Source organism: Sulfurimonas paralvinellae (assembly GCF_014905135.1).
Taxonomy (GTDB): domain Bacteria; phylum Campylobacterota; class Campylobacteria; order Campylobacterales; family Sulfurimonadaceae; genus Sulfurimonas; species Sulfurimonas paralvinellae.
Window position 1 is genome coordinate 1,262,726 of record NZ_CP041406.1, and the last position, 57,038, is coordinate 1,319,763.

At 38.6% G+C, this 57,038-nt stretch carries 63 protein-coding genes and 1 riboswitch (2 of these 64 running past the window's edge); of the genes, 32 read left to right on the forward strand and 31 right to left on the reverse strand.

Going from position 1 to position 57,038, the window contains the following annotated elements:
* A protein-coding gene (locus FM071_RS06595) for a hypothetical protein (protein ID WP_193110012.1) crosses the window boundary here: on the reverse strand, positions 1-275 show its 5' portion. It extends 187 nt beyond the left edge of the window; 275 of the gene's 462 nt are visible here — the first part of the coding sequence; its start codon is at positions 273-275; its stop codon lies beyond the left edge, outside the window.
* 154 nt (positions 276-429) lie between these two features.
* Complete coding sequence (htpG, locus tag FM071_RS06600; protein WP_193110014.1) at positions 430-2,322, reverse strand: molecular chaperone HtpG; 1,893 nt, start codon at positions 2,320-2,322, stop codon at positions 430-432.
* Positions 2,323-2,490: 168 nt separating this feature from the next.
* On the opposite strand from htpG, the gene FM071_RS06605 reads away from it, so the two are divergent.
* The 3 genes from FM071_RS06605 (at position 2,491) to FM071_RS06615 (ending at position 6,234) form a co-directional block, all read left to right on the forward strand.
* Entirely contained in the window at positions 2,491-2,805 is a 315-nt protein-coding gene (locus FM071_RS06605; RefSeq protein WP_193110016.1) for a hypothetical protein, read from the forward strand.
* Between the two features lie 64 nt (positions 2,806-2,869).
* The gene (gene abc-f, locus FM071_RS06610; RefSeq protein ID WP_193110017.1) at positions 2,870-4,816 is read left to right on the forward strand and encodes a ribosomal protection-like ABC-F family protein; all 1,947 of its coding nucleotides are present in this window, start codon (positions 2,870-2,872) and stop codon (positions 4,814-4,816) included.
* A 2-nt stretch (positions 4,817-4,818) separates the two neighbouring features.
* A complete protein-coding gene (locus FM071_RS06615) occupies positions 4,819-6,234 on the forward strand; it encodes a DASS family sodium-coupled anion symporter (RefSeq protein ID WP_193110019.1) in 1,416 nt (471 codons plus the stop codon).
* Here the strand turns inward: FM071_RS06615 and FM071_RS06620 are convergent.
* On the reverse strand, positions 6,224-7,573 hold the full coding sequence (locus FM071_RS06620) for a class II 3-deoxy-7-phosphoheptulonate synthase (protein ID WP_226960507.1): 1,350 nt from the start codon (positions 7,571-7,573) through the stop codon (positions 6,224-6,226). The genes FM071_RS06615 and FM071_RS06620 overlap by 11 nt on opposite strands.
* Before the next feature lie 172 nt (positions 7,574-7,745).
* Here FM071_RS06620 and FM071_RS06625 point away from each other — a divergent pair, with 172 nt between their 5' ends.
* Genes FM071_RS06625 through lysS form a run of 4 tightly spaced genes read left to right on the forward strand, consistent with a single transcriptional unit; the run spans position 7,746 to position 11,304 of the window.
* Entirely contained in the window at positions 7,746-8,666 is a 921-nt protein-coding gene (locus FM071_RS06625) for a GGDEF domain-containing protein (protein ID WP_193110021.1), read from the forward strand.
* Positions 8,656-9,285, forward strand: coding sequence for a CvpA family protein (locus FM071_RS06630; RefSeq protein ID WP_193110023.1), 630 nt, complete (start codon positions 8,656-8,658; stop codon positions 9,283-9,285). Before FM071_RS06625 ends, FM071_RS06630 begins: the two co-directional genes overlap by 11 nt.
* 1 nt (position 9,286) lies before the next feature.
* Entirely contained in the window at positions 9,287-9,769 is a 483-nt protein-coding gene (locus FM071_RS06635) for a Fur family transcriptional regulator (RefSeq protein WP_193110025.1), read from the forward strand.
* 20 nt (positions 9,770-9,789) lie between these two features.
* Positions 9,790-11,304: a lysine--tRNA ligase gene (gene lysS, locus FM071_RS06640; protein WP_193110027.1), complete on the forward strand. Its 1,515-nt coding sequence runs from the start codon at positions 9,790-9,792 to the stop codon at positions 11,302-11,304.
* 30 nt (positions 11,305-11,334) lie between these two features.
* Here lysS and FM071_RS06645 read toward each other — a convergent pair whose 3' ends face one another.
* Entirely contained in the window at positions 11,335-12,762 is a 1,428-nt protein-coding gene (locus FM071_RS06645; RefSeq protein ID WP_193110029.1) for an acetyl-CoA carboxylase biotin carboxylase subunit, read from the reverse strand.
* A gap of 72 nt (positions 12,763-12,834) precedes the next feature.
* The gene (locus tag FM071_RS06650; RefSeq protein WP_193110031.1) at positions 12,835-13,494 is read right to left on the reverse strand and encodes a ferritin family protein; all 660 of its coding nucleotides are present in this window, start codon (positions 13,492-13,494) and stop codon (positions 12,835-12,837) included.
* 172 nt (positions 13,495-13,666) lie between these two features.
* On the opposite strand from FM071_RS06650, the gene FM071_RS06655 reads away from it, so the two are divergent.
* The 5 genes from FM071_RS06655 (at position 13,667) to FM071_RS06675 (ending at position 18,408) form a co-directional block, all read left to right on the forward strand.
* Complete coding sequence (locus tag FM071_RS06655; RefSeq protein WP_193110032.1) at positions 13,667-14,914, forward strand: serine hydroxymethyltransferase; 1,248 nt, start codon at positions 13,667-13,669, stop codon at positions 14,912-14,914.
* A gap of 15 nt (positions 14,915-14,929) precedes the next feature.
* Positions 14,930-15,472 carry a DUF1882 domain-containing protein gene (locus FM071_RS06660; RefSeq protein ID WP_193110034.1) on the forward strand — a complete coding sequence of 181 codons (543 nt, stop codon included), beginning with the start codon at positions 14,930-14,932 and terminating at the stop codon, positions 15,470-15,472.
* A gap of 61 nt (positions 15,473-15,533) precedes the next feature.
* Complete coding sequence (locus FM071_RS06665; protein WP_193110036.1) at positions 15,534-16,199, forward strand: SPOR domain-containing protein; 666 nt, start codon at positions 15,534-15,536, stop codon at positions 16,197-16,199.
* Between the two features lie 8 nt (positions 16,200-16,207).
* Positions 16,208-17,617, forward strand: coding sequence for an anthranilate synthase component I family protein (locus FM071_RS06670; protein WP_193110037.1), 1,410 nt, complete (start codon positions 16,208-16,210; stop codon positions 17,615-17,617).
* Positions 17,617-18,408, forward strand: a complete 792-nt coding sequence (locus FM071_RS06675) for a shikimate dehydrogenase (RefSeq protein ID WP_193110039.1) — start codon at positions 17,617-17,619, stop codon at positions 18,406-18,408. The genes FM071_RS06670 and FM071_RS06675 overlap by 1 nt, the downstream gene beginning before the upstream one ends.
* Here FM071_RS06675 and FM071_RS06680 read toward each other — a convergent pair.
* Genes FM071_RS06680 through mltA form a run of 3 tightly spaced genes read right to left on the reverse strand, consistent with a single transcriptional unit; the run spans position 18,405 to position 20,969 of the window.
* Complete coding sequence (locus tag FM071_RS06680; protein ID WP_193110041.1) at positions 18,405-19,310, reverse strand: phospholipase A; 906 nt, start codon at positions 19,308-19,310, stop codon at positions 18,405-18,407. The genes FM071_RS06675 and FM071_RS06680 overlap by 4 nt on opposite strands.
* The gene (gene recR / locus FM071_RS06685) at positions 19,307-19,876 is read right to left on the reverse strand and encodes a recombination mediator RecR (protein WP_193110043.1); all 570 of its coding nucleotides are present in this window, start codon (positions 19,874-19,876) and stop codon (positions 19,307-19,309) included. Before recR ends, FM071_RS06680 begins: the two co-directional genes overlap by 4 nt.
* The gene (gene mltA / locus FM071_RS06690) at positions 19,869-20,969 is read right to left on the reverse strand and encodes a murein transglycosylase A (protein WP_226960508.1); all 1,101 of its coding nucleotides are present in this window, start codon (positions 20,967-20,969) and stop codon (positions 19,869-19,871) included. Before mltA ends, recR begins: the two co-directional genes overlap by 8 nt.
* A gap of 84 nt (positions 20,970-21,053) precedes the next feature.
* Between mltA and dnaJ the strand changes: the two genes are divergently transcribed.
* Positions 21,054-22,178: a molecular chaperone DnaJ gene (gene dnaJ / locus FM071_RS06695; RefSeq protein WP_193110045.1), complete on the forward strand. Its 1,125-nt coding sequence runs from the start codon at positions 21,054-21,056 to the stop codon at positions 22,176-22,178.
* Between the two features lies 1 nt (position 22,179).
* The gene (locus tag FM071_RS06700) at positions 22,180-22,770 is read left to right on the forward strand and encodes a class II aldolase and adducin N-terminal domain-containing protein (RefSeq protein ID WP_193110047.1); all 591 of its coding nucleotides are present in this window, start codon (positions 22,180-22,182) and stop codon (positions 22,768-22,770) included.
* Between the two features lie 9 nt (positions 22,771-22,779).
* Here FM071_RS06700 and FM071_RS06705 read toward each other — a convergent pair whose 3' ends face one another.
* Positions 22,780-24,075 (reverse strand): adenosylmethionine--8-amino-7-oxononanoate transaminase, encoded by a 1,296-nt coding sequence (locus tag FM071_RS06705; RefSeq protein WP_193110049.1) that lies wholly within the window; start codon positions 24,073-24,075, stop codon positions 22,780-22,782.
* A gap of 107 nt (positions 24,076-24,182) precedes the next feature.
* Here FM071_RS06705 and FM071_RS06710 point away from each other — a divergent pair, with 107 nt between their 5' ends.
* From FM071_RS06710 to FM071_RS06725, 4 genes are read left to right on the forward strand one after another with little or no spacing between them, the layout of a single operon-like run.
* Positions 24,183-25,637 carry a peptidylprolyl isomerase gene (locus FM071_RS06710; RefSeq protein ID WP_226960510.1) on the forward strand — a complete coding sequence of 485 codons (1,455 nt, stop codon included), beginning with the start codon at positions 24,183-24,185 and terminating at the stop codon, positions 25,635-25,637.
* Position 25,638: 1 nt separating this feature from the next.
* Positions 25,639-27,003 carry a cell division protein FtsA gene (ftsA, locus tag FM071_RS06715; protein ID WP_193110053.1) on the forward strand — a complete coding sequence of 455 codons (1,365 nt, stop codon included), beginning with the start codon at positions 25,639-25,641 and terminating at the stop codon, positions 27,001-27,003.
* Positions 27,004-27,014: 11 nt separating this feature from the next.
* Positions 27,015-28,127 carry a cell division protein FtsZ gene (gene ftsZ, locus FM071_RS06720; protein ID WP_193110055.1) on the forward strand — a complete coding sequence of 371 codons (1,113 nt, stop codon included), beginning with the start codon at positions 27,015-27,017 and terminating at the stop codon, positions 28,125-28,127.
* A 26-nt stretch (positions 28,128-28,153) separates the two neighbouring features.
* A complete protein-coding gene (locus tag FM071_RS06725; protein ID WP_193110057.1) occupies positions 28,154-28,435 on the forward strand; it encodes a J domain-containing protein in 282 nt (93 codons plus the stop codon).
* On the opposite strand, the gene FM071_RS06730 is transcribed toward FM071_RS06725, so the two are convergent.
* The 14 genes from FM071_RS06730 to gatB form a co-directional block, all read right to left on the reverse strand.
* Positions 28,428-29,339 carry a hypothetical protein gene (locus tag FM071_RS06730; RefSeq protein WP_226960511.1) on the reverse strand — a complete coding sequence of 304 codons (912 nt, stop codon included), beginning with the start codon at positions 29,337-29,339 and terminating at the stop codon, positions 28,428-28,430. The genes FM071_RS06725 and FM071_RS06730 overlap by 8 nt on opposite strands.
* 50 nt (positions 29,340-29,389) lie before the next feature.
* Positions 29,390-30,046, reverse strand: coding sequence for an ABC transporter ATP-binding protein (locus FM071_RS06735; RefSeq protein WP_193110061.1), 657 nt, complete (start codon positions 30,044-30,046; stop codon positions 29,390-29,392).
* On the reverse strand, positions 30,043-31,218 hold the full coding sequence (locus FM071_RS06740; protein ID WP_193110063.1) for an ABC transporter permease: 1,176 nt from the start codon (positions 31,216-31,218) through the stop codon (positions 30,043-30,045). The genes FM071_RS06735 and FM071_RS06740 overlap by 4 nt, the downstream gene beginning before the upstream one ends.
* Positions 31,211-31,885 (reverse strand): nitrous oxide reductase accessory protein NosL, encoded by a 675-nt coding sequence (locus FM071_RS06745; protein WP_193110064.1) that lies wholly within the window; start codon positions 31,883-31,885, stop codon positions 31,211-31,213. Before FM071_RS06745 ends, FM071_RS06740 begins: the two co-directional genes overlap by 8 nt.
* Before the next feature lie 66 nt (positions 31,886-31,951).
* Positions 31,952-32,434, reverse strand: a complete 483-nt coding sequence (locus tag FM071_RS06750; protein ID WP_193110066.1) for a DUF4149 domain-containing protein — start codon at positions 32,432-32,434, stop codon at positions 31,952-31,954.
* Between the two features lie 2 nt (positions 32,435-32,436).
* Positions 32,437-33,270 (reverse strand): peptide chain release factor N(5)-glutamine methyltransferase, encoded by an 834-nt coding sequence (prmC, locus tag FM071_RS06755; RefSeq protein ID WP_193110068.1) that lies wholly within the window; start codon positions 33,268-33,270, stop codon positions 32,437-32,439.
* Positions 33,252-34,511, reverse strand: coding sequence for a M48 family metallopeptidase (locus FM071_RS06760; RefSeq protein ID WP_193110069.1), 1,260 nt, complete (start codon positions 34,509-34,511; stop codon positions 33,252-33,254). Before FM071_RS06760 ends, prmC begins: the two co-directional genes overlap by 19 nt.
* Positions 34,512-34,548: 37 nt before the next feature.
* Positions 34,549-34,758 (reverse strand): hypothetical protein, encoded by a 210-nt coding sequence (locus FM071_RS06765; RefSeq protein WP_193110071.1) that lies wholly within the window; start codon positions 34,756-34,758, stop codon positions 34,549-34,551.
* Positions 34,759-34,884: 126 nt separating this feature from the next.
* Complete coding sequence (locus FM071_RS06770; protein ID WP_193110073.1) at positions 34,885-35,190, reverse strand: Dabb family protein; 306 nt, start codon at positions 35,188-35,190, stop codon at positions 34,885-34,887.
* Between the two features lie 259 nt (positions 35,191-35,449).
* Entirely contained in the window at positions 35,450-36,808 is a 1,359-nt protein-coding gene (locus FM071_RS06775) for an SLC13 family permease (protein WP_193110075.1), read from the reverse strand.
* A gap of 13 nt (positions 36,809-36,821) precedes the next feature.
* Positions 36,822-37,709 carry an NAD(P)H-dependent glycerol-3-phosphate dehydrogenase gene (locus FM071_RS06780; RefSeq protein WP_193110077.1) on the reverse strand — a complete coding sequence of 296 codons (888 nt, stop codon included), beginning with the start codon at positions 37,707-37,709 and terminating at the stop codon, positions 36,822-36,824.
* Complete coding sequence (locus FM071_RS06785; RefSeq protein ID WP_193110078.1) at positions 37,681-38,400, reverse strand: NAD-binding protein; 720 nt, start codon at positions 38,398-38,400, stop codon at positions 37,681-37,683. Before FM071_RS06785 ends, FM071_RS06780 begins: the two co-directional genes overlap by 29 nt.
* On the reverse strand, positions 38,393-39,961 hold the full coding sequence (locus tag FM071_RS06790; RefSeq protein ID WP_193110080.1) for an ion transporter: 1,569 nt from the start codon (positions 39,959-39,961) through the stop codon (positions 38,393-38,395). The genes FM071_RS06785 and FM071_RS06790 overlap by 8 nt, the downstream gene beginning before the upstream one ends.
* Positions 39,962-39,967: 6 nt before the next feature.
* A complete protein-coding gene (gene gatB / locus FM071_RS06795) occupies positions 39,968-41,398 on the reverse strand; it encodes an Asp-tRNA(Asn)/Glu-tRNA(Gln) amidotransferase subunit GatB (protein ID WP_193110082.1) in 1,431 nt (476 codons plus the stop codon).
* A 123-nt stretch (positions 41,399-41,521) separates the two neighbouring features.
* Positions 41,522-41,599: riboswitch (cyclic di-GMP riboswitch) on the forward strand.
* 82 nt (positions 41,600-41,681) lie between these two features.
* Between gatB and FM071_RS06800 the strand changes: the two genes are divergently transcribed.
* On the forward strand, positions 41,682-41,951 hold the full coding sequence (locus tag FM071_RS06800) for a hypothetical protein (protein ID WP_193110084.1): 270 nt from the start codon (positions 41,682-41,684) through the stop codon (positions 41,949-41,951).
* 3 nt (positions 41,952-41,954) lie between these two features.
* Here FM071_RS06800 and FM071_RS06805 read toward each other — a convergent pair whose 3' ends face one another.
* Positions 41,955-42,218, reverse strand: a complete 264-nt coding sequence (locus FM071_RS06805; protein WP_193110085.1) for a hypothetical protein — start codon at positions 42,216-42,218, stop codon at positions 41,955-41,957.
* Positions 42,219-42,227: 9 nt separating this feature from the next.
* Positions 42,228-42,902, reverse strand: coding sequence for a F0F1 ATP synthase subunit A (locus FM071_RS06810; protein WP_193110087.1), 675 nt, complete (start codon positions 42,900-42,902; stop codon positions 42,228-42,230).
* Between the two features lie 111 nt (positions 42,903-43,013).
* Here FM071_RS06810 and FM071_RS06815 point away from each other — a divergent pair, with 111 nt between their 5' ends.
* Positions 43,014-43,592 (forward strand): Tll0287-like domain-containing protein, encoded by a 579-nt coding sequence (locus FM071_RS06815; RefSeq protein ID WP_193110089.1) that lies wholly within the window; start codon positions 43,014-43,016, stop codon positions 43,590-43,592.
* 20 nt (positions 43,593-43,612) lie between these two features.
* Here FM071_RS06815 and rny read toward each other — a convergent pair whose 3' ends face one another.
* Positions 43,613-45,181 (reverse strand): ribonuclease Y, encoded by a 1,569-nt coding sequence (gene rny, locus FM071_RS06820; protein WP_193110091.1) that lies wholly within the window; start codon positions 45,179-45,181, stop codon positions 43,613-43,615.
* A 3-nt stretch (positions 45,182-45,184) separates the two neighbouring features.
* Positions 45,185-45,754, reverse strand: a complete 570-nt coding sequence (locus tag FM071_RS06825) for a 5-formyltetrahydrofolate cyclo-ligase (protein ID WP_193110093.1) — start codon at positions 45,752-45,754, stop codon at positions 45,185-45,187.
* 57 nt (positions 45,755-45,811) lie between these two features.
* Here FM071_RS06825 and FM071_RS06830 point away from each other — a divergent pair, with 57 nt between their 5' ends.
* From FM071_RS06830 to acpS, 8 genes are all read left to right on the forward strand, one after another.
* Complete coding sequence (locus tag FM071_RS06830) at positions 45,812-46,372, forward strand: TlpA family protein disulfide reductase (RefSeq protein ID WP_193110094.1); 561 nt, start codon at positions 45,812-45,814, stop codon at positions 46,370-46,372.
* On the forward strand, positions 46,373-47,251 hold the full coding sequence (gene ftsY / locus FM071_RS06835) for a signal recognition particle-docking protein FtsY (RefSeq protein WP_193110096.1): 879 nt from the start codon (positions 46,373-46,375) through the stop codon (positions 47,249-47,251).
* A gap of 57 nt (positions 47,252-47,308) precedes the next feature.
* Entirely contained in the window at positions 47,309-47,911 is a 603-nt protein-coding gene (locus FM071_RS06840; RefSeq protein WP_193110097.1) for a porin family protein, read from the forward strand.
* 124 nt (positions 47,912-48,035) lie between these two features.
* Positions 48,036-49,382 carry a DNA repair protein RadA gene (radA, locus tag FM071_RS06845; RefSeq protein ID WP_193110099.1) on the forward strand — a complete coding sequence of 449 codons (1,347 nt, stop codon included), beginning with the start codon at positions 48,036-48,038 and terminating at the stop codon, positions 49,380-49,382.
* 72 nt (positions 49,383-49,454) lie between these two features.
* Complete coding sequence (locus FM071_RS06850; protein WP_193110101.1) at positions 49,455-49,718, forward strand: hypothetical protein; 264 nt, start codon at positions 49,455-49,457, stop codon at positions 49,716-49,718.
* Positions 49,719-49,727: 9 nt separating this feature from the next.
* Positions 49,728-50,375 (forward strand): carbonic anhydrase, encoded by a 648-nt coding sequence (locus tag FM071_RS06855; protein ID WP_193110103.1) that lies wholly within the window; start codon positions 49,728-49,730, stop codon positions 50,373-50,375.
* Between the two features lie 81 nt (positions 50,376-50,456).
* The gene (fliL, locus tag FM071_RS06860) at positions 50,457-51,014 is read left to right on the forward strand and encodes a flagellar basal body-associated protein FliL (RefSeq protein WP_193110104.1); all 558 of its coding nucleotides are present in this window, start codon (positions 50,457-50,459) and stop codon (positions 51,012-51,014) included.
* Entirely contained in the window at positions 51,015-51,392 is a 378-nt protein-coding gene (gene acpS, locus FM071_RS06865) for a holo-ACP synthase (RefSeq protein ID WP_193110106.1), read from the forward strand.
* Here acpS and thiS read toward each other — a convergent pair.
* From thiS to FM071_RS06885, 4 genes are all read right to left on the reverse strand, one after another.
* Entirely contained in the window at positions 51,360-51,560 is a 201-nt protein-coding gene (gene thiS / locus FM071_RS06870) for a sulfur carrier protein ThiS (RefSeq protein ID WP_193110108.1), read from the reverse strand. The genes acpS and thiS overlap by 33 nt on opposite strands.
* 100 nt (positions 51,561-51,660) lie before the next feature.
* The gene (locus FM071_RS10855; RefSeq protein WP_193110110.1) at positions 51,661-52,155 is read right to left on the reverse strand and encodes a c-type cytochrome; all 495 of its coding nucleotides are present in this window, start codon (positions 52,153-52,155) and stop codon (positions 51,661-51,663) included.
* A 71-nt stretch (positions 52,156-52,226) separates the two neighbouring features.
* Positions 52,227-53,072: a hypothetical protein gene (locus FM071_RS06880; RefSeq protein ID WP_193110112.1), complete on the reverse strand. Its 846-nt coding sequence runs from the start codon at positions 53,070-53,072 to the stop codon at positions 52,227-52,229.
* 71 nt (positions 53,073-53,143) lie between these two features.
* Positions 53,144-53,998 carry a hypothetical protein gene (locus tag FM071_RS06885; protein ID WP_193110114.1) on the reverse strand — a complete coding sequence of 285 codons (855 nt, stop codon included), beginning with the start codon at positions 53,996-53,998 and terminating at the stop codon, positions 53,144-53,146.
* An 80-nt stretch (positions 53,999-54,078) separates the two neighbouring features.
* On the opposite strand from FM071_RS06885, the gene FM071_RS06890 reads away from it, so the two are divergent.
* The 4 genes in view from FM071_RS06890 to FM071_RS06905 are tightly spaced (at most 4 nt apart) and all read left to right on the forward strand, a layout consistent with a single transcriptional unit that may run on beyond the window.
* Positions 54,079-55,218, forward strand: coding sequence for a succinyldiaminopimelate transaminase (locus tag FM071_RS06890; RefSeq protein WP_193112047.1), 1,140 nt, complete (start codon positions 54,079-54,081; stop codon positions 55,216-55,218).
* Complete coding sequence (locus tag FM071_RS06895) at positions 55,211-55,711, forward strand: hypothetical protein (protein WP_193110115.1); 501 nt, start codon at positions 55,211-55,213, stop codon at positions 55,709-55,711. The genes FM071_RS06890 and FM071_RS06895 overlap by 8 nt, the downstream gene beginning before the upstream one ends.
* A 4-nt stretch (positions 55,712-55,715) precedes the next feature.
* Complete coding sequence (murC, locus tag FM071_RS06900; RefSeq protein WP_193110117.1) at positions 55,716-57,029, forward strand: UDP-N-acetylmuramate--L-alanine ligase; 1,314 nt, start codon at positions 55,716-55,718, stop codon at positions 57,027-57,029.
* Positions 57,029-57,038, forward strand: the beginning of a protein-coding gene (locus tag FM071_RS06905) for a hypothetical protein (RefSeq protein WP_193110119.1). Its footprint extends 320 nt past the window's final position; 10 of the gene's 330 nt are visible here — the first part of the coding sequence; its start codon is at positions 57,029-57,031; the stop codon falls past the right edge of the window. Before murC ends, FM071_RS06905 begins: the two co-directional genes overlap by 1 nt.

A 57,038-nucleotide genomic window follows, 5' to 3' on the forward strand; every position in this document is an offset into this window, starting at 1 on the left:
TTATGGGCAAGTTCCCGAAAAAGAGTATAGTCCAATGCTATCTCTTTATCTTTTGAATCCTGAAGTTTTTCCATATACTCATCGAACTGCAAAATAGCTTTTATGATTTGAGCGACATAATCATTCACAAGTGTTTCAACCATCTCTTGGTCCAAACCTAGCTCAGAGACGGCTTCTGCACTGTTATATCTATAATTTTGGATATTAAGATGAGCAAGCTTTCCGGAGAGAAGTTCATTGCAAAGTTCTTCTGCGCTCTGCTGTAAATCTTCCACATCTTGTGTATATTTTTCTACTTGCTTCTTTTTAAAAAAATTTAATTTCTTTAACATGAGTATAAGATATCATATTTATGTGTTAAAAGTAAATAAAATGGAGAGATAAATTAAAAAAGTGAATGAGTGCTACAAATACACTCATTCAAAATAATTATATTGCTTTTGTAATGATACGGTTAAGACGCATTGCAAATTCTGCAGTATCGTCGAGCTCTCTGCCGTCAAAGAGTTTTGCCTGATCGAAAAGAACATGCGCTGCATCTTCGATCAGGTTTTGGTCACTTGACTCTTTGAGTTTTGCAATAAGCTCATGTTTTGGATTGATTTCAAGAATAGGAGCCGGTTCCGGCACATCACTTGCCTGACCCATCTGTTTCATCATCTGTGCCATCATATATGACGGATCTTCTTTATCGATTTTCAGAGCTACAGGAGAGTCTGTTAACTCTGTAGTTACTTCAACCTCTTTTACAGCGTCGCCAAGTGTTGATTTGAACTCTTTTGCAAGTCCTTCGAACTCTTTTGCAAGTTCTTCGGCAGCTTTTTTCTCTTCTTCACTCTCTTCAAATTTCGCATCGGCTGCAGGAACAAATTTATACTCTTTATACTCAGTTACCATTGGGAAAATGATTGTGTCTACTTCTTCATTTAAAAGCAGTACATCGATTCCGCGCGCTTTGAATTTTTCAAGCAGTGGTGAGTGTTTAAGCATATCAATCGAACCTTTATTCGCCAGATAATAGATCTCTTTTTTCTCGTCATCCACATTTTTAACAAAATCTTTGATCGTTACCATCTCATCAGAATTCAATGTATGGAACTTCAACAGTTCTAAGATCTTCTCACGATTTGCAAAGTCACTGTAAAGCCCTTCTTTGAGCACATTTCCAAACTCTTTATAGAACGTGTCATATTTTTCAGGTTCTTTTTCCATCATTTTTGCGAGTTCTGAAAGAACTTTCTTAACGGATGCATTTCTTATTTTACTCATAACAGGGTTAGACTGCAGTATCTCACGTGAGACATTGAGCGGCAGATCTTTTGAATCGATCACACCACGTAAGAAACGCAGGTATGTCGGCATCAACTCTTTGTCATCATCAGTGATAAATACACGGTTGATATAGAGTTTTACACCCGGTTGATAATCAACTCTGTAGATATCCATCGGTGCTTTGCTTGGAATGTAAAAAAGTGTCGTATATTCTATAGCACCTTCAGCTTTGTGATGCATCCATTTAAGCGGTTCTTCGTTCGAGTGTGCCAGTGTTTCATAAAATGAGATATAATCTTCATCTTTGAGCTCACTCTTTGAGATCGTCCAGAGTGCATTTGCAGAGTTTATCTGTACATTTTCGATCTCAGTTCTACTTGGTTCTATCTCTTTACCGTCATCATCTGTTTTAGCTGGAATAAACTTCTCTTTATCCATAAAGATAGGGAATGGAATATGGTTGGAGTATTTTTTTACAATACTTTCAATGCGATGCTCTTCTAAGAACTCTTCTTCGCCTTCATTGAGATGAAGGATGATTTCCGTTCCGTGTCCCTCTTTTGTCGTCTCTTCGATCTCAAATTCACCGTTACCGCTGCTTACCCATTTATAAGCTTTCTCTTCGCCGGCTTTTTTAGTAATAACTTCTACTTTATCAGCTACCATAAATGCAGCATAGAAACCGACACCGAACTGACCGATCAGATGAGAATCTACCTTTTGATCACCTGTAAGATTTTCAAGGAATGCTTTTGTTCCTGATTTAGCGATTGTACCAAGGTTATTCATCAGGTCTTCTTCATTCATACCTATACCTGTGTCTGCAATCGTCAGTATTTTTGCATCCTTGTCTCTTTTAATGTCAATTTTCGGATCGAACTTTACATTTTTATACTTTTCATCTGTAAGTACCAACATGTTAAGTTTATCCAATGCATCTGATGCATTAGAGATCAGCTCACGCAGAAATATCTCTTTGTTTGAATAGAGTGAGTGAATCATAAGTTGTAAAATCTGATTTGCTTCTGTTTGAAATTGATGTTTTGCCATTTTTCATATCCTTTTATTATTTTTTTCGTCAGTATTTTATCAAAAAAAGTTAATAGTTGCAAGTTTTATAAAGAAAGTTTAGTCTTTATAGCTAAAGTTTAGTTAGTTTAAAATACGCAATAGTTAAATTTTTCGTACTTTTTCTCTTTCTCTGCTATAATCTTCCACATGAATAATGATTATATCAATCTTATAGAACCGACACCAAAACTCCATTCAAAAAAGTGTAAAGTCATAGCATTTTTTTTAAGAGTTTTACTGCAGTACAGTATCTACCCTGTTGCCCTTCTTCTCTGGTACTATTATGATTATTTTATAGCTGGAGCATCTTTACTGCTGCTTTTTATCGTTGTCGGCATCATACGTGCGAAACTGAGAAATAGCGTCATCCCTCTCACGCAGCGAGAATACCACTACAGCGATGCAGCTATAGCCGACTGGTACAGTGCCAAAGTTTTATGTACAGAAGAAGATGAAAGCTAAATGATAGCTACTCTCTGCTATCCTTGCATTAATAAAAGACAATAAATAAATATGAAGTAAAAACATGGCACTGATTGACTTACAAAAAATTTCAAAACACTATTCTGCACAAAAGATTCTCACAGAAGTCGATTTTCATGTCGATGAAGGTGAGCGCATCGTTATCATCGGTAAAAACGGCAGCGGTAAATCGACACTTATGAAGATCGTGAACGGTTCACTTGAGCCAGATGAGGGAAAACGCATCATTCAAAATGACCTTGAGGTCAAGATGCTCGATCAGCGTCCTGAATTCCAAGAGGGTCACTCCGTGCGTGAGGCTGTCGAAGCAGGACTTGTTGAAATCAATGCAGCAAAAAAGCGTTACGAAGAGCTTTCACATCTCCTTTCCCAAGATTTTGACAACAAAATTCTTTTAGCTGAACATGAAAAGCTCTCACGCTACATAGAACACCATAACGCCTGGAATCTCGATGACAAGATCGAGCGTATTATCCAGCATTTTCAACTAAAACCTTATGAGCACAAACCTGTTGCACTGCTCAGTGGTGGGGAACAGCGCCGTGTGGCTTTAGCTTCACTTCTGTTGCAAAAGCCTGATGTCCTGCTGCTTGATGAGCCTACCAATCACCTCGATGTCTATATGGTCGAGTTTTTAGAGGAACTGCTTTTAAAAGAGAAGTTCACGCTTGTCTTTATCTCCCACGACAGATATTTTATCGATCGTGTTGCGACAAAATCGGTTGAAGTGGAAGATTGTAAACTCCGTTCATACAGAGGCGGTTACAATGACTATCTCAAACAGAAAGAGGAGTATCTTCAAACACTGCAAAAGCAGCATGACAATCTTCTTGGGCTTTTAAAGCGTGAAAATGAGTGGTTCGCAAGAGGCGTGCGTGCCAGACTCAAACGCAATGAAGGACGAAAAGAGCGTCTTATGCAGCTGCGTGAGGCAGCAAAAACAAATCCTGCAAAAATACGAAAGATGTCACTTGAACTTCAGCGTGAGGCAAAACATTTCAATCGTGACAAAAGTGTCAACAAACAAAAGATGCTCTTTGAAGTTGAAAATCTTGGTCTCAAACTCGGAGACAAAGAGCTGTTGCACGGTTTCACCACAAGAATACTCCAAAAAGATGTTATCGCCATTGTCGGACCAAACGGAAGCGGTAAATCAACACTGCTCAAAGCTCTACTTGGCAGAATTGAACCTAATGAAGGAAAGATAAAAAGAGGAGAGTTTAAAGTCGGCTACTTCGATCAACACAGAGAGATGCTCGATGATGACAAAAATCTCATTGAGACCTTCTGCCCTAACGGCGGAGACCGTGTAAATGTCCGCGGCAGTGACCTGCATGTTTACGGCTATCTCAAAAATTTTCTTTTTCCACGAGAATTTTTAGATAAGAAGATAGGCGTGCTCAGCGGTGGAGAGAAGAACCGTGTAGCACTTGCCCTGCTCTTTACACAGGATGTCGATATTCTCATTCTCGATGAGCCGACGAATGACCTTGACATTCCAACCATCAACATTTTAGAAGAACAGCTTACGAACTTTAACGGTGCTGTTATCATTGTCTCGCATGATAGATACTTTGTCGATAAGATTGCAAAAAAACTCTTTATCTTTAAGGCTGATAAAACCATAGAGGAATCACATCAACAATACTCTGAGTATCTCGAACTTGAACGGGAACTTGATGAACTCGATGCTATGGAAAAAGAAGCAACGCAGACAAAACCAAAAGAACCCGTGCAGGAGAAACAAAAAGTGCTCAAACTCACCTACAAAGAAAAGATAGCACTCCAAAAACTCCCCGAAGAGATTGAAGCACTTGAAGCTAAGATAGAAGCAATGAACAACTGTCTCTCAGACCCAAAATGCTATGGCGAAAAAGGGTTAAGCACTCTTGCTAAAGAACTCGAAGCACTTGAAAACGAATATGAAGAAAAAGTTGAAGAACTCCTTGAGATAGAAGAGAAAGAAGAGGCGATAAATGCACAAGGATAACTATGGCACATCATAAATACAAGACTATCCGGCAACACTACAAACAACTCTTCATACTGCTTTTTGGCACTGCTTTATGGTTCTTTCCCATTCCAGACGGTCTGACACTGCAGGCCTGGCATCTTTTTACTATTTTTATCTCCATTATCTTAGCTGTCATTATCGAAGCGACCTCTATTTTTACCGCTTCCATCATTGGCCTCGGTTTTGTTATTGTGACGCATACACTTACTACAAAACAAGCATACAGCGGCTTTTCTCAAGGTTTTATTCTTCTTATCATTATTGCTTTTTTGATTGCCCGCGGTGTTATAAAATCAGGCTTGGGAAAACGCATCGCCCTGCTAATTATTAAAAGATTCGGTAAGTCATCATTGGGACTCGGCTACTCCATTGTAGCTGCAGATATGTTCATCGCTCCCGCATTTCCGAGCAATACTGCCCGTTCAGGTGTGCTTTACCCAATAGTTCAGGCACTCTCATCTGACAGCGGCTCAAAGGTCGCTGACGGCACCAGAAAAAAACTTGGCAGTTATCTGATGATGACCTCAATGGCAGGACTTACCATATCTTCTGCAATGTGGCTGACGGCAATGGCTGCCAATCCTGCCGGTGCAAAAATGGCTAAAGAGTTTGGTGTGGAGATAAGTTACGGTTCTTGGGCTTTGGCATCTTTTTTGCCTTCTCTTATCGCTTTTATCACCATTCCATGGCTGCTTTTTAAGATATTTCCACCTGATCTGAAAAAAACTCCCAATGCACCTGTTATGGCACAACATGAACTTGAGCACATGGGAGCCGTACACAAGAATGAATACATTATGGGCTTTACTTTCATCGCGATGATAACACTTTGGATATTCTCAGCTCAACTTGGCATCGATAAAACCGCCGTCGCTTTTTTAGGTCTGGGTATCTTGATGCTGAGCAATATCTTCACACTCGATGACCTTGCACATGAGGGCCGTGCATTGGGAACACTCATATGGTTTGGAACACTCTATGCCATGAGCAGCTATCTTAACGAATTTGGCTTTATGTCATGGCTTGGAGTGCATATCTCAAACATCATCATGGGAGAAAGCTGGCCCATAGTCTATGTCGGGCTGATTCTTGCCTATGTCTTTATCCATTACTTTTTTGTCTCCCAAACGGCACAAATGCTTGCACTCTTCTCTGTCTTTTTAGGTGTCGGTATCAATGCCGGCGTTCCTGCAGAGCTACTTGCCTTGATGCTTCTTTTTGCAACAAATTTCAATGCCATGATTACACCACAGGGATCAAGTGCTAATGTTATTTATTTGAGTTCCGGATATATTGAGAGTAGAGAGGTTTATAAATATGGAGGAGTAGTCACGCTCGCCAACACCATTATCTATCTTGGCGCCGGGACAGCGTGGATACTGCTTATTTTCTAGCTTCTTTTAAAGAGTCTGCGATCAAAAATGCAAGTTCAAGGGACTGATCTGCATTCAGGCGCGGGTCACAATGTGTATGATAGCGTGAACTTAAATCTTCTTCAGTTACCATAAAACTACCGCCGATACACTCAGTGACATTTTTACCTGTCATCTCCAAGTGTACACCGCCCGCATGAGTACCTTCGGCTTTATGTACCTGGAAGAACTGTTTCATCTCGGTTAAAATATCATCGACAGGGCGTGTTTTATAATTGTTCGATGATTTGATGGTATTACCATGCATAGGGTCACATGACCAGACAACATTCAAACCTTCTTTCTCAACAGCACGGATAAGCTGCGGCATATGCTCACCGACTTTGTTCGCACCCATTCTTACGATTATGTTCAAACGGCCCGCTTCATTTTCAGGATTGACAGCCTGTGCCAAACGGACAAGATCATCAGGATCCATAGTGGGACCTGCTTTGATTCCGATAGGGTTTTTAATACCTTTCATATACTCGACATGGGCACCGTCAAGCTGACGTGTTCTGTCACCGATCCATACCATATGCGCCGCTACATTGTACCAGTCACCCGTAATGGAATCCTGACGTGTAAATGCTTCCTCATACGGCAGCAACAATGCTTCATGCGATGTATAGAAATCTGTTTCACGAAGTGTTCTGTATGTTTTTGAAGTAACACCGCAAGCTTCCATAAACTGCAGAGATTTTTCAATATCTTCGGCTAAAGCCTCATATTTTTCTCCCACTTCGGTTTTATGGGCAAAATCAAGGTTCCATTTGCTTACCTGATGCAGATCAGCCAAACCGCCTGATGCAAAAGCACGAAGCAGGTTCTGCGTTGCCGTTGCCTGATTATATGCTTTTATCATACGTTCCGGGTCCGGAACACGCGCTTTTTCATTGAATTCGATTCCGTTAATGATATCTCCACGGTACGAATCAAGCGTCATTTCACCCTGTGTTTCAGTATCAGATGAACGCGGTTTGGCAAACTGTCCGCCAAGACGTCCGACTTTGACAACAGGAAGTCCTCCTGCATAGGTCATAACGACTGCCATCTGCATCATTGCTTTAAAAGTATCACGAATATTATCTGCATGAAACTCCGAAAAACTCTCCGCACAGTCACCGCCCTGCAGTAAAAATGCTTTTCCCTGCGCAACGTTTGCAAGCTGCTCTTTAAGCGAACGTGCTTCACCTGCAAAAACAAGCGGCGGATAGTTTTTCAACTCGTTTAAAACAGCATCAAGTTTTGTTTTATCCGGATAAGTCGGTTGTTGTAATATTGGTTTTTCTCTCCAGCTAGATGGGCTCCAAGTACTCATTATCTGACCTTACATATTTATTTTTCGTGATTTTATCTAAATCTGGCTAAAATAGCTATGATATATGACTTATTTATTGTAAAATTTTTTACAAGCTATTTTTATGCTAAAATGAGTATAATTACAAATATTTTCAAATGTGTTCACTGCTTGCTTGTTTTTGGGAGAAAAAATGAAAAAAGAAGAGTTAAAAACTTTAATAGATCAAATGCATCATGACTTGCTACAGCATATAGAGTCAGATAAAGAGCTGGATAAAAATGAAGTGACGCAGTACCTAAAAAATATTCTTCACACCATTGAACTTATCAACGATGGAACTGACTCTCTTTCACAAACACAGCAAGCTCTTTCCGATGCCTGTAAAAATATCGTTATAAAAAGTCTCACATCATACAAAAAAACAAATGAAAACTTCAAAGAGATCAGTAAACTTCAGGCCGATACGGTTGATGAATGTACAGATTATCTCATTGAGACACCTGAGATCATAAATAAGTTCAATGATATACAGACATATATGCTCGATGAGATTGAGAAAGCAAATGAAACAATTATGATGCTGACAAAACAGGTCAAAGACCTTGAAGAGACGTCCAACCTTGATGCATTGACAAAATTGTTCAACCGTCGGGCTCTTGACAGCTACCTTGAGAGTGTGACATCAAAAAAAACACTGCAGCATGAACTGCATCTTTTGATTTTAGACATTGATGATTTTAAAAAGATCAATGATATCTATGGACATATCGTTGGTGATAAAGTCCTTATCTTTTTGGCGAATATGCTGCGTAAAACACTGCGTGACGGTGATAAGGTTTTTCGTTACGGAGGCGAAGAATTTGTCATAATTCTCAATAGAATCACTGCCGAAAAATGTAGGGAAATTGCACAAAGAATACTTCACAATATAAGTTCAAACAGACTGCTCTATAAAGGCAAATCCGTAAATATCACCGTTAGTATCGGTGCAACAAAATATATACCGGGAGATACGCCTGAAAGTATCATCGAAAGAGCAGATAAAGCCTTGTACCGGTCAAAAGAAAACGGAAAAAATCAAATGAGTGTGGAAGCAGAAAATGGACATTAATTATTTCGACTTTATAGCCGCCATCATCATCCTTCTTTTAGGATTAAAGGGTATTCTAAATGGCTTTTTCAAAGAATTGTTCGGTCTTATCGGCATCATCGGCGGTATCTTCATCGCTTCACGCATGGGAGACAGTGTAGGCGAATATCTCAGTAAGCTGATCTTCAACTTTTCAAATCATGCTGCCATCAGTTTTACCGGTTTTTTAGTTACATTGGCAGTTTTTTGGATGATGATGATTGCCGTAGGCTATGCTTTTAAAAAGCTCACAGCTTTAAGCGGTCTCGGTATTTTTGACAGAATTCTCGGTTTTGTTTTTGGAGCGAGTAAATTCTTTTTGATTGCGGCAGTCATAGCTTTTGCCATCAGTAATGTAAAAGCATTCAAGCCAACACTTGAAGCCGCTTTTTCAAACAGTGTGCTCTTTCCTGTTCTAGTAGAGACAGGTGGGTTTATCATGAAGATAGATCCTATTGGAGCAAGGCAAGACATCAATGCATCACTGCAAAATGCAACACAAAAAGTTTCTGATAAAATAGATGAAAAAACGCAGGAAATTGTCAATTCCGAAGTGAACAAAACAGTCCAAGAGATTAAAAACAAAGTACAAGAGAAGTAAAATGCCAAATGTAACGACGAACTTTAAAGACAGAACAATTGAGTATGCACAGCTTTTAGAAGATTTTAAAACGCTCTTAAAGAAAAACAATTTAAAATTCACTATCCAGCGAGAGGTTATTCTAGAGACGCTTTACAATTCAAACGAGCACCTCACACCAGAAGCACTGCATCATCTTATCCAAAAGCGCTACCCGGAGCTTAAAACCAGTATCGCAACAGTTTATAGAACACTTTCCCTGCTCGAAGACTCCAATGTAGTAACATCGCTCTCTTTTGGCGCACAGGGTAAAAAGTACGAACTCGGTGCAAAAGAGCATCATGACCATCTTATCTGCACGGAGTGTGGAGAGATCACAGAGTTTGTCGATGAAGAGATCGAAAAACGCCAGCATGCCATTACCGATGAGCTTGGTTTTAAAATGCTCGATCACTCGATGCAGATCTATGGTATCTGTAAAAAATGCCAAGAAAAAAATAAATAAATTTAACAAAGGAAAATTGATTGTTTAGTAATAAATTCATTCAACAAAGAATTGAAAAAGCAAATGTTTTAAGAGAAGCGGGAATCAATCCCTACGCAAATAATGCACAAAGAAATACGACAGTAGAAAAATTTTTAAACGTAAACTCGGACATTGAGCAAACAGAAGAAAAACGTGATGAAAATCGTAAATATACCCTAAGCGGACGTATCAAACTCTTACGTATCATGGGAAAAGCATCATTTGTAAAGATCGAAGATGAAAGCGGCATGTTACAGATCTACGTTGCCAGAGACAATCTTCCTGAAGGTTTTTACAATACTATCTTTAAAAAGAACATTGAAGTCGGTGATATTATTGAGGTAGAAGGTTACCCATTTGTCACAGGAAAAGGAGAGCTTTCACTTCACGCAAATGACCTCAAGATTCTTACAAAAGCCATCTCTCCGCTTCCTGAAAAGTTCCATGGAATCACAGATAAAGAGATTCGATACAGAAAACGTTACCTTGACCTTATTATGAACTCAGAAGTACGTAAAACTTTCCAGACTCGCTCCCGTGTTATCTCTTTGACAAGAAGATTTTTTGAAGACAAAGGCTTTTTGGAAGTAGAAACACCTATGATGCACCCAATTGCAGGTGGAGCAAATGCTAAGCCATTTGTTACACACCATAATGCACTTGATGTTGACAGATACTTGAGAATCGCCCCAGAACTCTATCTCAAACGTCTTATTGTCGGTGGATTTGAAGCGGTATTTGAGATCAACCGTAACTTTAGAAATGAGGGAATGGATGCAACACACAATCCTGAGTTTACTTCAATCGAATTTTACTGGGCATATAAAACATATAAAGACCTCATAGCAATCACAAAAGAGTATTTTCAATACCTTTTTGAACACCTTGATCTTCCAACAATCCTTCCTTATGGCGATATGGAAGTAAACTTCGATAATTTTCAGGAGATCCCACTCATTGAATCACTCACAACTGTCGGTGGCGTTCCTGCAGAGATCGTAAACGACAAAGAAAAGATCCTGGCTTACCTGAAAGAAAACAATCTCGAAGCAAAAGAGGAGATGAACCTTGGACAGCTTCAAGGTGAACTCTTTGATGAATTCGTTGAAGAAAAACTCATCGACCCTACTTTCATTACAGAGTATCCTGTTGAGATCTCTCCGCTGGCAAGAAGAAGTGATGAAAATCCTGCTATCACAGAGCGTTTTGAGCTTTTCATCGCCGGACGTGAGATAGCCAATGCATTCTCTGAGCTCAATGACCCGCTTGACCAGTTAGAACGATTCAAAGGTCAAATGGATGCAAAAGAGTGTGGTGATGATGAAGCCCATGCAATGGATACTGACTTTGTTGAAGCACTCAGCTATGGAATGGCTCCAACAGCAGGACAAGGCATAGGTATTGACAGACTTGTCATGCTGCTCACGAACGAACACTCTATTCGTGACGTACTTCTTTTCCCTGCCATGAAACCGCTCACGCAAGAAGTATGTGAGGATGAAGAGGAAAAATAAATAGAGCGATTTCCTCCGCTCTATTCTTTTTTAATATAAAAGATCATCAGACCCTTTTAATATAAAACTTTTATCAACGATACTCCGTGTGGATTTATATTCATCAAAATCAAATGTCGGTAGTTTTTCGTCAAGATAAGAGGTATTAAATTTCCCCTCTTTAAAATCTTTTTCTGTAATAATGGCTTTATGAAGCGGTATATTTGTCACAACACCATCAATGAAAAACTCATCTAAAGCCCTCAAGCCTTTTCTAACAACTCCATCCCATTCCAAAGCATAAACAATGAGTTTTCCTACCATTGAATCATAATTAGGAGGAATTGTATAACCGGCATACACACTTGTATCGAGTCTTACTCCCGGACCTCCCGGTGCCATATAATTTGTAATTTTTCCTACTGCAGGCATAAAATTATTTTGCGGGTTTTCAGCATTTATTCTAAACTCTATGGAATAGCCTCGAATCACTATCTCTTCTTGCTTATATTTAAGCTTGTCGCCACCGGCTATTTCAATCATTCTCTGTATAATATCAATACCTGATATAATCTCAGTAACGGGATGTTCAACCTGAACTCTTGTATTCATCTCAATAAAATAAAAATCATCATTTTCATCTACTAAAAATTCAACTGTTCCGACATTTTCGTAGCCAATCTCTTTGACGGCATTGACGGCTGTTTCACATAGTTTTTTTCTTGTTGCATCATTGAGTCGTGGACTTGGTGCTATCTCTATTACCTTTTGATGTCTTCTTTGGATTGAGCAGTCACGCTCACCCAAATGAACGACATTGCCATACTTGTCTGCAACAATCTGCACTTCAATATGACGAGGATTTTGAACATATTTTTCTATGAACACTTCACCTTTGCCGAAATATTTTATCGCTTCATTCGTAGCAGATTCGAAAAACTCCTGAAATTCACCTGCCTTATAAACAATACGCATACCGCGTCCACCACCGCCAAAAGCCGCTTTTATAATAACCGGAAAACCTATTTCACTTGCAATTCTCTCGCCCTCTTTTGCATCACTAACAGGTTCTACCGTACCTTCAAGAATAGGTACACCGACTTTTTTGACCGCCGTTTTTGAAGCCATTTTATCTCCAAAAAGTGCAATATGTTCAGCCTTCGGTCCAATAAAGATAATATCATTCTCTTCACATGCTCTGGCAAATTCGGCACTCTCAGACAAAAATCCATATCCGGGATGAATCGCGTCACAACGGGTTCGCATAGCGATGTTTATTAAATTTTTATAATTGAGATAGGCTTCAAGAGGATCTCCACTGATGGCATATGAGTTATCAGCCTTTTGCACCCAAACACCATCTTCATCCACATCTGAAAAGACGGCAACAGTCTTTATGCCAAGTTCTTTACATGCGCGAATGATTCGCAGGGCTATCTCGCCCCTGTTTGCAATCAATATTCTTTTTATTTTACTCATTATTTTTACTCACTTTCATAATTTCATGCCATTATATAACGCTTAATTAAATAGTTATGAAAGTGATGCTATTTACTTAGGTTCTATCAGGCGTGATTGATACTCTTTTGGATGTTTACATACCGGACAAACTTCAAGCGCTTTTTTGCCGTAATGAATGTGTCCGCATACTTCACAGATCCATACCTCTTCTTCATTATCACTCAAGAATTCTTTATGTGACATAAGTCTCTCTAGCAGCATCTTATACATTTTTTCATGCTCGACTTCTACTTTACCGATGTTCTTAAAGAGCGTAGCCGCTTCTCTTTCCCCTTCTTCTTTTGCAATCGCAGCAAAATCAGGATACATGGTTGTATTTTCATAACTTTCACCATTGATGGCATCTTGAAGATTCTCTTCGGTACTTCCAAAGTTATTCTCTCTTTCATACTTCATTCTATTATGAAGGGCAAGTTCAAGCTTTGCATGCTCTTTTTCATTATTCGCCGCTCTTTGGAAATGTGCCGCAATGTCACGATAACCCTCTTTTTGAGCGACTTTTGCATAGTATTCGTACTTGTTTCTCGCCTGCGACTCTCCGGCAAATGCTTTCATCAAATTGACCAAAGTGAGATTTTCAGTAATCATCTCCATCGCCTGACCGCAACAATGCAGCTCACCGCCGCCCACATTTTGAACCTCAACTATATTCCCGCACTTGTTACATCTGTATGATTCATACTGTCTCATTTTCAGTCCTTTTCTATATAAGTTATCTTAATTCTGACATAATACAACTTAAAGGAAAATTATTTTCCATTATAAAAACAGAATCACTTTTACTAAAGAAGTTTATTCAGAACAATATTATTATATTTTTAGTATAATCGGCTCATATTTATTTTACAAGGAATTTTACCTCATGAGTTTTTTAAAAGAGTTTGATGAAGTCGTATACAACCTATGCGAAAAAGAGCTAGAGAGACAAACTGACCACTTGGAGATGATTGCATCTGAGAACTTCACACTGCCTGCCGTAATGGAAGCGATGGGATCTGTATTTACAAACAAATATGCAGAAGGATATCCTGCAAAACGTTACTATGGCGGATGTGAATATGCAGACAGTGTTGAACAGCTTGCAATCGACAGAGCATGCGAACTTTTTGGCTGCAGCTATGCAAATGTACAGCCACACTCTGGAAGTCAGGCAAACGGTGCCGTCTATGCAGCACTTTTAAAAGCCGGAGATAAACTTCTTGGTATGGACTTAAGTCACGGCGGACACTTGACACATGGTTCAAAACCATCGTTCTCAGGTAAGAATTACAGCTCGTTTACATACGGTGTTGAGCTTGACGGCCGCATCAACTATGATAGAGTTTTAGATATTGCTAAAATCGTTCAACCTAAGATCATCGTTTGTGGTGCGTCTGCTTATGCACGTGGGATCGACTTTGCAAAATTCCGTGAAATCGCTGATGAAGTCGGTGCAATTTTATTTGCCGACATTGCACACATCGCAGGTCTTGTCGCTGCAGGTGAACACCCTAGCCCGTTCCCTCACGCACACGTAGTAACGACAACAACACACAAAACTCTGGCAGGTCCTCGCGGCGGTATGATCATGACAAACGATGAAGATATCGCGAAAAAGATAAACTCTGCTATCTTCCCTGCACTGCAAGGAGGACCACTTGTACATGTTATCGCTGCAAAAGCGGTAGGTTTCAAGCACAACCTCAGCCCAGAGTGGAAAGAGTATGCAAAACAAGTGAAGAAAAATGCCTCAGTTCTTGCTGATGTACTTATGAAACGCGGTTATGATGTCGTTTCAGGCGGAACAGACAATCACCTCGTACTTGTCAGTTTTGTAGGAAAAGAGATCTCAGGAAAAGATGCAGATGCCGCTCTTGGTAATGCCGGTATCACAGTAAACAAAAACACTGTTCCTGGTGAGACAAGAAGCCCATTCGTGACTTCCGGTATTCGTGTAGGTTCTCCTGCGCTTACATCACGCGGTATGAAAGAGAAAGAATTCGAACTTATCGCAAATAAAATGGCTGATGTTTTAGATGATATTAACAACACTGAACTTCAGGCAAAGATAAAAGCAGAGCTCAAAGAGTTGGCACAGAATTTTGTCATCTACAACCAACCGACATACTAATACAAAAGAGATTATATGACTGCAATGGATCTAAAACTCATTAAAATGGTCAGTGACCACTACTGGATAAAAAAAGATACAGTAGTGAATAAACTCACCTTTAAGGGGCGTACTTTTTACAATAAATTTGAAAGAGTGAACGCTCCGCTCACGCAATCCGTTATCAATCAACACTTAAAAGGCGAAATAACGGTTGCACACTCCCTTGTAAACAAAAACAACATTGTTGAAAATATTGTCATAGATTATAATGGAAGGGATCCGGAGAGATTTTATCATAAGACGCAACTACTCTTGCGTGAGGAGGGTTTTATCAACTTCACAGCTTATAAGAGCAAAACGGAAGGGCATCTGCATGTTTATATTCACAAAGGTCATACAACACTGCAAGAAGCAATTCAAATAGGTAAGATGATAAGTATGAAACTTGCAGCCAAACAACCAAAACAGTGGAGAATGTTTCCCAACAACGACATGCCGGATGAATACAATATACTTGTTCTTCCGTATGATGTCTATGCCAAGGAGCGAGGCGCTTCCTGGTCAAAGCATATGTAACTTGATAGTTACATAATTTTTCGCTATTATATAGATATAAAATAAAATTCGAGGTAAGATTATGGATGATAAGAACGAACTGAGCGATATCGTACTCAATAAAGGCAATGCATCGGGATCCAATAAAAAGCTTATATTGGCAGTTGCGACATTAGGTGTAGTTTTAATTATCGTTGTCATGCTCATGAACTCTATGAACTCAGGGTCAAATGACAACTTACCTCAAGCCGTACTGCCGCCAAAACCTCAAAAAGAAGCAGCACAACAGACACCAAAAGATGAACCGCTTTTTGAAGAAGTTCAAGTAATGCAGGATGATGCCTCTTCAGATGCCGATTTAGATAAAATCGCGCAGAAACTAAAAGAAGAGAGTGCTGCAGAAGAAGAAAGCAGTGCAGCTGCAAAACCTGCACCTGTCGCTGTTAAACAACCTGTAAAGAAAGCTGTAAAAAAAGTGACAAAACCTGCACAAAAACCAGCTCCTGTTACACATACAGCTACTGCATCAGGCAGCTATTATATTCAGGTAGGTTCTTTTTCAAAATATAAACCAAATAAAAAATTCCTTGCTTCCATTAAAAGTTTAGGCTTAAACTATAAATTTCACAAAGTAGGAACACTGAACAAAGTACTTGTAGGTCCATTTAAAACACGTAAAGAAGCAAACAACGCAAAAAGAGTTCTCCGTGCAAAAGTGGAACCGGGCGCATTCTTAGTAAAACTGTAAAATAGAATATGATACACTCAAAACAATTTACACTCGACCAGCTTGCACCTATTGCTGTGTACTCAAAAATAAGGGAGATGTTTTCAAAAGAGATATCTTATCTTTTTGAGAGCGCAGGAGGAAGTGAAGGAAACTACTCATTTATCTGCATCGGTGCAAGAGAACGCTTGCAATACATCAACAATGAAACCGTCTATACGGATAGTAATGGGAACAAGCATACAAAAGCTGAAAACCCTTTTACTTTTTTAAAAGAGTACTATAAAAAAGTAGATACAACCATCTATAAAGAAGCGACAAAAGATCTTGGTGTCGGTTATGTTGACGGTTTTATCGGTTATATTGGTTACGATATGGTCAAAGTTTTCGAGCCAAAACTTGGAGAGAGCATGGATCATCTTGTTGATGAGCTGCACACACCGGATTTGGACCTTATCCTCCCTAAACTCGTACTAGTCTATTCTCATAAAAATCATAAGATCACCCTTGTCTCTACGCTTCAGGAGTATGCTGATAAATTTGAGACTATAGAAGCAGATCTTAAAGGGACATATACCTACAAACATAGAGTTTATAATGTTGGTAATGATGCCGGAAGCTACGCACACTCCAAAGAGAAATTTTTTGAGATGATCGACAAGTCAAAAGAGATGATAAAAAGCGGCGATGTCTTTCAGATCCTAATGACAAACCGTTTTACACGTCATATCCAAGTCGATGCTTTCTCTTTTTATAGAATCTTACGTGCAAAAAACCCCTCTCCCTATATGTTTTTAATGGAGTATGAAGATTTTAGCATTGTCGGTTCATCCCCTGAAGTCATGGTACGTCTTACCGATGGAGAGATACTCCTTCGTCCGATTGCAGGAACACGAAAACGCGGCAGTACAAAAGAGCGTGATAAAGAACTTGAGATCGAACTGCTCAATGATCCAAAAGAACTTGCAGAACATCTTATGCTCATAGACCTTGGACGTAATGATGTCGGGCGTGTGGCAAAGACAGGTACTGTAAAAGTGGAAGAGATGATGCATATAGAACGTTTTTCTCACGTGATGCATATAGTCTCTGATGTCGTAGCCGAGCTGCGTGAGGACAAAGATATGTTTGACCTTTTCATGGCGACGTTTACAGCAGGAACGATGACAGGTGCACCAAAAATTCGTGCCATGGAGCTCATTGCCGAGTATGAAGGTCTCAAACGTGGTTTTTACAGTGGTTCCATTGGTTACTTTGGATTTGATGGTAATATGGACTCTGCCATCACCATACGTACAGCACTTGTTACAAAAGACAAGGTTGTGCTTCAAGCCGGTGCCGGTGTTGTTGCAGACAGCATCAAAGAGCTTGAATACCTTGAAGTGAAAAACAAGCTTGGTGCACTTATTCACTCACTTGAAGATCTAGACAGAAAATAATGCAGCTCTTTGCTATTTTTGGAGACCCGGTAGCACATTCTCGCAGTCCACTTATGCACAATTCTGTCTTTAAACATTGTCATTATCCAGCCTGCTATACACGTGTTCATCTCAAAGATGGTACCCAGTTACGTGAAACATTTTTCAAACTCAAACTCAGCGGTGCCAATATTACAGTGCCCCATAAAGAAGCAGCCTATGCGGCGTGTGATGAGATACGCGGATTTGCAAACGATGTCGGCGTTGTCAATACCATCATCGAAGAAAATGGCAGACTTATCGGATACAATACAGATGCTGACGGTTTTTTATATGCCATCAGTGAGTTTCAAACGATTAAAAAAGTACTGATTCTCGGTGCAGGTGGAACAGCGAAAGCGCTCAGCCAAAAATTTTTACAAGAGCAAATGGAAGTCTCTGTTCTCAATCGAAGTGAGGGTCGACTTGCCTTTTTCAAAGAAAGAGGCTGTAAGACCTACACTTGGAATGATGTTCAGCTTGAAAATTATGATTTGGTAGTTAACACGACAAGTGCCGGTCTCAAAGATGAGGAGCTTCCTGCCCCCGTAGAGATCATCCAAGATCTACTTCACGCAACACGATATGCTGCTGATGCCATATATGGCAAACTAACGCCTTTTTTACAGCTGGCAAAGCAATATGGCATTACCTATAAAGATGGTGCAGATATGCTCTTAGGGCAAGGAGTTTTGGCAAATGAACTCTTTGTTCAAAACAAACTCTCAAAAAACGAGATTGAAAAGTTTATGAAAAAAAGCTTTGCACTTTAACGTGAAAAGCTAAAACCGATGGAAAATTTCGTTACCTCTCTGTTGTAATCCACTAAAGATTCAACATAACCATTAAAGAATTTTACATACAAATAGGTATCATGCGGCAGAGGATATGAATATGTTGCTTCCACTGCGCCTTTTAAACTGCTTATATTACCACGAACCATAAAAGTAAACATATGCTCATTGTAAAAATAGGTAAATTTCGCTTTGGTATAACCCAAATATTTCATAATATCTGGATTATCAGTCAAATCTTCAGATCCCAAATAAGGTGTCATAAGTGTCAAATCTGTTAGAAGAGTACCGTGTTGCAGGGTTAATGTAGTGTAAAGATAATTAATGCTCTTAGAGAGATTATAACCATTGAAGAAAGGAATATTTGTTGTATTGGGCTGTCCATTGGATTGATGAGCAATTGCAAATTTTAACGAACGCATATTTAAACCAGAAGTTTTGTCGCTTATTGGAAAAACAACAAAGCCTTCCGGGTTATAAATACTTTCTCTAAACGGTGACGAGTTAATATATATCTGCCAAAAAGCTCTATGTGTATAGGAAACATAATACTTTTCATGCAATCCAAAAAGATCATCAGCAATTTTAAGCTTTAAACTCACCTGCAGTTCCGCTTCTTTATTGTCATAAGTAACAGTAGGTTTATGAGAAATATATCTGCTGTTAGCAATGCCAAAAGGCAGAATATAATTGGAACGGTATGGTTTAAGACCAAAGTCACCATCAAGCCAATGCTGCATATTCTCTTTCGATCTGTCATTTTGAACATTTTCAATATTGATCTGACTCTTCGTCTCATCTACTTTTTTAACTTCACATACAGCAGCTGTCTCTGCAAAGAGAGATGCACTTAAAAGCAGTAGTAAATAAAATCTAATCATACTCTCACCCTGTCTTCCAATGCTCTCGTTAAAGAGAGCAGATCAATATTTTCCAAACTCACTCCTGTCGGCACACCCTGTGCTATTTTTGAAAAGTTAACACTGTATTGACTCAGTTTATCTTCTATGTAAAGAATAACCGCATCGTTAGCAATAGAAGGTGTCAAGGCAAAAAGCACTTCACTGATGCCATTTTTAACAATATCTTCTAAATGAGATACGGAGAACTCTTCTAAAGAATCAAGCACAAAATACCTGCCGTCAAAAAGAGCATTCTCTTCTAACAGCAAAATATCTTTGGCATTCTCGACAATACATAAAAGCGTAGCATCCCTTGTCTCATCTGCACAGATATGACACAGTTCATCTTCACTCATGCCGCCGCAGATACGGCACTTTTTCAGACTGCCTATGGCATCTTCTATGGCATGTGATATTTTCAGCCCCGCATAGGTATCGTTCATTATCATGAAATAGGCCAGACGCGTTGCAGACTTCTTACCGATAGTCGGCAGCTCCTGCAGTGCATCAACCAGTCTGTTGAATTTTTCCAATGCGTTATTCATTCTTCTCTTTCTCTTTTGGTAACAACAGCCATAACTTCAGTGGTGCTTTAAGATGCCCGGCAAGCGCTAAAGCTTCCTCTCCGCTGCCGACAAAAAGATCCGCTCTCACAGTTCCTTTGATGGCACCGCCCGTATCTTGAGCAAATACAATTTTGTTTATTTTTGTGTTATTTAAATCTGCGTGCAAGTATAACATACTTCCAAGTGAAATGTAACGTTTATCTACAGCAATTGAACGCATAGGTGTCAATTCTACACCCAAAGCCCCTGTTGCCCCATGTTCTCTTTTTGAAAAAAAGACCATTGAATTATTATAGTTAAGCACTTCATCTATACGGTCAGGGTGCTCACGCAGCCACTCTCTGATACTTTGCAGTGAAACCTCTTCTAAAGAGAGCTCATTTTTCTTGACGAGATATTTTCCTATGGAACGGTATTTATAACCATTTTGATTGTCATAACCTAAATAAAAGGAGCTATTGTCATCAAGTTTTGCTATACCCGAACCCTGAACTTCCAAAAAGAATTTATCTATCTCAGAATCACAATAACACAAGACCGAAGCATTGAGTTCATTTGTTTTGGCTTCGCCTCTTGTCAAGTATGGGATAACCCTGTTTCCATCCAGTCTTCCTCTTAGTCTGTAATGTTTCAATTCCGGATAAATTTGAGAGAGATCGACCACAACCAAATCTTTTGGCGTTGCATAGACAGGGTACTTATATCGATCTGATTTTTGATATGATGCATGAATCTCTGCTTCATAGTAACCTGTTAAAAGCCCGGTATCATCTTCTTTGTCATTTACTATTTGGTAAGCTTGAAAATTCTCTCGGATAAATGTTTCTACATCACTTACATACTTAGCTTCATTACATAAGTTTTCATAAATTTCAAACGCTTTTTTTGTCTGACAGTTCTTTTGAAAACTCTGCAAAACCGCATCGAAGTTTTCTGCATTAAATTCCGGCAATGTTTCTATAGCAACCGGCTTCAGTCTTGTATGAGGAAACTCTTTAAATATCACAGCCGGTTTTTTGGAACAGGATAAAAAAAGTAGAGAAATGCATAAAAGAAATATTGCTGTTTTCATAGGAAGGATTATACCTTAGCAGACAAAAAATCAAATAAAATAAGGTATAATTTCAAAAAAAATTTGACTACAGGATAATCATTAATGGAAGAATTAAGCTATTATGAGATTTTAGAAGTATCACAAGACGCAGATAAGGCGACGATCAAAAAAGCTTACAGAAAAATGGCAAAGAAATATCACCCAGATAAAAATGCAGGTGATAAAGAGGCTGAGCATATGTTTAAACTCATCAATGAGGCATATCAATGTCTCAGCGATGACCAACAGCGAAGCATCTATGACCGTTACGGAAAAGAAGGACTTCAAGGAATGGGAGGCGGAGGCGGACACTCTTCTGCCGGCTTTGATGACCTTGGTGCTATATTTGAGGAGATGTTCAGCGGTTTTGGCGGAGGAGGAAGAAGACGTCAGAACCCTGCGGATATGGAAAAATACCCTCTCGATATGAATATAGACATGACTATAAGCTTTCAAGAAGCGGTCTTTGGATGTGAAAAAGAGATAGAGTACAGATACAAAAAATCCTGTGAAGCATGTAAAGGAACAGGGGCAAAAGACGGTAAACTCTCTACCTGCCAGCAATGTAAAGGGCAAGGACAGGTTTATATGAAACAGGGCTTCATGACCTTTTCACAGACATGTCCTGTATGTCACGGTACAGGTTCTTCAGCAACAGAAAAATGTAAACAATGTCACGGTGCCGGTTATGAAGAGGTAAAAGAGACAATCACTGTCACTGTTCCACAAGGAATCGACAGCGGAAACCGTCTACGTGTTTCAGGCAAAGGAAATATTGGTAAAAATGGCCGCAGAGGTGATCTTTATATCACTTTTGATGTCAGGCCTGACAAGCACTTCATCAGAAATGACAATGATGTATATATTGAAATACCTGTCTTTTTCACACAGGCTGTCAAAGGCGATATACTGACAATTCCTTCACTTACAGGAGAGTTGGAGCTGAAACTTCAAATAGGCACGAAAGACAAACAGCGCTACACTTTTAGAGGTGAAGGTATCGAGGATGTCCATGGACACGGTAAAGGAGATCTTATCGCCATTGTTGACATTCAGTATCCTAAGAAACTAAGCGATGAGCAGTTGGAACTTTTAAATAAACTGCAGGAATCTTTCGGTGTTGAGTCAAAACCGCATGAAGGTGTTCTTGATTCTGTCATTGACAAAATGAAAAGCTGGTTCAAATAGCATGAACAAACAGCATCTGAAAGATCAGCTCTCAACACTGGCTCTGTCCATGTTCAGAAAAGATTTTTTCGGAATATATCACGGCTCGCTCTCTGCAAAGACAGAGACCAGCCGTTTTCTTATCAATACAAAAGAGGCCGTTTTTGATGCCATTGACAATGATGCCCTTATAGAGCTCTATTTTAAGAAAGACTATCGTTGGAATCAGGCAAGTATCGATGCCAGCATTCATCAAAGTATCTATTCACAAATTTCAGAAGCGAAGTTTATCTGTTTTACTATGCCGCAGTTTACCACCGCTTACTCACTTGAGCATAATATTATCACACCGAAAGATTATTTCGGTCATCGAGAAATCGGTTTTATAGAGATCTTTGATCCAAAGCAGTTTGAAGACTGGTATGAACGAGCTCAAAGTGAAATAGCCTACTACTTTCAAAGTAAAAAAACAAATATCATGGTCATCCGCGGTTACGGTGTCTATACCTATAGCAGAGACATGCATGAAATGGCAAAGCAGCTGGCCATTTTAGAAAAAAGCTGTCGTTTGCTGATGCTGGAGAAAGGGACATCTTCCGTCTTTGATGATTAAAATCAGTTTTTAAAGCTCTTTTATCGCAGAGTAAGCCACATCCATCATTGTTTTTATCTCATCTTCTGTAATAATATACGGCGGCATAAAATAAACGATATGTCCAAGCGGACGCAATAAAACGCCATGTTTTAACCCATATTCATAAACTTTCAGTCCAATACGCTCCTCAGCCTTATAGCCTTGTAGCTCAACCGCACAGACCATTCCCGTTTGTCTGACTTGGGCAACATTTTCAAGACTTTCAAACTTTTTGAGCTGCTGCGTCATAAATGCAGCCTTTTGCCTGTTTTTTTCAATGATGTCATCATTTTCAAAAATATCCAAAGTGGCATTTGCCGCGGCACAGGCGAGCGCATTACCCGTATAGGAGTGCGAATGCAAAAAGGCTTTATGTTCATTGTAATCACAGTAAAACTTTGCATAGATATCATCGGATGTAAGGACAACTGAAAGTGGAAGATAACCCCCTGTCAAACCTTTAGAAAGCACTAAAAAATCAGGAGAAATGCCTGCTTTTTCACAGGCAAAAAGCTCACCTGTACGCCCAAAACCGACCATCACTTCATCAGCGATAAGATGGATATTGTATTGACTGCATATCTCACGCAAGAGCACCAAAAAATGGGGATGATACATATGCATATACCCTGCCCCTTGAATCAAAGGCTCAACGATGATGGCACTGATCTCATCAGCTCTGTTTTGACATAAGATCTCAAACTCTTTTGCTGCGTCTGCAGCACTCTCTTTACTCATATCTTTTGGTACAGGCGTTTGTATGGTCTGCATTAAAAGCGGCTCGTAGGTATCTTTATAGAGTTCTACATCACCAACACTCAGCGCTCCTATTGTCTCACCGTGATAAGAGTTTGTGAGTGAGACAAAAAGCGGTTTTTTCTCGCCACTGTTGAGATGAGCATGATAACTCATCTTGAGTGCCACTTCTACAGCCGAAGAGCCGTTATCAGAATAAAAACACTTCTGCAGACCATCAGGTGTTAGTTTTACAAGGCGTTCAGAAAGGCATATAACCTGCTCATGTGTAAAACCTGCAAGTATAACATGTTCTAATGTGTCAAGCTGTTCTTTCACTTTCTCGTTGATATAACTGTTAGTATGCCCGAACATGTTAACCCACCATGAGCTTATTGCATCTATGTAACGATTGCCTTCAAAATCCTCAAGATAGATGCCATGGGCTTTTTTTATCGGTATAAGCGGCAGTCTTTCATGATCTTTCATCTGTGTACAAGGGTGCCAAAGTACATCTAAATCTCTGTTTTTCAATTCTTCATTTTTCATAAGCAAATTATATCTTTTATCTCCTCTCTTTATCAAGTTTAAAGGCGAATTTACATAGAATTACGTAAATTTGAAGATGAAGGTTTTTTAATATTATGATTACATGGATGCAAAGACACAAGAAGTGGCTTATAATAACTATCTGGATTTCAACTATCGCTTTTATTGGAGCCGGTTTTGTCGGCTGGGGTCAGTACAAATATGGCGACAAAGCAAGTTCTGTTGCAAAAGTCGGTGACGTTGAGATCAGTATGAGCGAGTTGCAAAAAGCATACTCTCGTTTGTATCAACAGTATAACCAAATGCTTCAAGGAAATTTCGACGAAGAGAAAGCCAAACAGTTTGGTCTGCAGAAACAGGCGCTCCAACAGCTTGTTCAACAGGCACTTCTTGTAAATCTGGCAAAATCATATGACTTGATGGTCAGTGATATTGAACTTTTCAGAGTTATCAAGTCGCAAAAAGTCTTTTACAAAAACGGTGCATTCGATAAAGAGACATACAAACAGGTACTTTCACAAAACAGAATGACTCCAAAAGAGTATGAAAAAGGACTGCGTAGAGAGCTTCTCATCCAAAAGGCCGTTGGACTGCTTCCTGTAAAAGCTTCACCAAATGAAGAAAAGATCGTTACTACCCTGCTCAACATTGCCGATAAGATCAACTATAAAATACTTTCAGAAGATATGATTCACATAACACCTACAGATAAAGAACTCAAAAACTTTTGGGAAGGTCAGAAGAACAACTTTATGACTGATGTAAGTTATGAAATAAACTTCGTAAAACAATCTCCGGTATCCAAAGAGTATGATAAAGCCGCTATAACAAAACACTACCAAGAGAACAAAACACACTTTCGAGACAAAGAGGGGAAAATTCTTCCACTTGAAAATGCAAAAGATGCCGTCATCAAAGAACTCAATGCAAAAGCGAGTAAAGATGCAGCACTGCGAACATACATTGCATTTAAAAAAGGCAAGCTTGATCCAAGCGTAAAAAAAGAGACACTTACAATTTCAAACAGCAATAATCCGCTTGGCGACCAAGTTCTCAAAACAGTAACAACGCTTTCTGCAACAAAGCCTTATGCAAAACCTGTTCTTGTGAACGATACTTACTATATAATTGAGTTAGTTAAAACAAACCCTGCAATGCCGAAGTCATATGAAGCGGCAAAAGCAGAAGTTTTACCACTCTATCTTGCACAAAAGAGAAAAGAGAAGCTTTTTGCGTTAGCAAACAGCTCTGTAGATACATTTATTGGGCAAACTACCGATTTTATTACTGTTAGTTCAGTGGACAAAATCAATGGTCTTACTAAGAATGAAGCAGGTGAGTTTTTACAGAAACTTTTTACTACTGATAAAAAGAAAGCTTTTATAACATTGAAAGACGGAAAAATTGTTTTGTTCAACATTTTGGAACAAAAACTGCTTAATAACAAGAATAGTAACGGAAGTGATGTTATCACCCGATTAAAAAGTACATTGTTTAGTGAAGGTTTAATGAAAACACTTCAAAACAAGTACCAAACTGAGATATTTATCCAAGGACTCTAAATTGAGTAGAACTGTTTTAGCCATCGACATTGGCTCAACAAAAATTTGTGCTGTTACCGCTGAGATAGCTGATGATAACAGTATCTCTATCACGGGAGCCGGCACGACAAAAGCACAGGGTCTCAAAAAAGGAAGCATTACAAACATAGAACTCGCTGCACGAAGCATTAAAATAGCTGTTGAAGATGCCAAACGAGTTTCAGGTTCAACGATCACGAGTGCAATTGTCTCCATCTCAGGAGCTTACACAAAAAGTCTAAACTCAAATGGTATTGTGAACATTCAATCAAAAGAGATATCTTTTGAAGAGATCAAACGTGTCATGCACACCTCTTTATATAATGCAAATATTCCAAATGAGTATGAAGTACTGCATGCCCTTCCATTTAACTTCAAAGTAGACGACCAGGACTACATCGAAGATCCGCTAGGAATGAATGCCTCACGTCTTGAAGTTGAAACACACATCATAACAACACAAAAATCAAATCTCAACAATCTTAAAAAAGCGGTCAAAGGTGCAGGAGTCGATGTTGAAAATATTGTACTCAACTCTTATGCTTCTGCCATCGCAACACTCAACGAAGATGAAAGAGAACTTGGTGCTGCTGTCATTGATATGGGTGGTAATACGAGCAATATTGCTATCTATTCAGGAAACTCTATCCGATATAATGAATACCTTGGTGTCGGTTCGAATCATGTGACAAGCGATCTCTCTATGGCGCTTCATACACCGCTTAATGTTGCCGATAAAGTCAAACTGACATACGGCTCTTTACTTACTCCAAGTAATGACCTTATAGAACTTCCTGTAATCGGCGATGAAGATACAACACATGAAGTTTCACTAGAAGTGGTCCACAATGTCATCTTCGCTCGTGTTGAGGAAACACTAATGATTCTTGCACAATTCATAGAAAAAAGCGGTTTAAAAGATCAAATCGGTGCTGGCGTTGTTCTTACGGGTGGTTTTTCAAAGATGGAAGGCATTAGAGATCTGGCAATTGCCACTTTTGGTTCTATGCCTGTGCGTTTGGCAAAACCACGTGAGATGAATGGACTTTTTGACACACTCAGAGAACCTGAATATTCAAGTGCCATTGGCTTAATAATGTATGCAGCTGTTCCTTATACGCCGTATGAAATCGATGTAAACAAAAGAGTACGCCATACAAATGAAAAACCGACACAAAGCACACATGTCGACCTTTCAGATACAAGTGAAAACCTTACTGCACCACTTGCACAAAAAACAGAAGAGCAAGAATCGAAGATGATCAATCTCGAAGCAGCACAGGCTAAAAAGAGTGATGAAGCAGGAAGCCTCAGCAAATTTTGGAATTGGGCAACCCAGTTATTTTAAAGGAGTGAAATATGGAACCGTTTGTAATTGAAGAGACAGTAAACCCTAATGGTGCACGAATCATAGCAGTAGGCGTCGGCGGCGGCGGCGGTAATATGATCGGGCACATGATAAACGAAGGTGTCAGCGGTATTGAGATGATGCTTGTCAATACTGATGCACAGGTACTCAGTGAAACGAATGCTGCCACAAAGATCCAGATCGGTGCGAAACTCACAAAGGGACTTGGTGCAGGAATGAAGCCAAACATCGGTAAAGATTCTGCATTAGAGAACTATGATGATATTCGTTCTGCATTAGAAGGTGCCGATATCGTATTTATCTCTGCCGGCCTTGGTGGAGGAACAGGTACCGGTGCGGCTCCTGTTGTTGCGCAAATAGCAAAAGAAGTCGGAGCACTTACTATTTCCATTGTCACAAAACCTTTCATGTTCGAAGGACGTAAACGTCTTAAACTTGCTGAAACAGGTCTTGAAGAGTTGAAAAAAGAGAGTGATTCCATCGTCGTAATTCCAAATGACAAACTCCTTTCTATCATTGACAGAAAACTGGGACTCAAAGAGAGCTTTAAGATCGTTGATTCTGTTCTTGCACAGGCAGTCAGCGGAACTTCAGGTGTCATTCTCTCAAGCGGTGAAAATGACATTAACCTTGACTTTGCCGACTTGCAAACTGTTATGAGCCATAAAGGTATGGCACTTATGGGTGTTGGTGAGCATGAAGGCGAAAATGCTGCCTATGAAGCTATTAAAGCGGCTATTGAGTCTCCACTTCTTGACAATATGTCCATTAACGGCGCGATGGGTGTACTTGTTCACTTCAGTATGCATCCTGACTTTCCTATGATGGAACTTGCAGAAGCGATGGAAGTCGTTCATGAAAGTGCACATGATGATGCAGAAGTTATCTGGGGAACGTCGACAGATGCCTCACTCAATGAGAACTATGTAAAAATCACGATCGTAGCAACCGGTTTTGAAAAAGACCTTGCCAACAATGATGACTTTGTACCTGAAGAGCCTGTAGCACCGCAGGTAAAAGTCCGCCCTCGTCTTGTTGTCGGTGGTGATTTAGACAGTGACTACCTAGATATTCCAGCATATATGCGACAACAGCAAGACTAACCTTGTCCACTTCCTTTGAAAAAATCATGAAGGCCAAATCACTCCTTGGTCTTCGTGAAAAGTCCTCCATTAAAGAAATCAAAAATCGTTATAAAGACCTTATGAAAAAATGGCATCCCGACAAACATCCGAATGATGTCGACAAAGCAACTAAAATGAGTATGAAGATAAATGATGCCTATAAGACTATTTTAGAATACTGCAATAACTATGAATACCCATTTGACGAAGAGAGTATACGAGAGAAGTACCAATCCCCTTCTGAGTGGATGCAAAACAAATTCGGCAATAAAAAAGATACTATTTAAGCCAAACACCATTTTTGAGATAGTAGCTGAGTGGATAGTATGTCACAATGAGCATATAGAGCGTATTGTAAAAAAGAGAAAGACGAAAACGTTTTAACTGCTCCTCTTTTTTAAACTCTATCAACCCAAGAGCTATACCAAAAAATGTTCCTACAAATAAGATGATATAAAGAAAATAGCCGATGTAGTTATAATCTCGCTGCAGAAGACAAAACGGACAGTGATGTGTCGGTAATTCATAGATATAAGTGCCAAAGAAAGCAATCAGTGTGATGATTGCCATAATGAGATAAAAAACATTGGTTATGGCATAAAAATATCTGTTTTTTAGCAGGTAAAATAGAACAAGCAGCACAAAAGTTCCATAAAAAAAAGAGAGCAGTAGTGAATGAGAAGCACCTAGAACCTCTGCCATATAAGTTGCTGATGTCGTTGAAAAAATAGCTCCGCAACAATCAACAACACTATTTACATCCAAAGCACCATACATCATGCTCTCTATAACGATCTCTGCTAAAAGTAAAAAATAAGCTACACAAAAGAGCCAAAATTTCTTTTTAAGATAGGGTTGATTTTCATACTTCATATCTTCATCATTGAGCACTATCCAAAAAGCGAAAACATACAAATTGAGTATCTTTAACAAAAGCAGCGGCGTACCGTAAGTTGTCGCACTGACAACACCGGCTGCACACATAGCTCCTGGAAGCAAGGTAGCTATATTATTGAGAGTATAAACAAAAAAGATAAAAAGAGGTACTTTGACATAGAAAATAAATTTGATGATGGTTGCCGAGAGATAGCTTTTCTTTTCAAGCTCATACTGATAAGATGTCGTTGCATTAGTATCATAACTGCGTACTATTTTCACGGCGTTTACAAATGCTATGGTTGCAAAAATCACAAACAAAGCATTTATAATGTATAGCGTGATGATTTCCGGTGTTAAGAGCATTACAGGAGATTTCCGTGTTCAATGTTTACGATTGTATCTACAAAATCAAGATCGAAAAAAAGTGGATCATGTGTTGCCACAACAATGGTTCTCTTTTTTGATTTAAGATCACGCAGCATCTCTATAAACTCCAAAGAGAGCTTCTCATCGAGGTTTGCCGTTGGTTCATCGGCTAAAATAATTTTAGGATCATTTATATTTGCTCTGGCAATGGCAACACGCTGCTGCTCCCCGCCTGAAAGATTTTTAACCATCATGTCAATTTTTTGTTCAATATGAAATTTACCAAGCACGGCAGCTGCTTTTTGATCCATAAGCTCACGCGGAAGATTTAAAGGGAAGAGTGGAAGCAGAACATTCTCTTTAACTGAGAGTGTCGGGATGAGATTGTACTTTTGAAAAACTATACCGATGTTATCACGTCGATAAGTTGCCGCAAAATGATCAGGCAGTTTCGATATCTTTTTACTGTCAACAAACACCTCTCCTTCAGTCGGCTTTGACAAACCTGCGATCAAAGAGAGGATAGTACTCTTTCCACTGCCGCTCATACCTTTTAAAATGACTAACTCACCCTCTTTAAAAGTCAGATTGATATTGTTAAGTGCATGAACATTGCCATCATATATCTTTGTAATATTTTTCAGTCGGATCATCGCATCACCTCATCAGCGTCTAAAGTCGCTACTCTCCAAGACGGTATCAAGGTTGCGGCAATATATACCGGTACAGAGAGTAAAAAGATCAGCAAGATATATGACATATCAATATGCACATTCAGCGTAAAGGAGTTGATATCCAAAAGATTTTCATGGGTAAATATTGATCCAAGCAATGGTGCTTTTAACAAAAAGACATATATATAAGCCAACGCAACACCTAAAATAAAAGAGAAAAGAGAAAGTAGTGATGCTTCATAGAATTTTGCATGCAATACATCTTCCACTCGCCAGCCTAAAGCTTTTAGAATCCCTATCTCCCGTTTCTCTTCTGAACTCAAACCATTGGCTTTATCATACACGATAACAAAGAATGTAAAAAGAGCTATAATAAAGAGTGAAAGGAAAACACCATTGTCATAATCAAAGAGTTTCTCATACTTTACGCTTAAATCATTTTTGGATACTACCTTTGCATTTGGCAACAGCAGACGAATCTTTGAAGCGATGAAATCGAGTTCATTTTTATTAGCAACGCTCAAAGCAATATCTGTTACCTGATTTTTATGATAACCAAAAATCTTCTGAGCTGTCTCTTTTTGCATGAGTATCAAATTTTGCAGTTCTACACGCTTAGAGACATCAAAACTATCTGCAAGAGACACTTTTAAGAGTTCTCCATCAGGCTTCACAAAGTTAAAATATTCCTTATAATAGGCCTGTTTCATTGCCTTTTTTACATTTATGCTCACCAACATAGAAGATTCATTGATGTCATGTTTTTCAAGTAGTTTTTGGATGAAAGGATCACTCTGTGTTTCAAAAGGATCCACACCCACTATATAAAAGTTTTTATCTTTGGCTCTAAAGTAGTACGTTCCCTCAACTCTTGTTCTTCCGGAACTTATTCCATCAATTTCCAAAAGTTTGTCAAGCAGACCGGCATCAATGGCAGCAGGTTTTCCGGCCTGATAGTTTTGTACAAGAATATCGGGCTGATTTTTTATACGCTCACGCAGTTCATACTCTATGGAACTTGTCGTAAAAAAAAGGCTTGAGAGCAGTGCTACTAAAAGTGTAAATACCGTAACTATAAAGAAATTTTTACTCTTATAGCGTAAAATATATGCATAGGCATACTCTAATAGATAAAAGTTTATCTTACTCATCGAGTTTATATACCATATCTGCTGTTATATCATCAAATTTGACAATTTTTTTACCGCGATGATCAAGCAGAAAATTCTCTGCTCTTTTTTTATCTTTAAAAGCAATAAGTTCATTGCCCATAGGGCCATACACATCACTACCAAGGACAAAATAAGCATCTTTAACATTCACGGTCTCTTGTGTATAGTAAGATTGCGTGAGCATCTCTTTAATATTTTTATTGTGTTCAAAATAATACTTCATCAAATCTTTCATACCGTCAAAATAGAGTTTCTTGCCATCTTTATACGCTATCATACTTACCCATTTTGGATATTTGTATAAAAACATCCCACATACTGGACACTTCTCATCATGAGATACATGAATTACAGGATATTTTTTTGTAACTTTTTTTTCTCTTTTAACATCCCAGAGATAAAGAGCAAGCGCTTCTTGATAAGCCGGTTTTAGTTGAGAGCACTCCTGCTTTTTCTCTATACTGTGAAATAGCTCATTATAGGTGCTGTATTGCGTGAGATTAACAGTAGAGCATTTTTTTTCAAAAATCTTTTTACCCATCGGATATATTTTCTTCTCTTTTATAGCAGAAGAGTAGTTTGGATAGGCAAAAAGATTTGTTAGAAGAAAAAAAGCAAATAGGAAAAATAGTTTAAAAAAAGACATAAAAAGAGCACCTTATTTTTAAAATTATGATACCCAAGAAAGTGTTAAAAAAGTGTTAATATTGTGCTAGTCAATACGCAGAAGCATTAACCTTCTGATAAAAAGCACTACAAGGGCAACCGCTAAAAGTTTAAAATCTATCTCACTGGCTATATGGATATTTTCAAAAGTATCACTTTGTGTAGCTTCTTTTCCCATTAACTGCATTGAAAGAATTTTTGGTACATAAACCGCTGCGAACATGAGTGAAGAAAATATTGCAGTTACCGCTGCGCCAAAAACAATAGCGTCACGCTGTCCCATCTTATACATATAAGCTTCATAAAAAGCGATGTATGCTGCCAAAAAATATGCCCAGTAAGCAAATCTACGAAAAATCTCTCCCATAATCATACCCATGTTATAATGATCTATCAACATCCCTACAAGGTATTTGTCACTATGAAAAATAACAGGTGCTACAATGGCACCAAGAACAAGCACAGCCCCTAAACTCGCTGCCACAATCAACAAATAACTAAAATCCAAATATATATTTCTTTTTAACAATTTTATACCTTTAGTGTAAAGCCTCTGTCAAATGATGCATAATCTTTATAAAATTCGAGGCTTGAAAATTCTTTATCTTTTAAATAATTCTGTATTTTACTCTTTTGGTCATAACCCATCTCACAACTAAAAAATCTAATCTTTTGCTTTAAGACTTCATCAAGCAGTTGCTGAATGATCTCATCACCGACTTCCCCACCAAAAAGAGCGTTTTGTGGCTCGTAGGAGAGATTTGATGCCAATGGAGCATCATTTGCAATATAAGGAGGATTTGAGACCAGATAATCAATGGTTTCGCTAATTGGCTCTAGTAAAGAACCCTCACGCAGCTCAATTCTCTCCTGTAGTGCAAATTTTTCAATATTTTTATGTGCAACAGCCAATGCTTTTGGCGATATATCGACAGCGATAATCATCGCATTTGGAAATTTCTTTGCAAGCATGATTGAAATGATACCGCTGCCGACACCCACCTCGACAAATGTTATCTTGGCAGTTTTATCTGCAATGTTTTTCTCAATCTCATCGATGAGTATTTCTGTCTCAGGACGAGGGATCAATGCCCCTTCGTCAATATAGAACTCTTCGGAGTAAAAACTCACACGATTGACGATGTATTCAAAAGGCTCACTCGCACATCTTCTCTCTACCCAGTGAAAAAAACTTTCATCTACTTCAATTTCATCTTTTTGATGTGATATAAGCCAGAGTTCATCTTTTTCAAAAAAAGCCATAAAAAGAAGCTGTGCCTCACGCAAAGCTCGTTCAATGGAGTGCTGCGTGATCTTCTCAGTTGCCTCACGCAGCAGATCACTTACTATATATCTGCTTCGCATTTACCTGCTAATCCACTTTCATCAACATACCCAATATCAACACCAAGCTCTTTGAGTCTCTCTATAACAGGCGGATGTGTGTAATGAAAGAAAATATAAAGCGGATGTGAAAGTGGAAAGCTTTTGTTCTCCGTTACAAGTTTCTTTAATGCGTTGGCAAGTTCTATCGCACCTGCAGCACCACCGAGCTCACTTCCTGTTTTATCTGCTTCATACTCATTATGACGACTCACTATTCCCATAATCGGCATCATGATAAAGCCAAGCACAGGCATAAAAAGCATCAAAAGAATCATAACCACATACGGCTCACGTGAAAGTCCCATTTCCATATACAAAGAGTCAGGAAGATTTCCAAAGAGTGCGAACATCACAAACAGCATACCGCCTACAAGGGCAATATTCTTATAGATATCACCATGAGCGAAATGCCCCAGCTCATGTCCTAAAACTGCTAAAAGCTCTTTTGTTGTCAATTTCTCCAACAAAGTATCGAACAGTACGACACGCTTTGTTTTTCCAAAGCCTCCAAAATAGGCATTGAGTCTTGCATCACGCTTACTTGCATCAGAGATGAATACACCCGAACTTACAAAACCTGTCGCATCCATCAATCTTTTGATCTCACTGTCAAGTTCTTCATCTTCAAGCGGTTTAAGCTTATCAAAGAACATTGCACGAAATGTCGGGTAGAGCATATTTATACCAATGACAATAGCAAAGATAAAGAGAAAACTCCAAAGCCACCAGAGTGTAAAGTTCGTCATTATCTCATAAATACCCCAGACAACCAAAGAGCCAAGGATAAGCATCATAACAAAAGAGATAAGCGTGTCTTTAATCCATTGTCCGATTGACGATTTATTGAAGCCGAACTTTGTATCGATGACAAATTTTTCATAGTATGAAAAAGGAAGAGAAATGATGTAGTTGATAATTACAAATCCCATAACGATCGCAATATTTTTCATCGCTTCATCTTCAAGCAGATAAAATTGATGTTCAAGCGCTTTAATACCAACGTCAATCCATGCGATAAAAACAAGATAGTCTACAAATGTATTGACAATTGCAAGTTTCTCTTTTGCTACGGCATAATTACCGGCTTTTAAAAAATCGCTTGCACTTAAAAGTACCGGAGTCTTTCTTTTTGTAATGTTTATATAGCCGATCTGCATTACACTTGTGTAAATAGAGACAGCTACATAAAGTGTATAGATACCCACAATGGTCATTAACATTTATGCACCCTTCTTGAAGTGAGAATTTTCAACCATGCTATTTTACCGGCATCTCATGTGTACCATAAGGCATAGTTACAAATTCTTCTTTTACTTTTATAGTTTCATTTTTAGCATTGAAAACTTTTGATGCTACGGTAAAACCAACACCAATTAAAAGGCCTACGATGATGACAGCCCAAACTATTTTCTTCTTTTCGCCTTTGAGCGTGTCATAATCACTTATCGTTTCGTTACTTGGTTCCATATTTTATCCTTATAAATAATTTTATGGAATGGTAACACACAACTAACTAAAACAACTAAGCGGTTTTAAAGTAGTTTGACGATTTAAGTCTACTTTTTATTTTATTTTATCGTCAGACAAACAACTCTATTCAACAGGGTAGTCTAAGATATAGTCAACCACTTTTGATTCTACGGTCACCTCTTTGATGAGTTCAACAACTTTTAAATGCTCTTCATGAACAGCATAGGCCTTAAGATCCTCTTCACTCTCAAAAGTTGAGTAGAGTGAAAGATCCATTGCCCGCTCAGATTCATTGAAGTTGATACCGACTTCCATTGTTTTGAGGACATCTATCTTACTTTCAAGTTTTTCAAGTTTATCCTGAACTTTTGCTATATTTAAAACCTTATTTTCTTCCTTGAACTTAAACATTACTATATGAACTACCATGCTATATCCTTAAAAAATTTCAAAATTTTATCGAGTTTTTCGTTAAAGTTGGTTAAGATTGTGACATGAAAGAATTATACGGCGCAGGCATTCTGTTTTTTTACTTTTTCAAATGGCCCTATGTCATAGGATTTCCATTTCTCTATTTTCACGGTATGCAAAACAATTATTTTCTTAACGCTTTGTGGCTATACTGTCTCTTTCTTATTTTGAAAGATTTTTATACTTTTTATAAAAGAAGAAAAACAAACAACGAAGATTAAGAAAGTATCCCTGTCCAAAAATATTTTGCAATCATTACAATAAAAAAGACACCTAAAAGATTTAAAACGATCCCATAACGAATCATATCCCGTACATTGACCACTCCACTGCTCATTGCAATGGCATTTGGCGGTGTTGCTATCGGCAGCATAAAAGCATACGATGCACAAACAGTTGCCACCATCATAAAGAGTGTTGCATTGATACCGGACTGCTGCGCAACCGAATAAATAACAGGCAGCATGATAGATGTCAATGCTGTATTTGAAGTTATCTCAGTTGTAAACGTGATAAGCAGTGCAACACTCAAGAGTAAGAACAGAGGCGTCATAGATGTCATACTCAACAGATACGATGCAAGTTCATCAGCCAATCCGGTTTGAGAAAATGCTTTGGCAATGGAAAAGCCGGCACCGAACAAGAACATAATGGCAAAAGGAACTTTTTTACTATCTTCACTCCATTGTAAAATACCAAACGGCGGCATGAACAAAACAAGTCCAAAGGCAAGCAATATACCGCTTTCGCTCAGTCCCAACCCATTCCAAAAAGGCTTCATAGGAGCATTAACCAACAAGAGTACAATCAAAGCACCCAGCAAGAAAAGAACTTTTTTTTGTGAACTTTCAAGTCCCTTTATCTTAATCTCTCTTTGAATTACTATATCACCGACACCAATGCTCAGCAGCATACTGACACTCACAAGCATGACAAATACAAGCGGCGCCACCATCCACATCCATTGAAAAAATGGAATAAGCGCCATACCCTGCTCTTGCATGATTCCCAAAAGAATTAGATTCGGCGGCGTTCCAATGGGCGTTAAAATTCCACCGACACTTGCACCGTAGGCAATGGCCAATGCAAAACGCATCTTCAATTTTGTATTTTCGGTAATGAAAATAGCAATAGTAATGAGTAACAGCGTCGTTGTCGTATTGGATAAAATAGAGCTTAGAAGTGCTGAAGTAAGAGCCAGTGAAAATATCATTCCACGTGGTGTTGCAGGAAAAAATCCAAGTATTTTGTCAGCTATAAAAATATGCAGCTTGGTTTTTTCAACAGCGATTGCAAGTAAAAAACCGCCTAAAAAAAGATAGATAATCGGATGAGCATAGTTGAGAGTCGTTGCTTTTGTAGAGATGATACCAAAAGCCGGAAACAGAATGATAGGAAGCAAAGAGATAACACCTAAATGAAGTGCTTCATTTGTCCATAAAGTCACTAAAAATGCAATAATTCCAAGCAGTCGGCTTTGTGTCTCATCAAAAAACGAGAGTCCAATCATATAGATTCCAAAGCCTATGCCAAGTGCTATGGCTATTTTTAACAACTGCTCTTTATGCTCATGCATTCATGCTCCTTTTTCAGTTCGTCAAAAGATCTCGAAGAGATTCCTGTGGGCTTTTTCCTTCCAGCATCGCATAGACTTCGGTTGCGATGGGAAGATAGAGTTCATTCTTTTGTGCAATATCTCTCAAGGCATACGCTGTCCCGATTCCTTCGGCAACTTCGCCAAGGTCTTCTAAGATCTCCTCCTGCGTGAGCCCTTTTGCCAAACCGAGTCCAACACGAAAATTCCTGCTCATCGTTGAAGATGCGGTCAAAAACAGATCACCTGCACCGCTGAGACCTAAAAAGGTATCTTTTTGAGCACCATACACACTGCCAAAGCGCTCCATCTCGACAAGTCCACGTGAGATAAGTGCCGCGGCCGCATTATTGCCAAGTTCAAGTCCTGAACATATTCCTGCTGCAATCGCGATGACATTCTTATACGCTCCGGCAATCTCTGCACCAACAACATCTTCAGAGATATAGGTCTTAATAAAAGAAGGGAAAAAGGCTGCGAACTCTTTTGCTATCGTTTCATTCTTCGCATTTATCACCAATGCTGTTGGCAGTGACTGTATCACTTCTACCGCAAAGGATGGACCTGAGAGAAAAGCTATATTTTCATCAGGAATATATTCTGAATAGATCTCATTTAAAAACCTGCCGCTTGAGGCTTCAATACCCTTAGAAGCCACAAGAACTTTTTGACCCCTAAAGACAAAATTCTCTTGAAGCCATCTTGCAACCTGTTGAGCAGGAACACTTATAACAAGATATTCACACGCAAGGATCTCTTCCAGTGTAACAAAATTTTTGATCGCTCTGGGTGTTCTCGAAGTAATCAGCACATCATGATTTTCGCTCAACGCAAAATGAAGTGCAGACCCCCACTTACCAGCTCCAATGACTCCAATTGACATATCGCTTACTCCCTATTTTATTTTCAAACTCGGCAATATCTGTCTCATATCCTACAACAACAAGAATATCACCCTCTTCTATAATGTGGCGCTTGGCTTTAGAAGAGTAGATAAATTCGCTTTTTTTGTCTTTTCGCATAACAGATAACACAATGATACCATTATATCTCGTCCAGTCTATACTACTGAGTTCTTCATCTTTGAAATGGCTGCCTTCGCCTATTTTTATCTGTGCAATCTTCAGATCACTCTCTTCATATAAGATACTGTGCAAGACCTTGTTTGCAATCGGCTTTTCAAGCATATTTGTGATGATATCCGACGTCGTTTCAACAAGAGGAATCACCTTACTTGCCCCTGCCATCTTGAGCTTGTTCGCACTCTCACTATTTGAAGCAAGCGCAATGATCGTCAAATCTTTAAAATTGGCACGCAGAGAGATGGTCAAAAAGATATTTTCTGCAATATCTTCCAGAACACAGAAGGCAATTGAATTTTCCATGTCAACACCTTGTTTCATCTCAACCCACTCATCACTCAGATCGAAAAGTTCAAGCTCTATCTCACTCTCTTGAAGATCTTCTTCATGTAAAGAGAAAACTTTTACATGCGCATATTTATCTTTTACATTTGCAATAATTTCATGCGCATATTTATTATGTCCAAAAATAAGTGCCGTTGCTTTACTCATTACTAGCCTTTATCTTTGTATGCAGATATTTCTCAAATTCTAGAATAAACACCTGATATCCTACAACTAAAAGATAATCCCCTACTTCAAGAAGCATATCATCGAGAGGATTAAAATAAAATCTGTCACTGCTTTGCTTATAAATACCTAAAAGAACGACCCGAAAATCTTTGTTTCCAAGATCTCCAACTGTCGGAAAATATTCTACAATACGTTCTGTCACTCCGAGTTCATCTATCTTCACATCTGCATTTTCACTTCTTAATTCATGAATCACCTCAAAAGCAACCGGCTTACCAACAAGTTCTTTTGTTATAAGACCGACAAGTTCCTGAGGATATACAGTCAGGTTTATACCTGCAAAAGTCATTTTTTTCTTATTGGCATCGCTCATCAGCAATGAAAGAATAAAGACCTCTTTATTGATAGAACGAATAGTCAATGCGGCATAAACATTCTCAATGTCATTCTCACGCAAACAGAGAATTGCCTTAACCTGTTTCTCAATATCTATTCCAAGCTTTTCATAACTCTCTATCCGGCCTGGATTATAATGAAGCGTCGTAAAACCATCTTTTTTAGCCTGTGCCACTCTCTGTTCATCTTCATCCATTACTATAATGTCATTTCTGTGACTTGAAAGCTTTCTTGCAACCTCACGCGCAACATGTTCATACCCGCAAATAAGATAGAATTTCTTTAGTTTTGAGACATCCTCAATAGTCTTCATCTCACGAATCTCATCGAGTTTTTCTGTAAAAGCCGAAACAAAAAGAGATGTAGTAAAAGCCAAAACAGAGATACCGGCAATAATGACAAGCATCGCGACAAAACGCCCTTCATGAGTGACAGGAGTCATATCACCGTACCCAACAGTAGAGATCGTAACGATTGCCCAGTAGATAGCCTCATAAAGTGTATCTATCGGTGATGCTGGGTTATTTCCTTCCATAACATAGATAAGTACGGAAGATATAAAAATGACAACTGCTGCAAAGATACCAAGTGTAAGAAATTCAAACTTCTTAGTCGCTAAAACAGAGGAGAGGGTTTGCAGACTTTTTGCATATCGAAAGAGTTTAAAGACACGAAAAAGAATAAAAAGGCGTAAAAGACGCAGCTCATGATAAAAAGGCAAAATTGCAAAGAGATCAATGAGCGCCATAGGTGAAAGCATATAGGCCAGTTTGACTTTAACAACATCACGAAATGCCTTATAAAGGTTTACTTCACGGTGTAAAAAGGTATCGTGTTCCGCTCGGGCGACAATGATCTTGCTCACACTGCTGCTTACCCAAAATCGAAGCAGATATTCAATTAAAAAGATAAAAGAGATGACATAGTTGCTAAAGAACATCAAATGATCATCTACATGGTGTTTCACTTCACGAATAAGTACACCAACACTGATAAAAATAAGAATCGCCATAAAAATATCTATATATTTTTTATATTTATTTTTATCATCTTCTAAAATATTATAAAAAAAGCGCTTGCGTTTTTGATACGATTTTGATGTATCGAGATAATAGGCAAAATTGATTATCCAGCGCTTTAACATTACGAACTATCCTAATTTAGCTTTGAGGATCTCATTCACGGCCTGTGGATTCGCACTTCCTTTGGATGCTTTCATAACTTGCCCGACAAAGAACCCAAAGAGTTTTTCTTTTCCGGCTTTATATTGCTCAACTTTATCTTGATTTGCACTGATGATCTCGTCACACATTGTTTCAATGGCACCTGTGTCTGTCATCTGTTTGAGTCCAAGCTTCTCAATAGCAGCATCGACATCAGCATCTTCATTTTCCATAAGATAGTCAAGTACCTCTTTGGCAGCTTTACCTGAAATGGTCTTGTCATCGATTCGTTTAGCAAGAAATCCGAGTTTATCTGCATCTACCGGAGAGTTGTTAATAGTCATCTCTCCTTTAAGGCGGCCAAGCAGCTCAACCATCAACAAAGATGCAGCCGTCTTGGCAGTCACACCCTCTTCATTCATCATTGTCTCAAAGAAATTCGCCATCTCTACAGAAGATGTAATGACCATCGCATTGTACTCACTCATACCGTACTCATTCAAAAAGCGATCTTTCTTCTCATCCGGAAGTTCCGGAATCTGTGAATACTGCTCCATCATTTCATCGGTAACGACACATTTAAGGAGATCCGGCTCTGGAAAATATCTATAATCTGCCGCTTCTTCTTTACCTCGCATAGAACGGGTTTCTTGTTTGACTTGATCAAAAAGACGCGTCTCTTGAACAATCTCTTCATCATAAGTGCCATCTTCCCATGCTTCGACTTGACGGGAAACCTCTACCTCAATCGCTTTTTGAATAAATTTAAAAGAGTTTATATTTTTAATTTCAACACGAGTATAGAGATTTTCATCGCCTTTTGGACGGATGGAAACATTTACATCGACACGGAAAGACCCCTCTTGCATATTTGCATCACCGATATCTATGTAACGAATGATAGAGTGTAGCTTTTTCAGGTACAAAATCGCTTCTTCAGCACTTCGCATATCAGGTTCACTTACAATTTCGAGCAGCGGTGTACCTGCACGGTTAAGATCCACTTTCGAGATATCACCTTCATGTATATTTTTTCCCGCATCTGCTTCTATATGAGCGCGATTCACACGGATTATTTTATTGGATCCATCTTCGAAATCTATTTGCAGTTTTCCATGTTCAACTATCGGAGTGTAGAGTTGTGTAATCTGATAAGCTGAGGGAGAATCCGGATAAAAGTAAGACTTTCTATCAAAATATGAAACACGGTTTATCGTCGCTTCAAGAGCGGTACCGAGCATAATGGACTTATGAACCACCTCTTTGTTAAGGACAGGCAGGGCACCTGGAAGTGCTAAACATGTAGGACAAGTATTTGAATTTTGTTTATGATTAAAACTCGTAGCACACGAGCAAAAAAGTTTTGATTTTGTGTTTAACTGTACATGGACCTCAAGTCCGATAACTACTTCAAACATAGTTTTCCTTAGATAAAATAAAAATAAATTATTCTATTTTAGCCAATCTATGCTTTAAAATACGTTATAACAAGGCAGTTTGCAAAAGAAAGAAAAATGTGATATAATTATCACATTGATAAATATAAGAAAAGCCAACCTTACTGTGAAGTAAGCACGGAAAGTTATGGGTCTTTGTAAAAAGATCGCCAGACTACCAAATGTATTTATACCCTGCATTTTTTTCTATATCTATCATAATATCAAACACAATGATTTCGTAGATCGTTGGATGGAGAATATTATGAAATATTTACTGCAAACCCTACTCTATCTTCTGCTATCGACACAAGTTGTAGCAAATGACAAAGTTTCTGTTGATTTTAACACGATTGATATCTATGAGAGTACACTCTCAAAAATATCGCTATCAATAGAACCGCAAAAGAAGAATGATTTTTCTTTTATCTTTTCTTATGTAAGTTCGTTATTTTCGTTTGAAAAAACACCGCAGAGATATAATAACACTGAAGACTATAAACAGGTTCACATTGCTTTGAATTTTAGATTTTAGTATCTATTTAGTATGTTTTGCGTAAATTTTTTCAAGAAGTTTCGTCTGTTTGATAGCTTCTTGCAAACGTTTTTTATTCACTAAAAATGCATCAAGAGCTAAGATCAAAAAGAGTGAAATCATGATATAAAGAAGTGTGAGAAAAATCGCCAAAGCCAAGCCAAGCGAAATAAAGAGTTTAAATGTTATAAGAGCACCGAAGAGGACAATCGCCCATGATGCTCCAAGCAAAAAGCTTATGATTCTCTCATAGACATCTTTTTGCATCAGAAAGTTTTAGTGCTCTTCTACAACAATTGCACCGGCAAGGTAAACATATGTTAGCATCATAAAGATAAATGCCTGCAAGAATGCACCAAATGTTAAAAGACCAAAAGGAATCAACGGCATAACCCATGGAACAAGCATTAAAATTACCGCCAAGAACATATCATCACCTTTGATATTACCAAATAGACGGAAACTAAGCGAGATGATACGTGAGAAGTGAGAAACGATCTCAACAGGGAACATCAACCATGCAAGCCACCAAACAGGACCTGTAAAGTGCGCAAAATATTTAACAATACCGTGTGTTTTAATACCAACATAGTTATAGTATACAAATACAGAAAGTGCTAAAGTAAGTGTCATATTCAAGTCAGCAGAAGGAGCTTCAAAACCTGGGATAATACCTATGAAGTTTGCAATAAATACAAATAGACCTATTGTCGCGACTAAAGCAACATATTTACGAGCATGTGCTTTACCCATAACGTCTGTTCCCATTTCTAAAACACCATTAACGTATGCTTCCATAAGGTTTTGTGTACCTTTTGGTACAAGCTGTAAATTTGACATCGCAACTTTTGCAAGTACAACTGCGATCAATGCTGATAAAATCATGTGTGAAAGAAAAAGAAAATCATGATTTTCTGAAATAAGCCCGAAAAAAGTAAACATTTCACCCATAGGCGTGCTCCCTTGTCTTTAAAAAATTTAGGGAATTATAGTTTAATTTGCATTAAATTATCCTAAGTCTTGCTACAATTCCTTTATTACATTAACAATTCGGAGGAATTTATGAAGATTTTAAAAGTAATGACACTTGTTGGCCTTACAGCCTCTCTACTCGCAGCAGCCCCACAGAAAAATAGAGATGCGAAGTTTAAAGAGATCGTAAAAACAGGACAGAAAAGTTCAAAAATGCTTATGCAGACACTCGGTAAAAACATGAAGAAGAACATGAAAGCAGGCGGTCCTATAAAAGCTTTGGATTTTTGTTCAAAAGAGGCTTATAACCTTACGGAAAAAGTGAATACAAAACTGCCAAAGGGTGTCAATGTAAAAAGAATCAGCATGAAGTTTAGAAATCCTGCAAATGAGCCACAAGGCAATGAAGCAAACGTCTTAGAGGCACTTGCAAAATTAAAAAATGCCAATGTTGTTCTTCCTAAACATCTTATCGAAAAAGTCGATGAACATACATATAAGTACTATAAACCTATAATCATCAACAAGCAGGTATGTCTAAAATGTCACGGAGATGTTAAAGATACTGATCTCAAAAGAGCCATTCAAACAAATTATCCGATTGACAAAGCAATGGGATATAAAATGGGCGATCTTCGTGGTGCAGTAGTTGTTACAATTAAAAAATAGTTTATTTTGCGAAGTATAATCTACTTCGCAAACTCTATCGCTCTACTCTCACGGATAACATTCACTTTAATCTCACCCGGATACTGTACACGATCTTCAATCTCTTTTGCAATCTCTCTTGCAATTAAAACCGATTCATCATCATTGACCATTGTCGCATTGACAATGACTCTCACCTCACGACCTGCATTGATGGCATAAGCCTGTTTTACACCACTATGTGCCGAAGCTATATCTTCTATCTCCGTGACGCGTTTCAAAAAGCTTTCCAGCACTTCTCTACGTGCACCAGGACGAGCTGCTGAAAGGGCATCAGCGGCACAGACTGCACCGCATTCTACAGAATGGATCTCCTGCTGTCCATGATGTGCATAGATGGCATTGATGACAACTTCATCTTCATTATAACGACGACAAATCTCTGCACCTAAATCAACATGGTTACCATCTACATCATGCGTGAGAGCCTTACCGATGTCATGCAATAAACCTGCCCTTTTTGCCAAGATAGGATCACCACCCATCTCTGCAGCCATAATACCGGCTAAATGAGCGACCTCCAATGTATGTGCCAACGCATTTTGTCCATATGAAGCACGGTAACGCAAACGGCCAAGGAGCTTCATAAGTTCTGGATGCATAACGCCGACATTGAGTTCAGCGACCAGCTCTTCACCTTCACTTAAGATCTTCGACTCAAATTCATCAGATACTTTTTTAAATATCTCTTCAATCCGCGCCGGCTGAATTCTTCCATCCTCTATAAGCAGCTGCAGTGTCTTCGTAGCTATCGCGCGGCGATAAAGATTGAAACTACTGACAACAATGGCATTTGGTGTATCATCAATGATGATATCAACGCCCAAAAGTGTCTCGAGCGCTTTGATATTACGTCCCTCTTTACCGATGATACGCCCTTTAAGTTCATCATTGTCCAAATGAACAAGATTTGTAAGGCGTTCACTTGCAAACTCTCCTGCAAAACGGCTCGTAGCCTGTGCTAAAATGAAGTTCGCTTTTCTTTCGCTCTCTTCCTTTGCCTCATTCTCATAACGTCTTACGATGTGAGCTATCTCTCCGCGAGATTTTTCTTCCACCATTTCAAGAAGCATCTTCTTCGCTTCATCCTGCGTCATACCTGCACAATGTTCTATGGCATGCAGGGCTTCATCAATTTTCTGTTCATATCGCTCTTTCAATAGAGCCAGTGATTTTTCATTTCTCTCTAAATTGATCTTTTGTGCCTGCAGTGCTTGCTGCTTAAGCTGAATCTTTGTCTCTTCTTCTTGCTTCTCTCTTAAAAAGCTCTGCTCTTTTCGTATAAGAGCATCTTCTCTTTGATGCAGATCCGCTTTGGCTCTCGCTTTTGCACTGTCAAACTCTTTTTTAGCCTCCAGCTCGATCTCGCGTGACTTCAACTGAGCACGCTCTAAAAGGGTCTGCGCCTCGTTTTCTATCGCTTTCGCTTTGGCTTGGGCCTGTTCCAGATATATATCGAAATTTGCGCCCGTAATCTTTTTAGAGATGAAAAAACCAACGACTCCACTGACAGTGGCTATACCGCCACCCAGTAGTATCTCGTTTAACATCTTTTACTTCCTCTTTTTTATAGCCTTATTCATAATTCTTTTCGTTGGTGTTAACAACATATCACCTGTAACGTCGTATGCGTCACATATTTTCTCTTTTGTGTAACAAAGTTCCGGCTGAATAAAAATAGTATATGGTCTCTTTTGTAATTTTTCAAAGAAACGATCATACATTCCTTTTCCAAACCCAATTCTTTGCAAATTACCATCAACCCCAACTACAGGTACTATGGCTATATCAATTTTTTTAATATCTCTTAATGTATTTCCCGCTTCTAAAATACCAAACTTTTTTTTCTTAAGCGGTAATCTAAATGGTACCATCTTAAAACTTTTACCCACCATAAACGGCACAAAAACATTATGTTTTTTTCTCATTTTCTGCAAAACTTTTCGGATGTCTGCTTCATTTTGTAACGGATAGTAAAACAATATGTTTTTTCTCTTTTTAGCACTTAATTCCCTAAGTAACGAACGATTAAGAAGATAAGTGCTGTAATTTTTTCGGATATGACCGCTGGATGATAATTTTTTCAGACATTTTTCACGAAATTGGCTTTTTGTAAGAGGCATATAAAATCTTTATGGATATAATTTCGCACATTTTACATAAATTAAGGTTAAATATCCATGTCAAAAACAATTCTTTTATCATCTTTACTTGCATTTTCACTCCTCTTTAGTGCCTGCTCTTCAGAAAAAAAAGAACAAGAAGATGCCAATGCCCTTCTTGCTAAAAATGAGATAGTCCTTACTGCAACCGACATGAAACAGTATGTACTTAAAAAAGACAATGAAGGATATACGCTTGAGAATTCTAAAGCAAAAATTCTCATTCTTGATATCTTCGCAACCTGGTGTCCACCATGTCAAGCTGAAGCGACACACCTTAGCTCTTTACAAAAAAAATACAAAGATCAGATCAAAATTATCGGTGTAACGGTTGAAGAGAATGTTCCTAACACAAAACTGGAAACCTTTCGCAAAAAATTCAACGCCCAATACCCACTGGTAAACTCTTCTGAAAACAGTCGCTTAATCGATGAAATAGCACAAAAACTACAACTTGGAAGAAATTTCGGCATTCCTCTTCTTGTTATTTATAAAGATGGGAAACTTGTAAAATACTATCAAGGTGCTGTAGAAGAAGAGTTCATAGAGAGCGATATCAAACGAGCTTTGGAAATTTAGATGTTTGGATTTATAAAAAAGTCTCTCAACAAAACCGTTGATGCGATTAAAACCGTTGCTCCAAAGAGAAAGATCTCTTTTACCAAAGATGAAATCGAGGACATCCTTCTTGAAGCGGACGTAGAATATGAGCTTGTAGAGATCATACTGCGCGAGATATATCAGGATAAAATCACGAGAGAGATACTGCGCTCAAAACTCTTAGCAACGCTTCGCTATGCAGAGTATAAAGAGCCTCAATATACACCGCCTTTCGTTGAACTGATTGTCGGTGTAAACGGTGCCGGCAAGACAACGACCATCGCAAAACTCGCTCAAAGATACAAGAATGAAGGCAAAAAAGTCATTCTCGGTGCAGGAGATACTTTCCGTGCGGCAGCTATTGAGCAGCTTACTCTCTGGGCAAAAAGACTCGATATTCCCATTGTTGCATCAAAACAGGGACATGACTCTTCTGCCGTTGCCTACGATGTCATTGACTCGGCAAAAGCAAAGGGCTTTGACAATGTCATCATTGATACGGCTGGCCGTCTACATACACAGACAAATCTTGCAAATGAGCTTAAAAAGATAAATCGAATCTGCGACAAAGCTCACGCAGGGGCACCACATAGAACTATCCTTATTATTGACGGCACACAAGGAAATTCTGCCATTTCACAGGCAAAAGCTTTTCATGACATGATAGGCATTGACGGCATAATCATTACAAAACTTGACGGTACAGCGAAGGGAGGCAGTATCTTCTCTATCGCTTATGCACTTGAACTGCCGATTTTATTTGTCGGAACCGGAGAACAGCCAGAGAATCTCACACCATTTGACAAATACGAATTTGTCGATAGTCTTCTCGATGCGATTTTTGATCAAGAAAAATAATAATTCTTTTGCAGATATGATAAAATTGCATCTTCAAAACTAACAACAAGGATATTTATGACAAAACAACTAAGTGCATTAACACTTGCAAGTATATTATCTGCAAGTGCTGCTTTGGCAAATGAAGAAGTTGCTAATACAAATGAAAACAAAGAGACTTTTCACCATAAAGAAGAGAAAGTATATGTTGTTGCAAAAGGACTTATGACTAACGGTGATACGATCCAAGAGGGTGAAGCAAGTGTTAAGGGTAAAAATGGAAAAGGTTTCGGTATTGACCTTGGATACAGAACAGGTACGGGTGTAAACTTTGAAATAGACTATGCCTACACAGAGCTCGATGTCACAGAAACAACACCTACTGAAGAGACTCATGCAACTGGTAAATATCATAGTTTCTCTTTTGATCTGCTCTATGCATATCACCTCAATGAGCCATTTGCCATTTTTGCAAAGGCCGGTTATGAATATGAAAAAGAAAAAATCAATACTCTCGGTGTTGATAAAAGTGATACAGGATTCTTGTATGGTGCTGGTTTTGAGTATGAACTGAAAGAAAATCTTGCTTTCATCTTTGAATATGAGGACTCAACAATTGATGGACCAAAAGGCTATACTTTAGCAGCGGGCTTGGTTATTGGTTTAGACGTTTTACCGTAAATAAGAATATAAACTTCTTAACACCTCCAATATAAAAGTATAAAATCTGACAATTTGTCATATTTTATACTTTTTCTTTCAATTTTTCCTATAATTTTTTTAAAACTTCCAAAAGGCTTTGACAATGGCTAAGAAAAAAATACTCTTTGAATGCCAGCACTGTGGACTTACCACTCCGAAATGGATGGGAAAATGCACCAACTGTGGTGCGTGGGACAGTTTTGTCGAGCTGAGTGAACAACAGCAGGAAGTCATCAAACAGACAAAATCAACATCCAGCACTTCTGCAAAAGCTATCAGTATCAATAAAGTTATTGAAGAGGAAATTTACCGATTTTCTTCACTTGACACTGAACTCGATAATGTTTTAGGAGGCGGCATAGTTCCCGGTTCTCTTACGCTCATAGGAGGGAGTCCCGGTGTCGGAAAGTCCACCCTGCTTCTTAAAGTCGGCTCCAATATTGCCTCAAGTGATAAAGATGTACTTTATGTAACTGGAGAAGAGTCCACTTCCCAGATAAAGCTTCGTGCCAATCGTCTTAAATCAAATCATGATTCTCTCTATCTCTTAAGTGAGATACGCCTTGAGCAGATTCTTGTTGAACTTGAACACAGAGAGTATGATTTTCTCATCATCGATTCCATCCAGACCATCTACTCAGAAAATATCACTTCAGCACCCGGCTCGGTCACACAGGTACGCCAGATCACGTTTGAACTAATGCGCATAGCAAAAGAGAAGGATCTGGCAATTTTCATCATCGGTCACATAACAAAAGAAGGCTCTATCGCCGGTCCTAGAGTATTAGAACATATGGTCGATACTGTTTTATATTTTGAGGGAGATTCCTCGCAAGAGCTTCGAATACTCAGAGGTTTTAAAAACCGTTTTGGAGCGACAAGTGAGATTGGTGTTTTTGAGATGAAAGCCCAAGGGCTTGTCAGTGCTACCGACATTGCTTCACGATTTTTCAATCGTAATTCTCAGCAGAGCGGTTCTGCACTTACAGTCGTTATGGAAGGAAGCCGTCCTATTATTCTTGAAGTTCAGGCTCTTGTTTCTGAATCACACACACCCAATGCAAAGCGTCAGGCAACCGGTTTTGACAACAACCGCCTTAATATGCTTTTAGCTCTCTTGGAACGCAAGTTAGAGATTCCTCTCTCAGGCTATGATGTCTTCATTAATATAACAGGTGGTATCAAAGTAACTGAAACTGCAGCCGATTTGGCAATACTTGCAGCAATTATAAGCAGTTTTCGTGACCGTGCCATCTCTAAAGAGACGGTCTTTATCGGCGAAGTCTCCCTTGTAGGTGATGTCCGAGAAGTTTACGGACTTGATACGCGTCTCAAAGAAGCAAAAATGCAGAATATCAATAAAGCGCTCGTTGCAAAAAAACCGCTTGAAAAGAGTGCAATGAAAACATACATTGTCGATGAAGTAACAAAATTACTGGAGTGGTATTAAAATAAGCAATAATAAGTTCTTTTTTTTCAGAATGGTTGTATAATACCCAAATAAAATTTTTGAAGGTAAAAAATGATTGATACTGAATTTAGAAGTGAAGAGAGATTTGCAAGATTGGCTATTGCTTATGAAACACCTGAAGAAAAAGAGTGTGTAAATGAACATGTAGATTCCATCTTGGCAAAATACGATAGAAAACCTGAAGAGATGTATACGACAAAAGTTGCCAATGGCAAAAAAGAGGTATTGGTCATTGAGTATCATGATTCTGACCGTGAGACCGGAGATATTTTTGAAGACATCATGAAGTCTTTACATATCACCTGCTGTTCATAAGGACGGATAGTGAATCTTCAAGAGTATGCAAAAGGCAATGAACTCTTTCGAACATACTTTAAAAAGAACAAAGAGTCCCTTCTTGAACTCGTAAAAAGCGGTCAATCACCAAAAGCCCTTTTTATCGGCTGTTCTGATTCGCGTGTCATTCCGGACATGATGCTCCAAACCAATCCCGGTGATCTTTTTGTCATCCGCAATGTTGGCAATCTTGTACCTCCCTATAAACCCGATGAAGATTTTCATGCAACGGCATCAGGCATTGAGTATGCAGTGAGTGTTTTGAAGGTACAGGAGATCATTATCTGTGGGCATACACACTGCGGTGCTTGCGAACATCTCTTTGAAGCTATTGAAGATAAATCTCTTATTCATACAAAAAAATGGCTTGAACTTGGTGAAAATGCAAAAAAATCAGCGATATTAAGTCTTGGTGCCAATGCACCTAAAGATGAACTGCTGCGTTTGACCGAAAAACTCTCAGTTATCAATCAAATTGACAATATACTAACGTATCCAAGTGTCAAAAAATATTTTGAAGATGGTTCTTTGCACATACATGGATGGTGTTATGACATAGAAACAGGTAAAATTGAGTATTACAATGCTGATACTTATGAGTTTTTACCACTCAAAGAGTTGGTTTTACAAAATTAGCAAAAAAAATACTAAATAATTTTTCATAATTTTCGATATACTAACAAAACTATTATAATTTTATAATTTCAAGGAAGAAATATGGCTGAAGAAGAGACAACAGAAGAAGAATCTGCACCCAAAGAGAAAAAATCAAGTAATTTACTGATGATAATCATCATTGTTGTTCTGATACTTATCATTATCATAGGCGCTGTAGTAGCAGTACTTCTTATGAGTGGTGATGACGAGGCTGTAGACGCTACATCTGCTCCACAGGCAAAAGAGAAAACTGTATCAAAACAGAGCCGAAGAAGTGCTTCAAGTGCACTTGAAGACACAAGAACACTTGACCAGATCGGTACGCTTTATCCATTAGACACATTTACGGTAAATTTAAAAAGTGATTCGGGAAGAAGATATCTGAAAGTTACTATGTCCCTTGAACTCGAAGGCGAAGAGTTAAGTATGGAACTCGATGCAAAAGCCCCGGTACTTCGAGACAGAATCATTCGCATACTCTCTTCCAAAACATTAGAAGAAATATCATCAAAGAAAGGGAAACAAAAAGTTTCCGAGCAGATTATGGATACTTTGAATGCCATGCTTACAGATGGTAGAATAAAAGGCATCTATTTTACTGAGTTTGTTATTCAGTAGATGATTGGTATTGACTTGATAAGTGTTCCTCGCATGGAACGCTTGTTAAAGAAGTTTGGCAAGAAAGCGCTTCTTCGGTTTTTATGCGAAAAAGAGATAGAACTTGTAAAAAATGGTACTACTGCCTCTGGATTCTGGGCTGCAAAAGAAGCTTTTTCAAAAGCATTGGGTACGGGAATAGGTGCTGACTGCTCTTTTCATGACATTAAAATATATAAAGACAAACAAGGTGCCCCAAAAATTGCTCTCTCACGCAGGATAATCCAAAAATTCGACATCACACAAGTTGCCCTCTCCATTACTCATGACGGAGAATTTGCAATAGCCGTTGTCACATTGGAGACATCAACCTCCGCCGACAAAGTCAAGGAGTTCTAGCTTATCTCCGTCATGGATGATATAATTGTTCCAGGAATCTTGTTTGATGATATTCATATTCACAGCAGCAGCCATGACTTTTCCTTCAAGTGATAATTTTTGAAGGATTTCTTGAAGTGTCGTTTTCTCTGCAAACTCCCTTGTTTCTCCATTTACAATGACTTTCATCTCTATATTCCTAAGCATAAATTTTCAAAATTGTACCACTGTTACTTGAATATAGCATCAATACTTATCCTCGTAACGCAAAGCTAAAGAAAACTTAATGCTAAAGTTTTGAAATATACTCAGCCAGTGCTTTTATGTCAGCATCGCTTAGTTTTGAAGCCTGCCCTTGCATCACTGCTTTCATTGCACCGCCATATGTACCGTCTTGATAGCCTTTTAGTGCATTTTCTGTCTTAGTCGCATTCCAACCTGCAATTATTTGTGATTTACCAAGTGCTTTTTTCTCAGCTTTTGTACCGTGACAACCTGCACATGCTGTAAAGAGTTTCGCTCCATCCGGTGCAGTAGATGCGACTGTGACAGCTGCTTCTTTTGATGCTTCTTCAGTTTTAGTCACTGCAGGAGCTGTTACTGTTGGCGTAACTTTTTCTTGAGTAGCAGCTGTTTGTTCTATTTTTGGTACTGCCGGTTTTTCTGCAACAGCTACTTTTTCTACAGGTGTTGTACTTTTCACTTCTTGTTGTGTCTTTGATTGATTATCACCACATCCTATTAAAATAAGTGCCACAATGGCAGATAAAGCTATTTTTTTCATAATTATTCCTCGTATTTTTTATATAATGATTATATCAAAATTTAAAAAACATATTATGAGATACTCTTTTTTTAAAACTGAATCGGCACAGTTATATAAGCCTGAACGATCATATCATTATCAAATGGAAGAACCGATACACCTATATCAGGTCTATAAAATCTTGATAGATCATACTTTACATACTTCACTTTAAGATTCAGCTTAGCACCTTCACTAAGAAATGAACCATCTCCATACTCTGCATGGAATTCATAGTCTTGTTCAAGTTTCTCAAAACCAGTATTTGCACTATACTGTTTTGCGCCTATAGTTAAAACAAAATCTTTATTTATTGCATATTTTCCTGTAAATTCAACGATACTTGAAGATTCACCGTCATCAAGGTCTTGTCTTTCATATCCTCTACTCACAGGAACATCATCATCAAACTCTATATAATAAAACCCAAAATAAAGATTTGCTCCAAAACTCAAATGATTATTGTCAAAGAGATATCCAACACCTACATGTTGTCGGACTTCTCTTTCTACCGAACTTACAGTATTTTGTCTGTTATCCATCAATAAATGCCAGTTCAATCTGTTTTTTTCATTGATTGTATACATAGGACCATTGGCCTTTACAAAAGCATCAAACCAAACAGAATAATGATCTGGATCAAGATGATCCTTGTCTCTGTCGATAAAAGCTTCGATCTTTGCTGCCAAGCTTATGCCATTTTGTGTTACATGTTTAACGTAAATAGCAGTGTTTAAGCCTAATGTATGTGATGTCCCCTTTGGCAAACCATCTTGCGGCACATCATTCTTAATATCCTGTACAATAAAATCATGGACACCTACACTCAAATCATATTCTACTGCATAACTTGCAGAAGAAAGCAGCACACATAAAACAATAATTATCTTTTTCATCTATTCTCCTAAATAAAAGGGTTGAAAATCACCTACTCTAAATGTAAGAGAATATAATAGCAATATTTTATTTAGTAGATGATATATTTGATCAGTTTATCATTTTCATATCCGAATATCCAGCGGATCACTGCAATTATAAACCATAAAAACAAAAGAGGAAAAAGCACAGTTTGCACTACAAAAACAGTAATGAGCGAAATTATATTACGTGTTGCATCATCGATACTCTTTTCTAAACTATCAAGCTGTTTTGAAAGATTAAGACTTTCAACGACACTATCATATTTACTGCCAAGAGAATCAAGAAAACCCTGCTCTTTTTTCTGCTGAAGTATCGATTTGTTCTTTGTTTCTATCGCTTCAAGTTCTGTCTTTGTCTTTGTTATTACCTTCGTTGCATGCACATATTCATTTTGCAGTAAAGAATCATAAAGTATTTGCGAAGAGTAAACAAATACAACCGCGGCAAACCGGATGACAAGTAGAAACAAAAAGATTTTCAAGCTATATGCCAAAAAGAGGCTGTTTTTTAGTTTTTTTATCCATAAAAAAGATAAAGTCAGCACACCACTGAGACTTAAAGCAATCTGTAAAAAAAGTTTTGAGCTAAAGATCAAAAGTAGTTTTTCAATGCCAAGAGCTACCGATGATAAGAGCATTACCCAGGAAAAACGCTCGACAATATCATTGAAAGGATCTAAAACCTCACCCACACTAAAATTAAGCCCTATACCGACAGGCGTAAGTGAAAGTTCTGTACCTTGAATTAACGAGATAACAGCATTGAGGGCTTTTGCAAGTCCAAATGCCACCATAGCTCTGTCAAATGAAGCGTCAAGCATTGTCATCGCCTCCGCATCTAACTGCCAAAGTGTACTCAACACTGCCAAGATAATTATAACGATGCTCAGTCCTATTTTCATATGCAGTCCTAAATTGATAATACTAATAATCGATAAATAGTTTTTCGATATAATTGCACTAATTTAATAAAGTGAAAAACATGCATTTTGAGCCATATCCATTTGAAAAACTAAATGACCTACTAAAAGACATTATACCAAATAAAAACTATACCCCCTCTGTTTTAACTATTGGTGAGCCGCAGTTCGAGACACCGGACTTTATACAAAAAACACTCTGCGACAATACGGCACTGCTAAAGAAATACCCTAAAACAACAGGTGAAACCGAGCTGCGTGAGGCTATGCGCGGTTTTATGCAGAGACGTTTTCATATCTCACTTACCGATGCTGAGATCATTCCTACTTTTGGAACGCGTGAAGTACTTTTCAATTTCCCGCAATTTCTGCTTTTTGAAAAAGAAAATCCTGTCATGGCATATACAAATCCTTTTTATCAGATCTATGAAGGTGCAGCCATTGCCACTCGCTCCAAAGTCATTCATCTCAATCTCGATGCACAGAACAACTTTAAACCACAAATCAATGAAGATGAGTTAAAAAGCTGTAACCTCGTCATCATTAATTTTCCAAACAACCCCACAACAGCATCACTTTCTCTTGATGAACTCGGTACGTGGGTAAAGCTGGCACTGAAATATGACTTTATTCTTTTAAATGACGAATGCTACAGTGAAATTTACACAGACAAGCCTGTACCTTCTCTGCTTGAAGCGGCAAAACATGTCGGCAATGAAGATTTTAAAAATACCCTTGTAATAAACTCCATCTCCAAACGCTCCTCTGCGCCGGGACTACGTTCCGGATTTATCGCGGGTGATGCAAAGATATTAAAAGAATATATGAAGTACCGTACCTATGTCGGTTGTGCTTCACCGTTGCCGCTGCAGGCAACTGCTGCCGCCGCATGGAGTGATGAAGCCCATGTCGCTGCCTCACGCAAAATATATCAGGAAAATTTCCACGTAGCACAAGAGATACTTGGAGTAGAGATCCCTGAAGCCACTTTCTATCTATGGCTTCATGTCGGCGATGCACTTGCATTTACGAAAAAACTCTACAAAGAGTACAATGTCAAAGTACTGCCCGGAGAGTATCTTGCCCGTAAAAATTCTGAGGGGAAAAATCCTGGAATCGGGTATGTACGGATCGCTCTTGTTGAGAGTGTAGAAAAGACCAAAGAAGCATTAACGCGCATAAAGGAGTGTTTAGGTGAATAAAGAAGATCTCAAAGCTAAAATTTTAGAGGCTCATAAAGAGGCCGATATCGCATCACTCTATATTCTTGAGCAGCAAACCCATGAACTCTTCGATGAAGAGACACTCCACGGATACTACGCAAACATTCTCGATCTCGCGCTTGAAAAGCTGACAGAGACACTTGAGGCACACCGCGTTATGGATATGAATGAAGTACAGGATTTTGCAACACTGCGTGCCCTCTATGAATACGCAATGGAACACTACTCAGCAGGAAAACCAAGTGATGCTGCCGCTCTTTTTGAAGTGCTTGGAGGCCTCAGCAATGACGAGAAGTTTTCAGATGCTATGAAAATCCATCGCTCAGCTGCTTCAGAGAATCTTGCGTTGGACGATTTTTTAGAAAAGCTTGCAGACTTGCAGGAGACTGAAAATACCGGCACTTTTTATGTGTCTCGCTTTACAAAAGAGGCACAAGAGTTGCTAGATAATAACAAAAGCACAGAGGAATAACGGTATGAAAATTCACTTTATTGGCATCGGTGGTATCGGCATCTCCGGGCTTGCACAATACATGCAGTACAAAGGTCATACCGTAAGCGGTTCAGATATAAAAGAGACCGTTATTACCAAAAAAATGCGTAATCAAGGCATTGATGTCACTGTTCCTCACGCAGCTTCTGCCATCACAGATCAGGATTTAGTAGTGCATTCAGCCATCATTCGTCCTGACAATCCTGAAATCGTAGCGGCAAAAGAAAAAGGCATCGAAGTGCTTGCTCGCCGTGAAGCACTGCTCAAGATCTTAGATGATCAAAAAGTATACTCTGTTGCCGGTGCTCACGGTAAAAGTACGACAACTGCCATCCTCACTTCCATCATGGACGGTTCAGCAATAATCGGTGCAGAATCCAAAGCCTTCGGATCAAATGTACGTTATGATGAAAATAGTGATATGATGATATTTGAAGCTGATGAATCCGACGGTAGTTTTTTAAACTCAAATCCGCACTGTGCTATCGTTATCAATGCCGAACCTGAGCATATGGAATACTATGACTACAACTATGAACGTTTTTACGACTCTTACAAGACATTTATAAAGTCAGCGAAACACAGAGTGCTCAATGCAGAAGATCCATTTTTGGCAACACTCAAAGATGAGATCGACGCACAATGGCTCTATCCTTCACAAGATATTCAAAACATAGAGTATGTTCTTCTCAATAATGAACCGCATACACGTTTTACTCTTCGTGACCTTGGCAGTTTTGATGTATGGGGCTTTGGGAAGCATATTGCCCTTGATGCAGCACTTGCAATACTTGCAGCTCAGGAGTCAATGGATATAGAAACGATTCGTCAAAAACTGCTTACTTTCAAAGGCATTAAAAAACGTTTTGACATCATCTCGCTTGAAAACGACAGTGTTATCATTGATGATTACGGCCATCATCCTACAGAGATAAAAGCGACATTTGAATCTGTCAAAGAGTATGCCCAGCTCAAAGGTTTCGATAAGATCACCGCTATTTGGCAGCCGCATAAATACTCTCGAACTATCGATAATCTTGAAGAGTTCATCAAGTGTTTTGAAGGTGCGGCGGAACTTATCATTCTCCCTGTCTGGGCAGCCGGCGAAGCACCACGTGAGATCGACTTTCAAGAGAAGTTTAAAGAGTATAACCTTACGATGGCAGACTCTATCAAGCGAGCCAACAACACTATCACGGTCATTAAAGACAAAGAGGATCTTGAAACACTTGATAAAGGACTTATCATCGGCTTTGGTGCCGGAGATATTACCTACCAGATACGGGGTGCGAGTTAGTGGCATATA

What these genes read in the sequence shown, in the direction of transcription:
- htpG (WP_193110014.1), bottom strand. Translation starts at nt 2,322, where the DNA reads ATGGCAAAACATCAATTTCAAACAGAAGCAAATCAGATTTTACAACTT.
- FM071_RS06605 (WP_193110016.1), top strand. Translation starts at nt 2,491, where the DNA reads ATGAATAATGATTATATCAATCTTATAGAACCGACACCAAAACTCCAT.
- abc-f (WP_193110017.1), top strand. Translation starts at nt 2,870, where the DNA reads ATGGCACTGATTGACTTACAAAAAATTTCAAAACACTATTCTGCACAA.
- FM071_RS06615 (WP_193110019.1), top strand. Translation starts at nt 4,819, where the DNA reads ATGGCACATCATAAATACAAGACTATCCGGCAACACTACAAACAACTC.
- FM071_RS06620 (WP_226960507.1), bottom strand. Translation starts at nt 7,573, where the DNA reads ATGAGTACTTGGAGCCCATCTAGCTGGAGAGAAAAACCAATATTACAA.
- FM071_RS06625 (WP_193110021.1), top strand. Translation starts at nt 7,746, where the DNA reads ATGAAAAAAGAAGAGTTAAAAACTTTAATAGATCAAATGCATCATGAC.
- FM071_RS06630 (WP_193110023.1), top strand. Translation starts at nt 8,656, where the DNA reads ATGGACATTAATTATTTCGACTTTATAGCCGCCATCATCATCCTTCTT.
- FM071_RS06635 (WP_193110025.1), top strand. Translation starts at nt 9,287, where the DNA reads ATGCCAAATGTAACGACGAACTTTAAAGACAGAACAATTGAGTATGCA.
- FM071_RS06645 (WP_193110029.1), bottom strand. Translation starts at nt 12,762, where the DNA reads ATGAGTAAAATAAAAAGAATATTGATTGCAAACAGGGGCGAGATAGCC.
- FM071_RS06650 (WP_193110031.1), bottom strand. Translation starts at nt 13,494, where the DNA reads ATGAGACAGTATGAATCATACAGATGTAACAAGTGCGGGAATATAGTT.
- FM071_RS06655 (WP_193110032.1), top strand. Translation starts at nt 13,667, where the DNA reads ATGAGTTTTTTAAAAGAGTTTGATGAAGTCGTATACAACCTATGCGAA.
- FM071_RS06660 (WP_193110034.1), top strand. Translation starts at nt 14,930, where the DNA reads ATGACTGCAATGGATCTAAAACTCATTAAAATGGTCAGTGACCACTAC.
- FM071_RS06665 (WP_193110036.1), top strand. Translation starts at nt 15,534, where the DNA reads ATGGATGATAAGAACGAACTGAGCGATATCGTACTCAATAAAGGCAAT.
- FM071_RS06670 (WP_193110037.1), top strand. Translation starts at nt 16,208, where the DNA reads ATGATACACTCAAAACAATTTACACTCGACCAGCTTGCACCTATTGCT.
- FM071_RS06675 (WP_193110039.1), top strand. Translation starts at nt 17,617, where the DNA reads ATGCAGCTCTTTGCTATTTTTGGAGACCCGGTAGCACATTCTCGCAGT.
- FM071_RS06680 (WP_193110041.1), bottom strand. Translation starts at nt 19,310, where the DNA reads ATGATTAGATTTTATTTACTACTGCTTTTAAGTGCATCTCTCTTTGCA.
- recR (WP_193110043.1), bottom strand. Translation starts at nt 19,876, where the DNA reads ATGAATAACGCATTGGAAAAATTCAACAGACTGGTTGATGCACTGCAG.
- mltA (WP_226960508.1), bottom strand. Translation starts at nt 20,969, where the DNA reads ATGAAAACAGCAATATTTCTTTTATGCATTTCTCTACTTTTTTTATCC.
- dnaJ (WP_193110045.1), top strand. Translation starts at nt 21,054, where the DNA reads ATGGAAGAATTAAGCTATTATGAGATTTTAGAAGTATCACAAGACGCA.
- FM071_RS06700 (WP_193110047.1), top strand. Translation starts at nt 22,180, where the DNA reads ATGAACAAACAGCATCTGAAAGATCAGCTCTCAACACTGGCTCTGTCC.
- FM071_RS06705 (WP_193110049.1), bottom strand. Translation starts at nt 24,075, where the DNA reads ATGAAAAATGAAGAATTGAAAAACAGAGATTTAGATGTACTTTGGCAC.
- FM071_RS06710 (WP_226960510.1), top strand. Translation starts at nt 24,183, where the DNA reads ATGCAAAGACACAAGAAGTGGCTTATAATAACTATCTGGATTTCAACT.
- ftsZ (WP_193110055.1), top strand. Translation starts at nt 27,015, where the DNA reads ATGGAACCGTTTGTAATTGAAGAGACAGTAAACCCTAATGGTGCACGA.
- FM071_RS06725 (WP_193110057.1), top strand. Translation starts at nt 28,154, where the DNA reads ATGAAGGCCAAATCACTCCTTGGTCTTCGTGAAAAGTCCTCCATTAAA.
- FM071_RS06735 (WP_193110061.1), bottom strand. Translation starts at nt 30,046, where the DNA reads ATGATCCGACTGAAAAATATTACAAAGATATATGATGGCAATGTTCAT.
- FM071_RS06740 (WP_193110063.1), bottom strand. Translation starts at nt 31,218, where the DNA reads ATGAGTAAGATAAACTTTTATCTATTAGAGTATGCCTATGCATATATT.
- FM071_RS06745 (WP_193110064.1), bottom strand. Translation starts at nt 31,885, where the DNA reads ATGTCTTTTTTTAAACTATTTTTCCTATTTGCTTTTTTTCTTCTAACA.
- prmC (WP_193110068.1), bottom strand. Translation starts at nt 33,270, where the DNA reads ATGCGAAGCAGATATATAGTAAGTGATCTGCTGCGTGAGGCAACTGAG.
- FM071_RS06760 (WP_193110069.1), bottom strand. Translation starts at nt 34,511, where the DNA reads ATGTTAATGACCATTGTGGGTATCTATACACTTTATGTAGCTGTCTCT.
- FM071_RS06765 (WP_193110071.1), bottom strand. Translation starts at nt 34,758, where the DNA reads ATGGAACCAAGTAACGAAACGATAAGTGATTATGACACGCTCAAAGGC.
- FM071_RS06770 (WP_193110073.1), bottom strand. Translation starts at nt 35,190, where the DNA reads ATGGTAGTTCATATAGTAATGTTTAAGTTCAAGGAAGAAAATAAGGTT.
- FM071_RS06775 (WP_193110075.1), bottom strand. Translation starts at nt 36,808, where the DNA reads ATGCATGAGCATAAAGAGCAGTTGTTAAAAATAGCCATAGCACTTGGC.
- FM071_RS06780 (WP_193110077.1), bottom strand. Translation starts at nt 37,709, where the DNA reads ATGTCAATTGGAGTCATTGGAGCTGGTAAGTGGGGGTCTGCACTTCAT.
- FM071_RS06785 (WP_193110078.1), bottom strand. Translation starts at nt 38,400, where the DNA reads ATGAGTAAAGCAACGGCACTTATTTTTGGACATAATAAATATGCGCAT.
- FM071_RS06790 (WP_193110080.1), bottom strand. Translation starts at nt 39,961, where the DNA reads ATGTTAAAGCGCTGGATAATCAATTTTGCCTATTATCTCGATACATCA.
- gatB (WP_193110082.1), bottom strand. Translation starts at nt 41,398, where the DNA reads ATGTTTGAAGTAGTTATCGGACTTGAGGTCCATGTACAGTTAAACACA.
- FM071_RS06800 (WP_193110084.1), top strand. Translation starts at nt 41,682, where the DNA reads ATGAAATATTTACTGCAAACCCTACTCTATCTTCTGCTATCGACACAA.
- FM071_RS06805 (WP_193110085.1), bottom strand. Translation starts at nt 42,218, where the DNA reads ATGCAAAAAGATGTCTATGAGAGAATCATAAGCTTTTTGCTTGGAGCA.
- FM071_RS06810 (WP_193110087.1), bottom strand. Translation starts at nt 42,902, where the DNA reads ATGGGTGAAATGTTTACTTTTTTCGGGCTTATTTCAGAAAATCATGAT.
- FM071_RS06815 (WP_193110089.1), top strand. Translation starts at nt 43,014, where the DNA reads ATGAAGATTTTAAAAGTAATGACACTTGTTGGCCTTACAGCCTCTCTA.
- rny (WP_193110091.1), bottom strand. Translation starts at nt 45,181, where the DNA reads ATGTTAAACGAGATACTACTGGGTGGCGGTATAGCCACTGTCAGTGGA.
- FM071_RS06825 (WP_193110093.1), bottom strand. Translation starts at nt 45,754, where the DNA reads ATGCCTCTTACAAAAAGCCAATTTCGTGAAAAATGTCTGAAAAAATTA.
- FM071_RS06830 (WP_193110094.1), top strand. Translation starts at nt 45,812, where the DNA reads ATGTCAAAAACAATTCTTTTATCATCTTTACTTGCATTTTCACTCCTC.
- ftsY (WP_193110096.1), top strand. Translation starts at nt 46,373, where the DNA reads ATGTTTGGATTTATAAAAAAGTCTCTCAACAAAACCGTTGATGCGATT.
- FM071_RS06840 (WP_193110097.1), top strand. Translation starts at nt 47,309, where the DNA reads ATGACAAAACAACTAAGTGCATTAACACTTGCAAGTATATTATCTGCA.
- radA (WP_193110099.1), top strand. Translation starts at nt 48,036, where the DNA reads ATGGCTAAGAAAAAAATACTCTTTGAATGCCAGCACTGTGGACTTACC.
- FM071_RS06850 (WP_193110101.1), top strand. Translation starts at nt 49,455, where the DNA reads ATGATTGATACTGAATTTAGAAGTGAAGAGAGATTTGCAAGATTGGCT.
- fliL (WP_193110104.1), top strand. Translation starts at nt 50,457, where the DNA reads ATGGCTGAAGAAGAGACAACAGAAGAAGAATCTGCACCCAAAGAGAAA.
- acpS (WP_193110106.1), top strand. Translation starts at nt 51,015, where the DNA reads ATGATTGGTATTGACTTGATAAGTGTTCCTCGCATGGAACGCTTGTTA.
- thiS (WP_193110108.1), bottom strand. Translation starts at nt 51,560, where the DNA reads ATGAAAGTCATTGTAAATGGAGAAACAAGGGAGTTTGCAGAGAAAACG.
- FM071_RS10855 (WP_193110110.1), bottom strand. Translation starts at nt 52,155, where the DNA reads ATGAAAAAAATAGCTTTATCTGCCATTGTGGCACTTATTTTAATAGGA.
- FM071_RS06880 (WP_193110112.1), bottom strand. Translation starts at nt 53,072, where the DNA reads ATGAAAAAGATAATTATTGTTTTATGTGTGCTGCTTTCTTCTGCAAGT.
- FM071_RS06885 (WP_193110114.1), bottom strand. Translation starts at nt 53,998, where the DNA reads ATGAAAATAGGACTGAGCATCGTTATAATTATCTTGGCAGTGTTGAGT.
- FM071_RS06890 (WP_193112047.1), top strand. Translation starts at nt 54,079, where the DNA reads ATGCATTTTGAGCCATATCCATTTGAAAAACTAAATGACCTACTAAAA.
- murC (WP_193110117.1), top strand. Translation starts at nt 55,716, where the DNA reads ATGAAAATTCACTTTATTGGCATCGGTGGTATCGGCATCTCCGGGCTT.